This window comes from Segetibacter sp. 3557_3, assembly GCF_004354985.1.
Lineage (GTDB): Bacteria > Bacteroidota > Bacteroidia > Chitinophagales > Chitinophagaceae > Segetibacter.
This window is the reverse complement of the sequence record NZ_SMSK01000010.1, coordinates 173,014-220,685: the sequence shown is the minus strand read 5'-3', so window position 1 is coordinate 220,685 and position 47,672 is coordinate 173,014. Positions and strand designations below refer to the sequence as shown.

Below are 47,672 nucleotides of genomic sequence, written 5' to 3'. Positions count from 1 at the left end.
TGTGCTTTTTAACTTATCAACTTAGCACTAAAATGCTTAATATATAGAGGCGAAAACAACCAAAATATCATTTTCCTTTCAGTGGTGCAGCGTAATCTCATCATTGAAGAGTGCGACGCCCGTCCGACTGGCGCGGCCGGGCGGGCAACGGCTGTCTAATAGTACCACTCACGCCGGGTCCATAAAAATCCTTGCTAGGGGCAGCCAGGCCATTTGCGTTGGTTTATTCATTATAGCTTATTTTCAGGCTTAAGATATTCTATTCCAAAATTCCTTCCGATGCATAAGTCTTTCGCCGCTATACTATTTACGTTTTCGTTTTGTATCACCACCAGTTTTGCAGTGCTGGCGCAACAGTCTGCAACCCTTACCGCCGCCGATTACGAACGTGCAGAAAAAATGCTTGGTTACAATACCGGGCAATTGGTTGATCGTTCCGGGATAAAGGCGACCTGGTTGCCGGATGATCGGTTCTGGTACCGGGTATTGACACCTCAGGGTAGTGAATTCATACTGGTAAACCCGGCAACGGCAAAACGCTCCACAGCCTTTGACGCGCAAAAACTTGCCGGAGCCCTGTCTTCAGCATCGGGGGCTAAATACGATGCAAACCGGCTTCCGTTTTCAACAATTAATTACACCAACGATCAGGCCCTTCAGTTTTCGGTAGCAGGTAAAAACTGGAAATTCAATGCGGGCAACAATTCCGTTGTTGCCGACGATGCACCCCGGACAATTTACTCCGCTGGTGTTCGGTCGAACAGCGTGCTTTCACCCGACGGCAAACGGGCGGCCTTTATACGTGAGCATAACCTTTGGGTACGCGAAGTTGCCACCAATAAAGAAACCCAGCTGACTACAGATGGCATAAAAGACTTTGGCTATGCCACCGACAATGCCGGCTGGAAAAAAAGCGACCGGGCGATACTGGCGTGGTCGCCCGATTCAAAAAAGATCGCCACCTTTCAACAGGATCAACGCAAGGCAAGTGACATGTACCTGGTGACAACAAACGTAGGTAAGCCAACCCTGCAAGCCTGGAAGTACCCGTTGCCCGGCGACAAAGACGTGATTACCATCCACCGGGTGATCATTGAAGTGGACAATCCGAAAGTGATCCGGCTAAAGATGCCACCGGATCCACGCCGGGGAACCCTGTGCGATGATATTTCGTGTGGTGGTAAGGACTTCGGTGATGTAGACTGGAGTGCTGATGCTTCGAGCCTTGCCTTTGTATCAACCAGCCGCGATCATAAGCAGGCAACGGTATGGATCGCAAATCCTGCTACAGGCGAGATCCGCCAGGTATTTGCCGAAAGTGTGGCCACCCAGTTCGAATCGGGACAGGGGAGTATTAACTGGCGATACCTGCCTGCCACCAATGAGATACTCTGGTTTTCGGAGCGCGATAACTGGGGTCACCTGTACCTGTACGATGCAACAACGGGCCAGGTAAAAAACCAGGTCACCAAAGGCGAATGGGCAATTTCGAAACTGCTGAAGGTAGATGAGAAAACACGCACACTTTACTTTCTTGCAGGTGGACGCGAGCAGGGGCGCAATCCCTATTTCAGTCATTTGTACAGTGTTGGTTTTGACGGTAAAAAGCTAACCTTGCTTACCCCCGAAGACGGGAACCACCAGGTGAGCTTTTCGCCTTCGGGGAAATATTTTGTGGACAGTTATTCGAAGCAGGACGTGCCGCCTGTTATGGTATTGCGCACTGCCGCCGGCAAGCTCGTGCTGACATTAGAAAAAGCCGATATCTCAAGGCTCACGGCTACAGGTTGGAAACCACCGACACCAATCGTTGTAAAAGCAAGGGACAATCAAACCGATCTGTATGGGTTAATGTTTACACCCACCAGGCTCGATCCCACTAAGAAGTACCCCATCATCAACTATATCTATCCCGGTCCGCAGGGTGGCAGCATAAGAAGCTGGGGTTTTGAAAATGCCGTTGGCGATAACCAGGCACTTGCCGAACTGGGTTTTGTGGTGGTTGCCATTGAAGGTACCTGCAATCCATTGCGATCAAAAAGCTTTCACGACATGTGCTACGGAAACATGGCGGATAACACCTTGCCCGACCAGATTGCCGGTATGAAACAGCTTGCCGCAAAATATCCATACATCGATATCGACCGGGCTGGTATCTGGGGGCATTCCGGTGGTGGTTATGCAACCGCAGCCGCGATGTTCCGTTTTCCGGAGTTCTTTAAAGTGGGCATCTCAGAATCGGGTAATCATGAAAACCGCAACTACGAAGACGATTGGGGCGAAAGGTATATTGGCTTGCTAACCGTTGGTGCAGACGGTAAATCGAACTACGAAGCGCAGGCAAACCAGAACTATGCTAAAAACCTTAAGGGCAAATTGATGCTTGCACATGGTATGCTCGATGATAATGTACCACCCTACAATACCCTGCTGGTGGTAGAGGCATTGGAGAAAGCGAACAAGGATTTCGACCTGGTGATCTTTCCAAACAGTCGCCATGGCTATGGCGAATTCGGTCCTTATATGATGCGCCGGCGGTGGGATTATTTCGTACGCCATTTATTGGCTGCAACTCCCCCGCAGGAGTACGAGCTGAAGACGAAGCCTGATCCGAGGGTAGGAGGGTGAGTGGATTGGCGGATTAGCGGATTGCGAATTGAAAACGGGTATTAGGTATTGTGGTATTGGGTATAAGGAAGGAAGTTGAGAGGTTGATAAGTTGATTAGTTGATCAGTTGATTGGTTGTTCCGTTGACTAGTTACGTGCTTTGCAGTGCGAAGCACCTTTGCGTTCGGTTGTAGGCATTTTTCGCCCAAATGGTTTTTGAAAAACTCAACCCTTTTGTTCGCGTTCTTTGCGCGGCCTTCTTTGCGCCCTTTGCGTTAAAACAATCACCTGCCGATTATTCTGTTACTGAGGTATAAGGATTGGCGGATTGCGGATTGAAAACGGGTATTAGGTATTGTGGTATTGGGTATAAGGAAGGAAGTTGAGAGGTTGATAAGTTGATTAGTTGATCAGTTGATTGGTTGTTCCGTTGACTAGTTACGTGCTTTGCAGTGCGAAGCACCTTTGCGTTCTGTTGTAAGCATGATGGATCCAAGAGGTTTTCCAAAAACTCAACCATCTTCTTCACGTTCTTTGCGCGGCCTTCCTTTGCGCCCTTTGGGTTGAAACAATCACCTGCCAGTTATTCTGGTATTGAGGTATAAGGATTGGCGAATTGCGGATGGGCGAATTTAGGATTGAAAACGGGGATTTGGTATTGTGGTATTGGGTATAAGGAAGGAAGTTGAGAGGTTGATAAGTTGATTGGTTGTTCCTTTGACTAGTTGCGTGCTTTGCAGTGCGAAGCACATTTGCGTTCTGTTGTAAGCATGATGGATCCAAAAGGTTTATCAAAAATTCAACCATCTTCTTCACGTTCTTTGCGCGGCTTTCCTCTGCGTTCTTTGCGTTAAAACAATCACCTGCCGACTATTCTAGGAGGTATAAGGATTAGCGGATTGCGGATTTCGGATTGAAAACGGGTATTAGGTATTGTGGGATCGGGAAGAAAGTTGATTGGTTGATAAGTTGATCAGTTGATTGGTTGATCCATCTGCGTTCTGTTGTAAGCATTATGGACCCAACAGGTTTTCCAAGAACTCAGCCAGCTTCTTCGCGTTCTTTGCGCGGCCTTCCTTTGCGCCCTTTGCGTTAAAGCAATCACCGGGCAGGTATTGTGGTATTGAGGGGAAATTGACAGGTTGATTAGTCGATAAGATGATCAATGAATCATTGTGGTTTCAATTGAGCACCAATTTCCGGATCAGGAGTATTCCTTTTTAATTTTCCATTTTACATTTTTCATTCTGTTCAACGCATCACCACCAATTTTTTCACCAACGTTGTTTCAGCGGTTTTTAGTTTTACGATATAGGTGCCTGCAACGAGTGTGGAGGTTTGAACGTTTACCGGGCCGCTTTCGCTGGTAAGGGTTTGTTTTAAGATGGTTTTACCTGCGGCATCAGTTATGGTTAACTCCCCTTTTGAAGAAGCAAGGTTAAAGGAGATCATGCTTACCGAAGTAGATGGATTCGGGTACAGCGTTAGTTCGGTTTGCCGGCTAAAGCTTACAAGCCGCACTGGTGTAAAGCTGTAAGAGCCGTCTGCAGACACGAGCCTGATCCGGTAGAAGTTGCTCCGGTCCAAAGGCTGTTTGTCCGTGTAACCGTAATTATTGGCAGACCTGCCGCTTGCTGTAATCGTAGCAATGCTCATCCAGTTTGCGCCATCTGCGCTTCGTTCTACAATGTATTTGCCCCCTTGAACTTCCGAAGCTGTTTGCCAGCTAACCAGTACTGCTGTTCCATTTTTAGTGGCAGCAAATGCAACCAGTTTCATAGGCAGCGCTCCTGACCCAACCTGTGCCAGCTGTTGTATTTCAGCAAGGGTAAGGGTGTAGTTGTACAAGCGCAATTCGTCGAGCATACCCTTGTAAGGTGCAGGGGCGTTGGTGTTAGCCAGGAATTCGAGTTCTCCTATATTCCCGATCGCGAGCGCACTTGCCTCGCCAATTGATTTAGCCCTCGTGTTATTTGTTTCGCCTACCATAACTCCGTTTAAGTAGGCACGGAGTTTCCTAGCGAGCGTATCGCGCACCAGGGCTACGTGTACCCAGCTATTGGTAAAAAAGGGTGCACCATTGGTTTGCAGTTCATCTTTACCGCCACCACCCGCGTCGTTGTCGTCGTCAACAGCAAAACGAAGTTGTTTATTCTTGAACTCAATGTCGAACCGCTTTCCCGTGGCGCCGGTCAAAGCACTGCGCGAGATTGATCCTTTACACAATAAGTAAGCACTGGTATTGTTGTCCTGCGGCAGGTGGCTGGGCGTAGCCTTCATCCAAAAAGCAAGCGAAAAAGAACCACGATCGATAAACAGGTGATCCTGGCTGGGAATGCTAACCACGTATTTGGATGGATCCGCATTGGCAAAGTCGAGTGCGTTTTTAAGTCTGCCCGTTATCCGGGTGGTTGTGTCATCATCATCTAAACCAAGAATACCATGCGCCTGGTAGTCGCTGGAATCTATCACCTGTATCCCGTCTGCTTCATCAAAACTCCAATGTCCGATCAGACCCGGTTGAAACAATGGGGTTGTCCTGAAGTTCCATACTGTACCGGTGGCAGTTCCTTTGGCATTGCTTGCATCAACCCTCCAATAATAGGTTGTTGAGTCGGCCAGCCCGCTTAGCTGGTACGACGGTGCAGCCGCGTAAGGAACATCGGCAAGTTTAGTAAGCAACGTTGCCGAACTGCCAAGATAAACCTGGTAGCTCGTGGTGTTGTTACTGCCCGTCCACCTGAGCGTCAGCTTGCCCCCTGCGAGTTCAACATATTTATTTCCATTTACGGGATTTGGTGTACCCGGTGCAACAGGCGCTGAAGGCAGTGGCGGTGTTTTTACGGATAGTATTGAACTGTACGAAGAGGAAATGGCACCTTGTACAGCCTTTAGCCGATAATAGTAAGTTTTGTTGGGAACAAGGCCGCTATCGAGGTAGCTGCTGGTATTTGCAACAGGGTGAGCGATGTCGGAGAACACAACGCTATCCTCAGAACGCTCCAGTACATAATACTCTTCGTTATTTGCATTATCGCTCCAGTTGATGGTTACCTTGCTGTAAGGAGAGGGCGTTTCAAAAGATGTTGCACCAAGCAATACATTGGTTGGCGGCAGGATGAATGGTGGCGGTGTCGTATTGATGAGCCCGTTTATATAAACTTCAATGTTCAGGTATTCCGGATAACCGGTGCTGAATAAGGTAGCATCTGCTTTGTTGTTTTTGTTGAGGCCATTTGCGTCTTCCCATGCATCCGGCATACCATCGCTGTCGGTATCCAGGGGTGCGGGTGCATTAAATACATTGCCAACCCCGCCATTCGTAAACGGCAGGTCTGTTTCGCGGTAAACATAATAACCCTGGGTTCCATGTGACCTCACTTCGGCGGCCAGCAGCGAATCTACCTGGTCGCGTTTCGGATAAGATGCTCCCGCACTATCAGCAACAAGTTGGTAGGCCTGCTCAGCAGTCAGCAGCGGGTTCGCAGCGGGGTAGGGGAACGGTTGCATTTTAAAAGCATTGCCGGTTATGCCCGGGTAACCCGTAGAGTCGTAAGGCACAAGGCTACCATCGAGCACTCCGTTTATATTTTTATCGAAGTAATTACCCGATGCAAAAATGTTGAAGGTTCCGGTACCACGAGAAAACGGGGTTTTCACAGTTGGTGGTGTAAGCGGCCCGCTCATAAAATAGTTGTTGATCACATTCACTTCCGATACACCCGATGAACCGCCCATGATGTATGCATCGCCAGACCAGCCATAATTGAGTGTTGGTCCAAGTCGATTACCGTTACCCCAGTTGTAAACGACGTTGTTTACAAATTCATTTACTCCCTTCACTTTAGGGTTACGTGTCTTATTGCTGATGTAGAGGTTTCGAAGCAGGCTGATCTTTCCACCATCGGGGGTTTGTATGAGACCGCCTGCTGAGTGATTATCCCGGTGAAGCCCTTGTGCGATCATCGAGTTCTGGATGGTGATGCTGTCGGGGGATGATCCTTTGTTGTCCCAGTTGATGGAAAAAACCTCATCCATACCCCAGGAAAAAGACATATGATCAAAGATCATGTTGTTCCCGTTGGAGAGTCCCGATGCGTCTTTGCCCGCATTGTCGGTAGCGCCAAGTCTTACGCGCAGGTAGCGGCTGATGGTGTTGCTTGCCCCCGAAAACGTTACCCTTTTACCGGATAGTACAATGCCGTCGCCAGGTGCGGTTTGACCAGCTATCGTAACGTTGGCGGTTACGACCACATCTGAAAGCAGTTTGATGTTTCCACCGACAGCAAAAACTACGATACGCCCGGGTTTACTTACGGCGTCGCGGAATGATCCTGGTCCTGCATCATTAATGTTGGTAACGATGTATACTTCGCGGTTGGTTACTGCGCGGGCGCCTTTAGCAAACCGGCCAAAGCCATCTGCCCCGGGAAAGGCAAGTGTTTGTGCACTGGTTGATGACGTAATAAACGATAATAGGCTCAGGACAAAAGCAGGGTAGATTTTCTTCATATTGGCTTATTGATAATGCAGTCGTTGTAGCAGGGCGACAGGTTTGCCCAAACACCATACAATGTAGGCAGCAGGGCAATGGTATCTGTCCTGCACTATCGGGGGGAAAATGAAAAATGAAAAATGTAAAATGTAAAAAGTCAAAATGCAAAAGTCAAAATTAAAAATGCAAAATGTAAAAACCCAAACGGCAAAAGTCAAAAAGTTTAGTTTTTTTGGGGAGCCGGCGACAGAACATCGATAAAGCTCCGGTTGTGTCACTCACTTTTACAGCAGCAATGCTATTCGGCAAATTTGCGAAGCTGGTATTTAGCTATTAGTCGAATTCACTTACTTGCTAATATTAGCTATCGCCCTGGCATTACCTTTATGCACAACTTATAACTGTGAACTTAGTTCTCATAACGCTCGACTCATACCCCGACCTTATAACTCCGGACTCATAACGCTAAACTCATAACCCTAAACTCATAATTCATAATTTAAAGTAACTCCATATAACATACATCATACAACATAAGCCATTACCTCCATGATGGTACATGATGGTTGCTGAATCAACTTATTTATATTTACCATGAGTTCCCTTATCTCTAACGAATTACGCTGTTTATTCGAATAAACGCTACCCGGTTGTTATGTCATTAAAAACAAATCTAACCCGTTTAGATGCACAGTATCCTGCTGTTGCATGCCCCCATTCATTACCCGGTAACGCTCTCGCAAAATCCCTTCGCCATTTTTCTGTTGACCGGTTTTACCTGTTATTCCAGGTGATATCTTCTCATTCAAAGCTTGCCTGCACAATATGAAGAAATTTACTTCCCGGTTTTTAACTGTATGCTTATTATTGATCACACTCTTTGGCTGTAGAAAAAAAGAGTGGGACGCAAAATACAACCGGCCGGAGTCGCTTGAACCACCCATTTACGACCTGCTCGCAGCAAAGGGTAATTTCAAGAACCTGGTGGCCTTAATTGAAAAAGGCGGCTACAAAGAAACCCTGACCGGTGCAGGATACTGGACCATGTTCGCACCCAACGATGAGGCGTTCCAGCTATACTTTGCTGAAAGAGGCATTAAGGCCGTTACAGAAATTGACTCCGTTTCAGCACGTGCAATGGTCCAATACCTGCTCGTGTACAACGCCTTTGAAAAGGATCGACTAGATGATTACCAGGCAACCGCCAACAATGCAGGGTGGACGCCTTCAATTGCTTTTCGTAGAAGAACCGCCTACTATTCCGGGTATTATAAAGACACTGGTTTAAACAATAAACCGATTGTTGCCATCGCGAACAATCGCAACAATACTTTCGCTTCCGCTACCGGTAATTACCTGCCATCTGATTACAACAACAAGTACATCACTTATTTTACCGACGACTACTTTGCAGCAAATAACCTTACTGCTGCCGACTACAAATACTTTTTCCCCACTACTGAGTACACCGGCTTCAATGTTTCTAATGCACGTGTGTTGACTAAGGATATCACCGCTGAAAATGGGGTTGTTCACGAGGTCGACAAGGTAATTACACCCCTGCTGAGCATTGATGAATACATCAGAACAAAACCCGAATACAGCAGCTTTCGTGCTATCCTGAACCGCCTGTATGTAAACAACATGGTGCAGTTTATTTATAATGCCGATGCCTCCCGCCGTTACGAAGTGCTCACCGGCAAAAATGATTCGGTATTTGTAAAAGTGTATTCCGGTTTACTAGCCTTTTCACCCAATAACGAAAACTTTGTAAAGCTTGAAGACAACGATGGGCAGAAAGACTGCTGGACCATGTTTATTCCAAATAATGCGGCAGTTGATGCCTATGTAAAAAACACCTTACTACAATATTATTCGTCCCTCGACCAGGTACCCATTGAGATTATTGCCGACTTTTTAAACTCGCACCTTTTTCCTACGGTGGTATGGCCGAGCAAGTTTGCCGTTACCAGGAACAGGTTTAGCGAACCGGCGAAGTTTAACCCGGCTGCTGATGTTTTCGACCGTAGAATACTGAGCAATGGTATTATCTACGGCACAACCAAAGTGCAGGAAGCCGATGTATTCAGTACGGTATTCAGCAAAGCCTATCTCAATCCCGCTTACACCATGATGACGCGTTTGCTAAACGTAACCGGCCTGAAACTGCTAATTGCAAAGTCGAATGTTATGGCAAACGTTTTTCTTATCCCGGACGATGTGTTTTTTGCCGCAGGCTATTCCTATAACGTTGTCAGGGACCAATTTGAATACCGGCCCGCTGGCGGAAGCGCCACCACTAATGGCGTATCTGATAAGTTGAGCCGTATCGTTCGTACCTGTGTATTTTTCGAACCGTACAAACAACAAACAGATAACCTGTCTGGTGCAAACATTGTAAAGTCCGGCGACGCCGGAACGGAAGGTGATTACATTAAATACAGGAACAATACGATTGAAACAGCAGGATTGCAAGACCTCGGCAAAGTCGCCAATGTAGATAGCATGAAAACAGCAGTAAACGGAACGGTTTATTACCTGAACGAACTGCCTTTGTATTCTGAACGAACAGTCGGCACCCATATCAGGAACCTTGGTTTAAGCACCACTTCCGATTTCAATTTCTTTTGGCAGTACCTCAGCAATTCCACCTTTTACAATGCAGCCACAAACGACATTATTGGTCTGACCGGCTTCAGCACCGTTTTTATTCCCAACAATAATGCAATCAGGAAGGCGGTAAATGATGGCCTGCTTCCTGGAACAGGAACCGCACCTAACAAGGTTCCGGTATTTAATCCAACGGCCGACCGCGATAAAGAACTCGTCCGCCAGTTTATACAATACCACATCCTGTTTGGTCGTACGGTTGTACCCGACGGCAACGCAACAGGGCTTGTTGATACCTACCTGAAAGATGCCCAGGGTAATTCGATAAAGGTTCGGCTGGTAAACAGTCCGGGCATGTTGTCGGTACGCGATAACCGGAATAACTCCGCCAACGTAATCCTTTCGCAAAGCAACAACCTTTCGAACCGCAGCGTGATACACCTGATAGACGATTACCTGAATTATAATCCATAACTGCCTGCCATAAATTGCTTATGAAGATTTTTATTTCAAAAGGCTTATTATCCCTGGTGCTGCTGCTATCGTTCTCGTTTGTATTTGCACAACAGCAGTCGATAACGATAACCGGTAAGATCACAGATGATAAAAACAGCCCGGTTCAAGGCGTATCCGTAACAGAGATCGATGCGGAAAAGCGGGTCATTCGCGGGGTGAGTACCGACGTAAACGGGAACTTTTCCATGCGCATCTCCGATACCCGGCACAAACTGTCGTTGTCTAACATTGGCTATATCGCAATTGAAGACCTGTCGATCAATACCCGCAGGGTCTTTAATGTAAAAATGACTTCCAGTTCAAAACAAATGGGCGATGTTGTTGTGGTTGCACAAAAGCGCACCGACAACGGCATGTTATCGATAACTGACCGTAACTCTACCATTGCGACAGCCAAGATCAGCGCAAAGGAGATGGAAGAAATGCAGGCCACTTCCATCGACCAGGCGTTACAGGGCAGGTTAGCAGGTGTTGACATAGCCGCAAACTCCGGGGATCCTGGTGCAGGTATGCAGATCCGTATCCGTGGTACGTCTTCGATCAATTCTTCCAACGAACCGTTGATTGTAGTGGACGGGATGCCTTATGAAACACAAATCCCGAGTGACTTCAACTTTGGTACCGCCGACGATCAGGGGTATGCCACCTTACTGAATATTGCCCCTTCCGATATCAAAGACATCACCATTCTAAAAGATGGTGCAGCCACTGCGCTATGGGGTTCGCGTGCGGCAAACGGGGTTTTGATTATCAACACCAAAAGGGGAACACGCGGTAAGCCAACCCTGAGCTATACTTTCAAAGGAACCGTGTCGCCAAAGGCAAAGCCCATCCCAATGCTGAACGGGAAGCAGTATTCGAACCTGATACCCGAAGCATATATGAACAGGAACGGTATCCCGCTGAACACCCAATCGGTTAACGAATTTAAGTTTGACCCAAACGATCCCTACTACTTTTATAATTATGGCAACAACACCAATTGGGTAGACGCCATCTCAAGAATGGGCAACACCCAGGACCACAACATTTCCATGACGGGTGGTGGCGCAAAGGCGCGTTATTATGCGTCGCTGGGTTACCTGAATCAACAAGGTGTTACCATCGGAACAGACCTGAGCAGGATCAGCACCCGGATCAACCTCGACTATAACGTATCCGACCGTATCACCTTTAAAACGGACCTGTCTTATACCCATTCCAATAACAGCAGGAACTACGCAGACAACCTGCGGAGTGTTGCCTATATAAAAATGCCGAACATGGGCATTTATGAGTACGATGAATACGGCAACCTTACCCCGGTGTATTACTCTCCCTTCGCCAATATCCAGGGCCAGTTCCTGGGTGTAAGTGGCAGCAACATCCGCGGTACAATCAATCCGGTAGCTATGGCATACTCTGCCGTAAATAAAGTCACCAGCGACCGCATCATTCCAAAGTTCAACCTGCAGTATGCAATCGATCCGAACATCTGGACGGCAACGTTTGATGTACAGTTCGACATCAACAACACCAAGAGTAAAAGCTTTTTGCCCCAGATTGCAACCGGCCGGCCATGGACGGAAAATACGGTGAACATTTCTTACGATGGCGATAACGACGGCTTCAACGTACAAACAAAATCTTCATTAACTTATACCCCGCGTATTAACGATAGCAAGCACAGCTTTTTAGGCTTATTGAATGTCATGACTTATGACGCCCGGAGTGTATCGTACCAGGCGCAAACAACCAACTCCGCATCCTCCAACCTGCAGGATCCATCGATACCTGCGCGGGCAAATGGCACAGAGTCGAAACTGGCATCAGGTACCAGCCAGACCCGCACACGAAGCGCATTGCTCAACGCGCAATATGGTTACGACGATAAGTACATGATCAATGCGGGTCTTCGTGGTGATGCAAACTCCCGTTTGTCATCGGCGAACCGTTATGGATTGTTTCCGTCTCTTTCTACAAGATGGCGGATATCTGGCGAAAAGTTTATGACCCGCTTCAACAAGGTAGTGGATGACCTGAGTTTACGTGCAAGCTATGGCCGCAGCGGTAATGCCCCAAAGCGCGACTATACTTTTTACAACACCTATAGCAACCTCAACTGGAACTATCTTGGCGAAGCCGGGGTTTACTCCTCCAATATGGAACTGCGTAACCTGAGGTGGGAAACTGTCATCGGTCAAAATGTTGGTGTAAACCTGGCAATGTTTAAGAATAAAGTAAGTCTCGACGTAGAGTTTTACAAAAACAGAACGAAGGACCTGTTTTTCCAGGATCTGCAGATTGCGTCTGAAAACGGCTTCAACGACGTAGACATGAACGTGGGTACAATGGATAACCAGGGCTGGGAAATCGCGCTGAATACGACCCCTTTCAAAAATAAAACCTGGACAATCGATTTCAACTTCAATATTTCCAGGAACATCAACGTGATCAGGGAAATCTCCGAGTTCTACCCGGTCGAAAAAGGAAACATCACTTCAAACGGGCAGTACAAGACCTTTATGCAGGTTGATAATCCTTTTGGTTCGTTCTACGGTTTCAGGTATAAAGGGGTTTACAAAGATCTTGATGCAACTGTTGTTCGTAACGACAAAGGTGAGCCGGTGTTGAGACCCAATGGCGACGTGGTATATATGCGCTTTAACTACCCAACAGTAGACTACACTTTTCAACCCGGTGATGCCATGTACGAGGATATCAACCACGATGGTACCATCGATTATCGCGACATCGTTTTTCTAGGAAACAGTAACCCGCAGTTCGCAGGTGGTTTTGGATTGAACGTTGCCTACAAGTCGCAATGGCGTCTATCCACCTTTTTCAACTTTCGTTACAAATACGATATCATCAACGGTACTGAAATGAGGAGTACCAACATGTATGGTTACGATAACCAGAGTACAGAGGTATTGCAACGCTGGCGTAAACCCGGCGACGTAACGGACGTGCCGCGAGCCTTGTTTGCTACAGGTTATAACTGGCTGGGCTCATCGCGATATGTTGAGGATGGGTCTTTCCTGAGGTTTAGAACCGTTACCCTTCGGTACACGTTTACAAAACCAACGCTCGAGAAAATGAAAATCAAAAACCTGAGTGCATACATCACGGCAGAAAATATTGTAACGGCAACCAGGTACACGGGACAGGATCCGGAGATTAGCGTGCGGGGGAGTGACCCATTCAGGGTGGCGACAGATAATTCTATGACACCACCGGTAAAGATGTTTACCATTGGTCTCACGGGTTCGTTTTAATGTGCTGCCATGAAAAACAATCTTTGAACGGAGCGTCGCCAGCATTGTCGCCCTGGGTCCAAATGCCGGTAACAAAAAAACTTATGTCTTTACAAAATTCGAAAATGTTGAGGAAACCACTTTATTTATTCCTAGTGCTGCTGGGTTTTGTTTTGGTTGCGGCTTCCTGTAAAAAGAGCCTTGACCTGAAGCCGTCGGACGGGATCATTCGCGAAGACTACTGGAAAACGAAACAGCAAATCCACGCCTTTGTGATGGGTTGCTATGGTTCGTTATTGGGCGACCCTGGTGGCAGCGGCACCCCGCTTGCGGAACTGCTCTTCCTGTGGGGAGAACTCAGGGCGGATATGGTCGCGCCTTCATTGGGTACCTCGGGCCTGGAGTTTGAGGTGATCAACGTAAATACCGTTGCCAGCAATCCAATCGTAAGCTGGCGGCCACTATACCGTACGATCAATTATTGTAACACCGTAATGGACTTCGCGCCACTTGTATTAAATACCGATAAGACCCTGACCCAGCAGCAACTTGATGCAGACATAGCTGAGGCAAAGGCACTTCGCGCCTTGTTGTACTTTTACCTTGTTCGCAGCTTTGGCGATGTGCCGCTGAAATTGAAATCCACTTCAAGTGACGTGGAGATTGTTACACTGGCAAAAAGCCCGCAGGCAGAAGTGCTACAGCAGATCTTGAAAGACCTTAATGAGGCAGAGCCAAAAGCCGCAATAACCTACGGCAGCCAGGCACACGATAAAGGGAGAATTACCCGCTATACCATCAATGCTATACAAGCAGATGTTTACCTTTGGATGGAGAAATATACCGAGGCCATTGCTGCTGCAGATAAGGTGATTAACTCGCGGCGCTTTGGATTGATTGCCGGAGGAACATCCTGGTTTAATACGCTTTATCGTACCGGCAATTCGAATGAAAGTATTTTCGAGTTCCAGTTTGATGCGCAGAAGCTGAATCCTTTTTATAGCATGTTTGCGGTTGGAAACAAAAGATTTGTTGCAGCAAACAGGGTAATGGACCAGGTTTATGGAACGGATGATGTAAACTTTCTTAAAGACCTGCGCTCGGATGGCGCATCAGTAAGGTCGGAAGATGCCACCATCTGGAAATATGTTGGTAAAAACAGCACCGACCTGGTTGCCCTATCTGAATCGAATACCCACTGGTTTGTTTACCGCTTTGCCGATGTGCTGCTGATGAAGGCCGAAGCGCTGGCACAACTTAACCGCGGTACAGAAGCACTCGACATTGTGAACATCATACGTAACCGCGCCAATGCCTTAAGCGTAACCAACACCAACCCCAACCCGGCCAGCAAAGAAGAAGTGTCGTTGTACATCCTGGAAGAAAGAGCAAGGGAATTTATGTTCGAGGGTAAGCGCTGGTACGATGTTTTGCGCTATGCCAAAAGAGACAACTACGCGCATCTTGATTACCTGATGGACATGGTTTCAACAACGGTTCCGGCTAACCTGGTGCGTACGGCCCAAACGAAAATGCAGGACCACAACAGCCACTACTTCCCGATATTCGATTACGAGTTGCAGACCAATAAAAACCTTGTTCAGAATCCCTTTTACAAATAAACGTGCCCATATGAAAAAGTACTTATTTATCCCGCTGGCCATAACCTGTTTTACAGTGCTGATCTTCAGCAATTGTAAGAAAACGGCTATTCGTGAGGCAACAACTGAGGACGAGAACATACTGGAGTACCTGCAAAAGGATAGCAGCAAACGTTTTAGTGCATTCATCTCCCTTGTTGGTAAAGCTGGTTTTAATGAGGCACTGAGCATATATGGCACCTACACGCTATTTGCCCCAACAAACGAAGGGGTTGATGCACACCTCAAAGCAATTGGTAAATCGCTCGACCAACTATCGCCCGCAGAAGCACAGGACATTGTTAAGTTTCACCTGCTCGACGAAATGGTCAGAACCAATGAATTTAATGATGGCAAACTGCCGTCGGTGACCATGTATGGCCAATACCTGGTGACCACTGCCGTAAACAAAGAGGGTGCTTCCTTTTTTATGATTAACCGGCAGGGCAGGGTGGTTAACTCAAACATTGTTTTGGGTAACGGTATCATTCACGTTGTCGACAGGGTTCTTACGCCATCGGTGAGCACCATTGCCCAGCTGGTAGAAAAGAGTCCGGACTACTCAATCTTTCTGCAGGCACTAAAAGAAACCGGATTTTACGACTCGCTAAATGCAACAAAAAATGCCGACGGAAGCATGCGTTGGTTAACACTTATTGCAGAAACCAACCAGGCACTTAAGGATACTGCAATTAACAGTTATGCCGATCTAAAGGCCAGATACAATAATACCGGCAACCCCAGGAATCCAAACGACAGTTTGTACCTGTATGTGGCCTATCATATCCTCAACAACGTTAAGTACCTGGCTGACATCGTTGTCGCCGGTTCTCACGAAACAAAGGCGCCACTCGAGGTGATCACCAATAAGCTGGTGAATAAGCAGGTGCTCATCAACGACGACCAGTACAATACCATCAACGGCACCGTTTACGAAAAAGGAATTGTTCTCGACCAGGCAAACAGCGACGTTTCCGCAACAAACGGGGTGCTGCATCGCGCACTTGGCCACTTATCCATAAAGGTTCGGAACCCCTTTCCGGTATATTGGGACCTTTGTGCCGAAATACCTGAACTTACAAGGCTCAGCAATATCTATCGTAAAAAAACTTACCTCTTCGATTATAACGATGGCAATGCATTTAAAGACATCAAGTGGGAAAAGAGCTGCCTTAAATACCGTAATGGTGTACAGGGCTACCTTGGCGATTACTGGCAAATGGGTATCGGCAGAAGTTCGAGCAATACCGATAACCTTGGCACGTGCGCATCAAACAGCTGGATCGAATTTACTACCCCTTTGCTGGTAAAAGGCAAATACAAAGTTTGGTTTTGCTATTATACCCAAAACAGCACGGTAAGTGCGGTGCAGGCTTCTTTCGACTCTGTACCGTTAACCAGTGCGCTGGTGGCTTTTCACCAGAAGATCGCCTCTGTTGATCCACTGCAGGAAGCCACACTGGAAGCACTTGGTTGGAAGTGGTGGGCTGGCGCCGCACGCAAGTCTGGTTCAACAGTTGGCCGGATGCTCGGCATTGTTGATGTAAAAGCAACCGGCCGGCATAAACTCAGGTTCGACCTCGTGTCGGGAAGCAATTCTGATTGCAACTTCGACATGGTACATTTCATTCCGGTCGACGTTAACCAAACCCGGCCGCGGTTTAACCCTGACGGCTCAATCGAATATTAGTTTTACAATCAATATGGTGATTTTCTGGTGACCGGCGGTAGAACACTAATCAGCCCCGGTTGTGTCACTCACTTGTACAGTTGAAGCTAAACGCGGCGAAATGCCAGGGGTGACAAAATAATTTTTCTCTTAAGCTTTTCTGCATTCCCACGAATGGTGGAAAATATTCTTACAAAGTATAGCAGCATGCGGTTTTCAAAACTTGGGTTTCTTTTCTTTGGCCTTTTTGTAATTGCCACCCTGTCGTGTAACAAATGGAACGACCATACGGCAGTGACAGAGCTGTCGCTCAATGATAACCTATCGGAGTACATTGGCCGGGTTCCGGAGCTTACAAAATTTGCTGAGTACCTCGCAAAAACGGGACTTGATAAAGAGATCGCTTCTTCAAAAAACTACACGGTATGGGCACCTTCGAATACTGCTTTGAATGCGCTCCCTGCTGATGTGGTTAACGATACGGCCAGGCTAAAAGCATTCCTGCTCAACCACATTTCCGGCCAGCTCTACTTTTCCCGCATGGGTAACGACTCCATGAGGGTTCCGATGTTGAATGGAAAGCGGTTGTTTTTCGCCGGCAAAAAGCTGGAAGACGCTAATGTAATAACCTCCGACACCTATGTACGCAACGGGGTTTTACACATCATCGATAAAGCCATTTCGCCCTTGCAAAGTGTGTGGGAGTTTATAGGTGCAACAAAAGAACAATACGCCCAAAATGCGTACATCTCAACCTTAAACTACCAGGCGCAGGATCCTGCTGTCGCCGTACTCGACAGTATAAACCCTTTAACCGGACAGCCGGTTTACAAGCCCAATACAGGAATTGTTCAAATCAATACTTACCGGACAAAAATTTATGAAGTTGCAAATGAAGACAGCCTTTATACTTATGTGCTCTTGACCAATACCGCATTTACGGCTGAGGGCATAAAGCTGAGGCCATATTTCCAAAGCGCTGATCCGGCTATTACAAACGCCAACGCTTCGTGGGCCGTTGTAAAAGATTTTGCCATTAAAGGTTTATACAAGCCCGAAAATCTTCCCGCAGCGTTGCTGTCGAAGTTTGGCGTAAGGGTAAACATGAACAAAAACGGGATCGTTGAAACCAGGCGACTCAGTAACGGGATCGTTTATATCATGAATGAGGCGCTGACAGCAAAAGAAGAAAAGATCCCGGTTTATTACCTGCAGGGCGAGCGCCCCGATTCACTCAGCTCTTATCTTGACCGTTACATCACTAAAATCTTTTATCGGGAACGTAATAACCCTACCAGCGGAACGCCCTTCAAAGACATCTATCTCAACCTGGGTTCAAGCGGCTTAAATTATTATGTCGACTATTTTACAAACGACCTGTATACGCTTAAATACCGTGTTTACTGGGTAGCATTAAACGACAGAACGATATCAGGCCAGGGAGATGATCCATATGGTACAGACTCAACCCTTCAACAGATATTAAGGATAGGGGCAAACAACGTTCCCTTTACACCTGCCTTTTCTGTTCAGGTGCCCGTAAAACCATACGATTATTCCGAGGTGTACCTGGGCGAATATACCAACCCCGATTATAATTTCCAATTGCAACGGCCGTTGCGTTTACCCGATGGAAGTGACTTTACTTTTAACCCGGCAACCCGGCGTTTACGCCTACAGGCTCCGGCAAGCACCGGCACCGGCATTCCCGCGAATCTTACACTGGATTACCTAAAGTTTGTTCCGGTTTTCTAAACAGTATTTCCGCTTACCCTACAGGAACAATCAGCGCTTTCCTGGCTGCAAAACGAACATGAACCCAATGCGATTTCATCAAACAAAAACGTCTTTCTTATCTCAACCCGGCACCTTCGTGTTGGTTGTAGTACGTATAGGTCTGGTATTTACAACCCTGGTCGCCGGCAATTTTGCCCATGCCCAGGTTAACAGGGTTCCTTCAACGGCCGTAGCCAACTCAACTGAAAAGGTAACCACCATCAATGGCTTAGTGCGTGAAGTAGTAAGCGGCAAACCCATTGAAAGTGCCCGTATTACTTATGGCGACAGGTATGCTGCAATATCGGATAGTAGCGGCCGGTTTACCATTGGTGTTCCCGACACAAAGGTGGCCCTGCGTATTGAAGCGGACGGATACCAGCCCAGGGAGCTTGCACTCCGGGGGAAAACAAGTTTAACGGTGCAGCTTTACGAAAGCGACTTCACCTCCGTTTATGATGATGTCACCACACCTTTTGATGTTATTCCACAAAGTCATGCTGCGGCTTCCATTGTTGCTGTTCAAAACCGTGGTAACTGGAGTATGCCGGAAACGGCAGATGCGTTGTTACAGGGCAAAGTAGCGGGGTTCAATAGCATCCGTAGATCTGGAACAGCCAACATGGGTGCAGATATGTTCCTGCGTGGATTTAATTCACTATACGCAACAAACCAGCCGCTGATTATTGTAGATGGTGTTTACTTTGAGAAGGACAATATCGGCAATTCGCTGATCAGTGGCTACTATAACAATCCACTATCCTTTATCGACCTCAAAGATGTTGACAATATTTCGGTAATTAAAGATGGTGCTTCCATCTATGGTGCAAAAGGTGCAAACGGCGTTATCCTGATCACAACAGCACGTGCAAAACAGGAAGCAACGAAAATCGATCTTGCCCTGTATGGCGACTACAACCTGGCACCACAGAATATTCCTGTTTTAAATGCATCGGACTACCGTGTATTTCTTTCAGAAATGTTGCAGTCAAAAGGGCTTTCGTATAACGAGGTAAAGGCATTACCATACATGAACGACAATCCCTCGAACCCTGATTATTATCGCTACCACAACAACCTGGACTGGCAAAAAAAAGTGTTTAGAAACAGCTTTACCCAAAATGCTTACCTGAAAATTACAGGGGGTGATAACATTGCAAAATACGCGCTTTCGATCGGGTTCCTGAAAAACCAGGGCAACATCCAAAGCACGGGTTTAAACCGCTACAATACCCGGTTTAATGCCGATCTCAACCTGAGCCGAAAGCTAACAGCATCGGCTAACTTAAGTTTCCTGTATTACGACCAAACACTTAAGAACTTTGGTATCAACAATTCCACCAACCCTATTTATACGGCTTTGGTAAAATCGCCATTGTTACCTACAAATGAATTGTCGGATGAAGGTATTTCCTCACCCGCACTCGCCGGCAGGGACTCTTTTGGCCTCAGCAACCCGGCTGCCATCATCGATGGATTGAAAGCAAACAACAAGAGTTATCGCTTTACCGGTATGGTTGGTTTTAATTACCAGTTTAATAATAACCTGGCGCTCGCGACTACGATTTCTGTTAACGTGAGTAAAACGAGGGAGTCGTTTTTTGTTCCCGAAACCGGGATCGTAAGCGATACCCTTGCCAGCGCTATTGCCCGCAACCGTTCGGGTGCGCAGGTACTGCGCACATTTGGCTTCTTCAACGATACCAGGCTTTCATACAGCAGGAAGTTCGGAGGTCTTCACGAGTTAACCGCCCGGCTTGGCGCGCGCTACAACCACAGCAACTCCGAGCAGGATTTTGGCCTTGGCTTCAACGCTGCCACGGATCAATTTACCGGGGTAGGTTTTGGCGTAAACGCATTACGCCAGATCGGGGGTAGCCTGGGTGAATGGGCATGGTTGAACACCTACCTTAATGTTGACTATAACTTTGCAGGAAAGTATTTTCTTTCACTCAACGCTTCGGCAGACGGCTCTTCGCGCTTTGGCGATGAAATTAAATCGGCAAATGCAATACAACTGGGCGGGAAGTCGGTAGGATTGTTTCCTTCGTTGTCTGCAGCTTGGTTGATATCATCGGAGAACTTTATGGCAGGAAGCCATTCCATAGACCTCCTGAAACTCAGGCTTTCTGCCGGTTTAAGTGGAAATGATGACATCGGCAATTTCACTGCCCGTAAATTTTATGTTTCGCAAAACTTGTTGGGCATATCCGGGCTGGTACAGGGTAATCCCGGCAACCCACAATTGCAATATGAAGCAGTCACCCGGCTGAATGCAGGAGTTGATGTTGCCGTGTTAAATGAACGGTTAAGCTTTAGCATCGACGGTTACCAGAATACTACCAATAAAATGATTGTTTATGAACCTGCGCCATCTGCAAGCGGGCTTAGGTACAACATCAGCAACTCGGGTGCAATGCAAACTACCGGCTGGGATGCCAGCGTAAACGGCCGCATTATCAATAAGAGAAAACTCAAATGGGACGTTGGTTTCAACATCGCTCATTATAAATCTGTGATCACCAAATTGCCGGCTGGCGCAATTGTTACTTCATTCGCCGGGAGTGACTATATCACGGGCGTGAATGGTGCGCCTAACCTTTTCTATGGTTTTAAATCACAGGGAGTGTTTACATCTGATGCTGCGGCGTTAGCGGCAGGGCTGGTTACACCTGGGTACAACGGCAGCACTACACCATTCAAAGGTGGCGACATGCACTTTGTGAATACGGATGCTTCAAACAACATTATCAACGAAAATGACCGCCAGGTAATTGGCGATCCGAACCCCGACTTTTTTGGAAGTTTTAATACCCGGCTTGTTCTGAACGACTGGAGCCTCGACGCACTTTTTACCTTCAGCCAGGGTAACGACGTATACAACTATGCGCGTCGCCAGCTCGAGTCGATGCGTGGTTATGCCAACCAGACCCAAGCAGTAATTAACCGGTGGAGGTCTGATGGGCAGGTGACCCCAATTCCTAAAGCAAGTTGGGGTGATCCTGTTGGTAACAGTCGCTTCAGCGATCGTTGGATCGAGGATGGTTCTTACCTGCGTTTACGTTCTTTGTCGGTGTCGTACACTATTCCCTTTAAACCTGGTATCATCAAGTCGGCGTCGGTATATGCTACCGGTAATAACCTGGTAACTTTCACACGCTACCTTGGTTACGATCCCGAGTTTAGCGCAGGTGTCGGCGTATTTGGCCAGGGAACAGATATCATGCTCGAACCACAATACAGAACGGTTCAGCTGGGTATGCGAGTGGGCTTATAATTCATTACATTAATCTATTGTTATGCGGTTGTTGAAATATTCATTGATCCTTGTACTGATTGTTACTTCGGCCAGTTCGTGCAAAAAACTGCTGGATACAGAGCCCAGGGATGTGTTGCAGGAACAGCAGATGTACCGTGATGTTTTTGATGCGGACGCGGCTGTTACGGGATTGTATGGACAGTTCCTGGGGCTTGCCGAGCGTACCGTGGTGCTTAATGAACTGAGGGCTGACCTGGCAACAACGACCATGAACGCCGACCAATACCTGCGCCAGCTTAATGAACACAACGTACAAGCGGATAACCCGTATGCAGATGTCCGGCCATACTACCAGGTTATTCTGAATTGTAACGATATCCTGCACAACTTCGACCTTATGCTTCGCGACAAAAAGTTGAAGACACAGGATTACACCATGCGATATTCTGATGTAGCTGCCTTACGAACCTGGATATACCTGCAATTAGGTGTTCAGTTTGGTAAGGTGCCTTATATCACCCAACCGCTTTCCCGAACATTCGACATCAACCAGGTGCGCACTTTTCCAAAGATCGAATTCAACCAACTGATTGACTCGTTAGTTGCCAGGATGGAGTCTTTGCCCTATCAACAACCATATGCTCCAACAGCAAGCCTGGTTACCACCGTTGATGGTTACGGAACGGACAGATTCTTCGTTCCAAAGAAGGTAGTTATGGCTGAGCTTTACCTTTGGAAAGGCAGTTACCTCAAGGCTGCTGCTGCTTTTAAGGAAGTAATGGAGACTGGTGCAGGGGAGTTGTTCAATTACCGGATTACCGGCGCCAGCAAAGCCGACAACAACGACATTGCCGTTGGTTATGTTCGTTACCGGGAAGAGGACGAGAACATGCTTGTCGATAACAACAACCAGGGATGGCGTTCTATTTTTGCACGTGGCCAGGATCGTTTGTTTAATTACGAATGGGTATGGTACCTGCCCTATGATATCAACTTCAAACCTCAGAATCCTTTTGTAAACCTGTTTTCCAATAAAGGTGGTGCATACCTTGTGAAGCCCTCACAATCGGCGATAAATAACTGGAACAGCCAGGTTCAGAAAAATGATTTTCCTTATGATGCCCGTGGACGGGTTTTCAGCTATCGTACCATAAATGGTGAGCCGGTTATTATGAAGTACCTGTATAATTATTTAAACGGCTCAAACTTTACCCCGATCAATCCACTGGAAAAAAGCGGTAAGTGGTTTTTATACCGTGCCGCTTCATTACACCTGGGTTTTGCCGAGGCCGCCAACCGGAACAACCATAGCTACCTCGCCTATACCCTCGTAAACCAGGGCTTGACCACCATTCCGGGACGGATCACGAATGAAGGCTTTCCGTACAACTTCGATGCACGGCGGTCCGACGTTCCAAGGATCGTGGGCGACTGGAGCTCAAACTCCGGTATTCGCGGGCGTGCAAACCTGTATTCGCAAACGATCACCGGTGATAGCACAACGGCTATCGAAGACGGGATCATCAATGAGGCAGGTCTTGAACTCGCCTACGAAGGCCGCCGGTGGTACGACCTTGTGCGTATCGCACTGCGGAGGAACGATCCGTCATTTTTGGCCAATAAAGTTTATGACAAGCTCAAACTGGAAAATAACCTGGCTGCGGAAGCGGTGCGTGCAAAGCTGATGAACAAAGACAATTGGTACCTGCCTTTTAACTAATGCAAGCCAGGCGCATCAAATACTCTATTGTGTTTATTTGTGCATGTTGCAAGCTGCCACCTGATGTCTATTCTTTTTTACCTATGCTATAATTAATGAAACGATTTACCCGGCAGGCTTTAATGCTGATCCCAGTTTGTTTTGTTCTCTTTTCATCTTTTATGAATGCTTTAACGGCTCAACAACTGGCTTTTCCCGGAGCCGAAGGATTTGGCAGGTTTGCAATCGGTGGTCGTAATGGTTCGGTGTATCATGTAACCAACCTGGCCGACTCTGGTGCAGGAAGTTTCAGGGATGCAGTAAGTGCACCCGATCGTATTATCGTTTTTGACGTTGCGGGTGTGATCAAAATCAAAAACAAGATATCGGCAGCCAGCCGTATTACAATAGCCGGTCAAACTGCGCCTGGCCAGGGGGTTGTTGTGTATGGCGATGGTGTTTCTTTCAAGGATAGCAGCATCATCCGTTTTATGCGTTTTCGCGGTAGCATCGATATGCCAAGGGGTGGTTGCACAGTGGTTGCCGACAACTTAAAAGACATCATATTTGACCATGTTACCATCGAATGGGGACGATGGGATAATCTGCATATTAAGAACAGTACCAACGTAACCATGCAATATTGCCTGATTGGCGAGCCACTCGATCCGCAACGTTTTGGCGCTTTGTTCGAAGGGCCTACAAACGTAACCATTCACCATAGCCTATGGGTCGATAACCAAAGCCGGAACCCTAAAGCAAAGGCCGGCATTGAATACATCAACAACGTTGTGTACAATTGGGGAAGCAGTGGATTTGTGGGTGGTCATTCCGCCGCCGACCACTTCCAGGATATCGTGAACAACTACTTTATTGCAGGGCCTAACTCTACTGATAATTTCCTCTCGATGTTCTCGGCTACCGATCATGTCTACCACAGTGGCAACTATGTTGACCTCGATAAAAATGGCACGCTTAACGGCCGCCTGGTACTCGACTCAGATTTTGTGCGCGAAAAAGCAACCCTTGTCGCCAGCAAACAAAATAACCCTTCTGTAAGCCTGCATCCGGAACCAGCAGCAGCTGCTTTTCAAACGGTGATCAGGACCGCGGGGGCTTCGCTACAACGCGATGCGATCGACCAGCGGATTATCAATTATGTAAAAACACTGGGTAAGGAAGGCAAGATATTCAAAACCGAAGTTGATGCAGGCGGCCAGGCTGAGATAAAGGCTGAAGCTGCACCAAAAGACACCGACAGTGATGGTATGCCTGATGCCTGGGAGAGGCGGCATGGTTTAAAGGTGAATGCAAACGATGCGTTTAAAAAAAACGGTAAAGGTTATACGAACATTGAGTTGTACATTAATGGGCTTACCACTACGGTTGAGTAATTTCATCGCTCATGGAAACGTATAAAAACATTCAGGCGGTTCATGCGCCAACACGAAAACAGTGGCGGGAATGGTTGGTCAAAAACCATGACACCGAAAACTCGGTATGGCTGATCATCTACCATAAAGCGAGCGGCACACCCAGTGTGTATTATGCCGAAGCAGTTGAGGAGGCGCTTTGTTTTGGATGGGTTGATAGCAAGGGTAACAAACGAGACAGTGAGAGTTCGTACCTGTATTTTGCCAGGCGCAAGCCCAGGAGCAACTGGAGTAAGCCAAATCGCGAAAGGGTGGAACGGTTAATCAGTGAGGGTCTCATGACCCCTGCGGGCCAGAAGATGATTGATCTGGCTAAAGCAACCGGCACCTGGCAGGCACTTGTACAAATCGACAACCTGGTGATCCCGGAAGACCTCCGGCAGGCGTTTGATCAAAACCCGGTTGCCTACCAACACTTCATGGGGTTTTCAGACTCGGCAAAACGCATGATGCTTGAGTGGGTCTTGAATGCCAAAAAACCGGAGACCAGGCAAAACAGGATTTTCGAAATCGTTAACAAAGCGGCTCAGAATATAAAAGCGCGTTAGGCTGCTGGAATACGAATTAGCGGAGTGCGGCTTTGATAAGTTGACTGGTTGATCGGTTGATAAGTTGATCGGTTGATAAGTTGATCGGTTGATAAGTTGATCGGTTGATAAGTTGACTTGTTGATAGGTTGACTGGCTGACGAAATTGAATGGCCTGCTCTGGTGCCCAATAAGTGCAATAACATGAGGTGAGTCGAACTCTTTTGAATTTTTACTTTTTACTTTTTACTTTTGACTTTTTCATTTGCCTTCCTCCTTTCAATATCGCAAACTCCAACCGACCGACATCGATCTGTTTACCAGGCTGATTGGCGTGTTTGAAGTTGTTTTTGAGATGAAGGATTTCAGGATGCCACCTCAGGCATACCTGCAACAGTTACTAAGCAGGGAAGATTTTCTGGTGTTTGTGGCAATGGATCATGGAGAAGTGATTGGCGGGCTTACTGCTTACACACTAAATCAGTATTATTCTACTGCACCGCTGGTATACATCTTCGATCTTGCTGTGAGCACCCAATTTCAGCGTAGGGGTATAGGCCATGCCTTAATTAAGTTTATCAATGACTATTGCACCAGCATCGGTGCTGAAGAGGTGTTCGTTCAGGCCGACCAGGCTGATGATTATGCATTGGACTTCTACCGCGCCACGGGGGGAACGCCGGAACAAGTGGTACACTTTACCTATACCTTGAAGACCTCTTAAACTTACTTGCGCGAACACGACAACTTAAGGGTAATTGCATACTGACCGTAGTAAAGGTGAACAGCTTATCAGCAGTATGCCAAAAGTTGGATTCGCTAAATTGAGGTTATTTCTCCGGCGTCTACGGCCGCTTGCAATCTCAAAAAATGGTCGATATGAAGAAGCTTCTTCAACGTGCAAGGGCACTAGTCGAAGTCGAATATAAAGCCCCCGTAAATTCTTCCGTTTAGTATAGCTGACTTCCCCTGTCTTTTTTCATTTACCATCATCCTATTATCATCGATGTAAGCAATTCGAAAGTTTTTCAGCCTGAACGATGCCGAGTAGCTCATCTGCTTCACGGCAAAACCTGCGGAGATAAGGCCATTGTTAAAAGGAACAAAATTCACTCCTATTGCAGCGTCATAAAGGCCGTCTTCGGTCAGTAATATGTCCGCGCCAAAGTTCCAACGTTTGTATTTGTATACCAGGCCAATCCCAAGTGACCTGAGGTTCTGAAGCGAAACGTTCCTGCGTCTTGGTACAAAGGCATCAGCATGTAGTTCCGTTCCTGCCAGGTTCATAAAGTTGAGCCCAACCTGGAAGGCTCCGGAGATTTTGTAACTCAATGAAAGGTCTACATCAAAGTGCTGTTCTTTGATGGAGCTGTCTTTAAAGGTGCCAACGCCCTCCCGCGACACGTCTAAAAAGTCCGGGGTATTGAACTTTTGCCAGATTGATTTAAACGACGCACCAATGCTGAGCTTATTAGAAACTAGTAGCGAAGGGCTAATAACCGCGGCATACTCCTGCAATTTCATTATGGTGGAATCCGACTTGAGCTCAACAGAAAAAATGGTTGGTTTCCGGAACAGTGCAAACCTTCGTTCATCCTGCCTGGTATAAATGCCACCTAAGCCGAGCGAAAGTTTTTCGGTGAGCCGGACAAAGCCGGCCAGTTTTGCATTGTTTTTCAGGTTGCTGAGCAGGCTGATGCTGTGGAGCTTCTTACTGTTTACAATTGCTGACGGGTTCCAGAAAACAGCCTCACTCATGTCCCGGGTAGGTGAAAAATTGAAGCCGGTGTTAGCGGAAAGATTAAGCGGAGAGGACCATAAAAAGTTTCCATAACTTATTTTCCCTGGTCCAAGCGAGTCAAGTATAAAGTCGCCTTGGTTATTAAGGATACCAGCTACGGTGGTAAGGTTGGTAAGAAAGTTCAGGAATGCCGGCGCACCTGCAACAGCAGAAGCTCCGGAAATGTCCCCCAACTTTTCTTGTGGTCGGTTTACGATGAGCTGAAGTAGACTATCGGCACTTCTAGGATTAAGCTCGGCCTGTTTACAATTGGCATTCAGCTTCCAGTCCCTTACGGTGACATATTTTTTTTGATCGCTTCTGTTCAGGCGATCCTGGTCCTCCGAAATAAAAACACGCCTGACGATTTCTTTACAATGGCTGCACCTGGACACGACATAAAGGTTTACAAGCTTATCCTGTAAAGTTGAAATGGGTATACCTGTATTAAGCTCAAAATACCCCGATGGCCTGGATGCCGTTACAGAAGATTTAGAGGGGGCAAAGGTTGGCACTACAACAATATTCTCCGCTCCTTTAGTCACATTTTCAACCTGGTTCAAACACCTGACCCTTCCTTTGATAATTACTTGCTGGCTTTTGCCCGCGTGAACAAAGAACACGAAGGCGACAATGATAGGCAACCGCTTCATGGCTTATTTTTTAAGGTTACTGGGTTTAGGAAGATGTCGATTTTCTCCATCTCAGGTGCATCAATCTTCAGCACGATCGACTTGTCTTCATACTTTTCGTGCGAGGTCGTTAAAGTGATTTCATCACCGAGCGTGTATTCTTCCAATCTGAGTTTGTAGCTTCCGTCATTAATGGAAAGCGCATAATAACGGGTGCCATCAACGTTTACTTCAACATCTTTGATAGGCAACTCTGCCGCCGTTTTTACTTTACCTGAGATGTATACAACGGTCGAGAGTGGCAGTAGCACCTCCAGTGGCCGCGAGCTGGTCAATATCGTATCAAACCTGCTAGTTGCATAACCAGGGCTTGCTACTTCAATTTTCATTGTCTTTTTGAAAAACTCGTTAGGCAAACCGGTAAATAGTGCCTGTCCCTTTTTGTCAATTGATCCCGTCCTGACGTATTCGGGGAGGTAAATTGTTACATCGCCTTGCGATACCGGGTTTTTCTTGAAATCAAATACGCGAACGGTTAAATTGTTGTCGACTTTATCTGAGGGTAATATGAGTGCTCCTGCTACAATTGGTAGCAGCACAGCAATTGCCACCAGGTTTTTTAGATTAGCGGCGCCGGTTTTTGAAGTGATAGCACTATAGCTCTTGACCGCGCCAATCACAACTGCCCCAGCCGAAATACCAAGGCATCCTAACAAAAGGTAAGCAAGTGACCGGCTAAATTGTTCCGGTTCGTTGTTGATGAATGTATTCAGGTAGCGGTAAACGAGCAGGCAAACAAGTAAAGCAGCGATCGCAAAAATTGCGTAAAGCAAACCATTATACTTATCAGGTATCCAACTGTTGTTCTTAGGCTCGCTTCTACCAGGGCCACCCGCCGGTTGATGTAAAATGTTTGCAATCGCCTTGAAAAAAAGTTCTAGTTCCGGATGCTCATCTTCTCCATTCCACCCTAATAACATGGCCGATTCTATCCGTCGAAAAGCAATCGGCAGGGTTACTTGTTCGAGTACGATAGGTACCAGAACACCCCTTTGAACTGCTGCCGAGGCTTCGTTTTTCACCCATTCAGACCTAACCGAACGTTTGGTCCAGATCACCACTACGCAGGAAGCCTCCTGCAGTGCTGACTCAATAACATCATCATAAGTACACCCGATCGGAATGTGTCTATCCCACCAAACACTCCATCCCTTCTTCTCGAGCCGGGCAGCCAGCTTTTCTACGATAGACTTATCCTCGCTTGAATAGCTAATGAAAATGTCGGCCATGTCAAACAGTTTAGAGCAAAGGGAGTCAGCACCTGAATGCTTATGTTCATTCTATAGAAAAATACAACAAAGAAATTTTTATTGCAATGGGTGTTGTGCAATGCCGAAAGCAGATTACCCCTTATATAGACATTTGAGCAGGGGAAATAAAACGTCCTTCGTAGTTAGGAAGACACCTATTCTCCGGCCTGGTCTTCCTGCAAAAAGACAGTGGTATAGTTTAGCTTCAAACAATTCGTCGTGCTATTCCGGGTTGAAATTTTCCAAAAGGTTACCGTAAAAAGTAACTTTAAAGGAAAAATGGAAACCAAGGGGCTGATTTTTATTCCGGACATCAGCGGCTTTACCAGGTTTGTCAGCGAAACCGAAATTGATCACAGCAGGATGATCATACAGGAGATGTTGGAAACCCTGATCAATGCCAACCAAATGGACCTTCAGATTTCAGAGATCGAGGGAGATGCCATATTGTTTTACAAGTTTGGCGCTTCTCCTGAATTAGGCGAGATATACAAGCAGGTTGAACGCATGTTCTGTGAGTTTCACAGGCACCTGGTAGCCTACGATCAAAGGAAGTTTTGTCAATGCCAGGCCTGCCTGGCGGCCATTCAGCTCACACTTAAGGTAATCACCCATTACGGCGAATTCACCGAATACAATGTAAAAACGTTTAATAAACTCATCGGTCGCGATATCATTGTAGCACACCAACTATTGAAAAACGATATCGATAAACATGAGTACTGGCTGGTGACGAAATCTTTGCTGGCTGATGCAAGTCCCGCCACGTTCACGGAGTGGATGGAATGGAACAGCAGTACCCGGCCGGTTGAAAGTGGTGAAATCGGCTTTTATTTTACGCAATTAAGCGAACTGAAAAAGCAGATCGACCCTGAACCGCTTCCACAATTGTACCTCTCAGACAAAGTAAGAGCATTGAGCCTCTCAAGGGAATATCAAACCGACATCATCACACTTTTTCATGCAACAGGAGATTTTAACTTTCGCAACAAGTGGCAGGAAGGGGTAAAGGAGGTGGAAGAAGTTGATCATCTGTTACCAAGAATTGGTATGCGATGTCGCTGCGTTATGGAAGACGGGCATATCGACATTTATTCGAGTAGCTATTCCTACAGCCCCGAAAAAATTGTCTTTAGCGATACATTCGAAAAGGAAGGGCATACCATGTTGTACACGCTTGAAAAAAAGGGAGAAAGCATCACCAGCCTTACGATTGACTTTTACTTACAACGGAACATACCCGCTCAACTGTTATTTAATCTCTTCAAAAAGGGTAAGGTGGAAAACACACTGCAAAAATCTATGCTCAACCTCGACGACCTGGTCAAGGAACTACATCTGCCTGGCCCAATTTAATATACAATATTATGCTCACAGGTTGGCACCAAAGCCGTAATGTTTCCTATCAATACCAACGCCCCGGAAGCTCGTTCCGGGGCGTTGGTATTAATCGTTACTGCCAAACCTTTTACATCTATTTTATTTCGTTCTCCTCACTTTCGCCTGGCGCTCCTCCGCCATTTCTGTCCCTTGCCGCTGCACTTTTAACAACAAGGGGTTTGCTTGTCGTCGTTCCACCGGCTTCAACTTCTACAGTATAGGTTCCGGGGGTTAAAGTGCTCGCCAGCCCTGCTTCAACATTATTTGACTGCTTAATGGAAAGGTCATAATCAAAAACATTTAAGCCTGCTTCTGTCGCAGGGGTAAAGGTGTTCAGCACCTCGCCTTTCGTGTTTTTGATGCGAATCGTTGCGGGACCACCTGACTTAACATAGTAAGCAATGCTTGCAGAAGGTCTTGCAGATCCACGTCCAAAGCCCCTGCCTGTGCCAGCCGAAGCTGTTACTTCTTTAATGTCGAAAACCTCTGCATTTTTTGCAACCAATGCAGGGGTGAGCTTTTGTATTGCATCCAGGTTAGCGATATAGATTGAGCGCCCGTGTGTACCCAACACGATGTCGTTTTCGCGTTGCTGGATGGCAATATCGTGCACTGGTACACGTGGCAGGTTTCCGCCAAATGGCATATACGAAAGGCCCTTATCCATCGACATATAAAGACCGCCGTCGGTACCTACATAAAGGATGTTTTCATTTTTGGGATCCTCTTTCACACTATTAATGGGCTCTGGTGGAAGGTTGCCGTTGATCGCTTTCCAGGTTCCGCCGAAATCTTCGCTTACAAAAAGGTAAGGACTGAAATTGTCGAAACGGTAGCCGTTTAAGGATGCGTACACACGGCCATCCTTGAATGCAGAAGGGGTTATACACGAAACCCAAAGGTCCTGCGGAAGTTTGTCGGAAATCGTTGTCCAGTCGTAACCGCCATTTCTCGAAAGATGGATCAAACCGTCGTCGGTACCAACATAAAGCAACCCGAATTTCAATGGCGACTCAGCGATCCAGGTGGTAGTTCCAAAAGGTACATCGCCTTCTTTATACCCCTTTGTAAGATCACCCGAAAGCGTTTCCATTGTTTCACCCTTGTTTAACGAACGGTGAAATTTATTTGAACCCATGTAAAGGATATCCTGGTTAAATCTCGATAGCAGTATTGGGGTTTCCCAATTATACCGCAGCGGTACTTCTCCTACTTTGTGCATCGGATGGATCGGCAAGGAAGGAGCGGTGCGATCTTTCGACGACCGGCTATACATGCCAAACTGCGATCCTGCATAGTAGGTTGCATTATTGCGCGTATCCACCTGCACCATCATCCCATCTCCACCACCAATGTTTTTATAAGGGTATTCACCAGTTGCATACCATGCGGTGTTTTCAACATTTGTAGAAGGTCCGTACCAAACCCCATTGTCCTGCAAACCTCCGTAAACATTGTAGGGCCTTGCATCATCAACTGCCACCGAATAGAATTGTCCTACTGAAGCTGAGTTGGCTTTGATCCAGTTTTTACCAAGATCATAGGTGATGTTTATTCCACCATCATTTCCATTGATCATATGGTTGTCGTTCTGCGGATCAAACCAAACTACGTGATGATCGCTGTGTACCCCATTGCCACCGATGTTTTTAAATGTTTTGCCCCCATCGGTCGACAATGATAACGGCACACCGGTGATCACGACCTTATTCGAATCTTTTGGTGAAACCCATATCTCGCTCATGTAATAGCCATAAGAACTAAACGCGTCGATAAAGTTGTTGTGTGTTTTGGTCCAGCTTTTACCACCATCTGAGCTCTTATAAACTTCGGCCCCTTTTACCTCGTTAACCAACATGTCGGTGTTGCCGTTTTTCAGGTAGTCTGCAACAACAGTGGGTTTCAATTTTCCCTCCGCCACCTGTGCCTTCAGGCTTTTTGCATTTATGTCTTCAGGAAACCGGTTTTCTTTAAGGAACTCATCAAGTTTTTTCTCGTCGAGTTTGGCGAAATCTTCTTTTGTTGCTTTCCTGAATTCGAGCAGGCTGTATTTGCCGGACGTGTCTTTTTTGGATGGACGATTGTCGTTGTTGTCCAGTACTGCAAAAATCAACTGCGGATTTTGTACTGATACAGACAGCCCGATCCGGCCACCTGCTTTGCCGGTTGGAAAACCGGAGCCAGCCCCGCTGATCAGCGACCATTTGGTGCCACCATCCGTACTTTTGTAGATTCCTGAGCTTGGTCCGCCTTCTTCGAAGTTCCAGGGTGTACGTGTACGGTACCACATTGCAGCATATACATTATTGGGATTTTCCGGATCAATGTCGAGATCGATACCGCCGGTTTTATCGTCGATGTATAAAGTTTTAGCCCAGGTTTTACCGCCGTCGGTGGTTTTGAAAATGCCCCGTTCTTTATTCGGCGAATACAAGTGACCTATAGCAGCAACCCAAACGGTGTTGGGGTCCTTCGGACTGATAATTACCTTGCCGATGTGGTGACTATCAGGTAACCCAAGGTATTGCCATGTTTTGCCGCCATCTGTCGATTTGTAAACCCCTGTGCCGGCATAGGTAGAACGACTCGCATTGCTTTCGCCCGTACCCAGGTAAATCGTGTTTGATTTCCAGTCTACGGCAATGTCGCCCATAAACAGGTGGTCAAGCGTATCCGAGACCGGCGTAAATGATTGCCCGTTGTTGTTGGTATACCATAAGCCACCTGTGGCATAGGCCACGTAAAACTCGATCGAATTGGCCGGGTTTACATCAATGTCAACTACACGACCACTCATCACGGTAGGCCCTACATTCCTGAACTTTATATTTTTAATCAACGAAGATTGTTCAAGTGCCGTGCGTTTCTTCAATCCTTCCATCCTGCTTTCTGTACTGCCTGCCTGCAGATGTGCCTGGCCATACACTGATGCTGAGCCAAGTAGAGCCAGCGCAAATAATTTGTTCTTTTTCATCATGCTTTTAATATTGGAATATTTTCGTTCCCTGATTTAATTATAATTTTTGCGAAACATTTTGTTTTTTTTTGGTGACCAGCATTCGTTTTTTGTGGTACACCGTTGCCACGCTCGCTTGTACGGCAACTCCCCATTCAACGGCTTTCCTGCAATAAATCTACCCACCTTAAACAGCAGCAGGGTTGTTGGCTGAATGGTTGTTTAGCCAGGGTTTTATGGGCCTGGGAGTCCTGCAACGCTGCAAGCTCAAATGTTCCGGTTCAGACGGCAGTGCAACAGTTGTAAGGGTGCAAAGTCATTAGGCAACATGTTCAATAAAACCCGCATTGGTACATAGAAATTATGTAATGATCATGTTCATCCGATGTTTGTTAGTTAAGCCGACTCTTTAATCGGATTGCTCAATGTTGCTATGCCGTACAAGAGTGCCCGTCCGAATGGCTGGCCGGGCGGGCGACGCAAGGATGTTTCATAGTAGTACTTGTGCCGGGTCCAAAAAGATTTTTGCTAAATGCCATTTCATAATTGTTCTTCGAATGCTTAGCTCCCGTTCACTCCTGTAGGCGGCCTTCTTTGTTTTGAAACTTCAACAATGAACCGATTTTTACTTTTTACTTCTAAATTTTTCTTCTGCTCACTCGTCCCAAAACACCCGCTGCAATAGGTCGGCCTTTACCGGCGCATTCGGGTTGCTGGTGGTTTCGTTTAGCCCATAGGGCAGCGACCTTGGTAATTCATCATAAATGCCCAGCGGCTTTTTAACGGCTTGTAATACCGGGTAGCCCGTTCTCCGCCAGTCTGTCCAGGGCTCGACCATCACGCCAAAGTTTGCAATATACTTTTCATTAATGATTTGCTCAAGGCGTTGTTCGCTGGTGCCGGTGAGCGTACCGTTTGCTGCGATATAGGCGTCGATATTTGCCTGTGCAACCCCAGCGTCGCGCATGGATGCACGGATGCCTTCCTGGAAAAAGGTTTGGGCATTGCCTGCGGCGGCATAAATAAGGGCGGCTTCAGCCCGCATAAAGTTGTATTCGGCATAGGTGAGCATTCTTGCCGGGGCGTTACCTGCATATGTGATTGCACCATCTTTAAGGGAGCCATCAGGATTAATCAAAGCCTGGTTTACAGTGGCTGTGCCTTTGAGATAAGTGTGTAAACGCGAGTAGGCAGATGATGCGACGGGATCGAGTATGCTGGATCCTTTGTACATCGGGGGTGTTGAGTTGTACGGGAAAGGGACAAAATACGACGACCTGCGCGGGTCCGCTTTTGCATTCATCATATCTACAATGGTGCGGTGCGGGAACAACTGGTTCCTGAACTGGCCACCTTCAATGCTTGCCGTTGGATTCTGCCGTTGCGATTCGCCCAGGTACATCATCTGAAAGTTGTCGCTGTTCGACTGCATAAATACTGCACTGCCCGCTGTTAAAGCAGTGATGTTTTGGCGCGCAAATGCAGGATCTTTTTTGCTGTAGTGGAGGTATATGCGAAGCTTTAGTGTGCTGGCAAACCTGAGCCATTGCTCCTTTGCAGCCGCCCATGTAGCATTCGGGTAAATGGTGGTGTTTACATTGGGATCAAGCTTTGAAGCAGTGGCATCAATATCGGTAATAGCCGCGTCGATCAACTTCAGCAGATCGGGGTATATGGCAGCATCGTCGTCGAATTTCGGGTATAGCCCTGCATTAAATTTTGAAGCTTCGGCATAGGGTATATCGCCCCATGCATCAACCGAAACCTGGTAAACGTATGCCTTTAATAGTTTACCTACACCGGCATAGTGCGGGCTGCCTGTCTCGGTTGCTTTAGTGATCATCAACTCAAGGTCGCTCACTACTGTACCAAAGATGGTGTTCCATTGGTTGTTGATGTCGGAACCGTTGATGTTGTAGCGTTCGTATTCACGCATGGTATTAGACGAACTCACCGGCCCCTGCGCACTAAATTGCTGCATGATGAGGGTGGTGTACCTGAACAGGTCACTCGCGCCGGTATAGCCAATGTTAACGCTAGCCGAGGGCAATAATTGGGAGATCGGAACATCTATAATATTATTCGGATCCTTGTTTACATCAAGGAACTTCTTGCAGGAAACATTGGCAAAAAGCAGGCATGCAATAGCAATATATTTTATGTTGTGTTTTTTCATCTTACCTGTTTAAGTTGTGATTAAAAGTTGATCCGTAAGCTGCCGCCAATGATCCGCGAGACGGGTTGAATACCAAATTCGATACCCCTTGAATTGCTTACGCCCAACAAGTTTTGTTCGGGATCGAGGTGTGGAAAATTGGGTGCATAGGTCAGGAGGTTACGACCATAAACGGATAGTTGTAAACCGCTGATGAACTTTGTTCTGGCCAGTAGCGCTTTTGGAACATTGTAAGTAATGGTTGCTTCGCGAAGTTTTATGAATGAGGCATCCAGCACATAGCCTTCCCAGGCAACATATTTTCCCCTTGTGCTCCAATAATCCTGGGCACTGACATATACGTTGTTCGGGGTTTTATTTTCGAGAACACCATCAAACAGGTAGGGTTTGTTTTCGGAACCATCTGCATTATAACGTGGGTATTCAGCAGTTTCTTTTGCAACCCCGTTGATCCTAAGGTCGCCAACGGTGCGCGAAAGTAAGTCGCCCTTGTAGCGCCCATCCAGCAAAAAGGAAAGGCTGAAGGACTTATAGGTAAACGTATTGGTGAAGCCCATGGTAAACCTGGGATTGGGATTACCGATTTTTTTAACACCACCGGCAACCAGCGGAAGACCATTCGTGCCGATGATCATACTGCCATTCTCATCGCGGCGGTAGAAGGTAGAATAGATCTGCCCGTATTCCTCGTTAGGCATCAGCTGAACGTTGGGTGATGTAAATCCGCCTAAACTAATCGCCTGAACTCCGGGTGCAAGTTCTTTAACCATAGATTTAAAAGTGGTAAACGTAATTGCCGACTCCCAGCTGAAGTTTTGGTTTTGTATGGGTGTTCCGGTAATCAATAGCTCAAGCCCTTTGGTAGAAAGTTTACCGGCATTGGTGTTAACCGAGGTGAAGCCTGAAGAAGCGGGAACGGGAACATTAAAAATGAGGCTCCTGGTGATGCGCTGGTAAACCGATCCGTCAATCCTCAGGCGGTTGTTGAACAAAGCCAATTCGGTACCAAGTTCTATTTCCCTGGTAAACTCCGGGGTTAATAATGGATTACCTGCAGAGTTGTTGTAAGTATATGCTGCGAGCCCGTTAAAAGGAAAGCTAACCCCTGTGGACCCAAAACCATCGCCGGCACTTGCGCGACCATAGTAAGTATCTGTACGGTAGGGCTGCGCGCCTTTTCCTACCTCGCCAACATTCGCGCGAATTTTTGCTGAAGTAAGAAAGTTGCCTTTTAGTGCTGGAAACATTTCTGTTGGCAAATAGCTGATCGCTAATGCCGGATAAAAGATTGACCTCCGGCCCTCCATTAACGTGGAGGGAAAATCGTTTCGCGCCTTCAGGTTCAAGGTCAGGTAATTCCTGAACTCTGCAACGAAGTCGCCGAATACACCCACTGTGCGGTACTTCGTGTAACTGTCCGAATTGGTATAGGTAACAAAATTCTTCAGGTTATCAAATCCGGGAACAACGATTTCGAGGCCGGTAGCATTTAGCGAACGGGCGAAGTTGCTGATCACTTCGTTTCCAACTGTTGCAGAAAAGTACCAGTCGCTGCTGAATCGTTTATTTGCCGTGAGCGTAAAATAACTGTTGATGTTGCGCGTAAGGTCCTGGTTGTCGGATAAACCGCCCTTGCCAGCGGAGTTGGTATTGCCGTTACCGCGGATGTTTTTGTCGTCGAAGCCCTGTGCATTAGCGCTGATGATATCGCCGCCAATTTTAAGGTCGGCCTGTAGCCATGGGGCAAAAGCATAGTTCAGGTTTACGTTTCCAAAAAACCGGTTAACCTCCTGGTGATACTTCACATGATTGATTGCCCAGTAGGGGTGATCCTCTGCGGTAAACCAAAGCTGGCCGCCGTTTGGATCTTCAAAAGGCAGGTTGGTAAGGTCATAAGATCGTGGGGTGTAAATCCCTCTCCAGATCGGGTTTGAGCCCTGGTTACCTGCCTGGGTTCTGTCGGAGATATTACTTACAAACGAAAGAAAGGTATTCACCCTTAGCTTTGGCGTAATAGCTGTACCCGCATTTAAGGTGAGGTTATTTTTCCGAAGTACATTACCGGGAACAAGACCTGTTTCATAAGCATTGCCGTAAGACATGCGGTAATTATACTTATCTGTGGCACCTGAGAAGCTGATGTCGTTTTGATTGCTGATGGCTTGCTGTAGAATGTCCTTGACGTTATTGGGGTATGCTGCTAAAGCTTCCTGTTGGCCAAACCAATTGTTTACCGTTTGTCCCTGGATACGCGGACCCCAGGAACCCGCTACGTTGTTGCGGTATACCCCACGATCACCCTGGGCGTATTCGTTTTGAAGTTCAGGAAAAAGGTTCATTGTGCCGACCCCGTAATTGGAGCTAAAAGTTACCTGGTTTTTCGTGCCGTTTTTCCCGCGTTTGGTGGTAATGAGTATCGCTCCCGAGGCTGCGCGCGAGCCATATAAAACCGTAGCAGCGGCACCTTTGAGTACATTGATGGTTTCGATGTCTTCGGGGTTGATATCGGACGCCCGGTTGGAGTTTGCCACACCGCTGTTTACACTGTTGTTACCGCCGGAATTGTCAATCGGAACACCATCTACAACCATTAGTGGTTGGTTACTTCCGGTAAAGGTGGAGAAACCACGAATGATAATATTTGAGCTGGAGAATCCACCTCCTGTGCCCGAAACCTGCACCCCTGCAATCTTGCCGGTTAGTGCATTCGTGATGTCGGGTGTCGGTGCCCGTCGAACTTCTTCGGCAGTCACCTGGCTTACCCCATAGCCAAGCGTTTTGCGATCCTTTTTAATGCCGAACGAAGTAACAACAACTTCCGCGAGGCTCTTGTTTTCCTCGGTCATAACAACCGATAGCCGTTCGTTTGCGCCAACCTTAACAGCCGTTTGCTGGTAACCCAAATGGGAGAAGATGAGCGTGCCATTAGCTGGTGCGGCTATGGTGAAATTACCTCGTTCATCTGTTTGAGTACCTGAATTGGAGCCTTGTAGTTTAACCGAAACATTCGGTAGGGGAGACTGGTCGGTGTGCGAGGTTACTGCTCCTGTTACTGTTTTCATTTGAGCCCAGGTTTGGGAAATGACACAACAGCACAGGAGAAAGAATACTAGATTTTTTCTCATGGTACGTTTTATATGAATAAAGGAATAGGAAAAGAAGCAACCGAAATTTGAAGTTAGGGAGTTTGATTATCGTCGCAAAAATTTTGTTATCACTTTTTTCATCATAAAATGTTGAGAAATAAATGCAGCCAAATGGGGGTTTTTCCTTAAAATAAAAAAAAATATGATATTCTCAATGGTTGGTCATTTTTCAGAATCGCCAAAATGAAACGGCTAGTTTGCATATTTGTGCCGGGATAATGGTTGATGGTGGGGGTAACCGAATCTCTATTTTCATCATTTTTTTAGTAATTAATATAGCCTTTTACCCTGCGGAATTTTCCAGTAAAAAATAAATGTTGAATTATTATGGAATGATTTATTTCTACTTGTTACTAAATTCGATACATGTTGGAAAATATTGTACGCCGTTATGGACTGGACCCCCGGAAATTGGCTATCTGTCCTTTTGGAAGTGGATTGATTAACCATACATGGAAAATAGCAGATTCGGAACAGGCGTATATTTTGCAAAAGATCAATAATGCTGTTTTTAAAAATCCAGACGACATCGCTGAGAATATCAGCCTCGTAAGTGCGTTTTTAGGGCAAACGCATCCGGGATATCTATTCCCGGGCCCGCTTGCAACTTTGGATGGTAAACAAATGGTTTATGATGAGGTGGAAGGCTACTTCAGGTTGTTTCCTTTTGTACATGGTTCACATACTATTGATGTGGTACAATCACCGCAACAGGCTTACGAAGCAGCAAGGCAATTTGGCCGGTTTACACGGTGTTTAAATGGCTTTGACGAACAATTGTTGAAGCCAACAATTGCGTCGTTTCATGACCTAAAATTCAGGCATGGACAATTTTTGCAGGCAATTGCTGGTGGCAATCAAGTCCGGGTAAAATTTGCCGAAGAATTAATTGAGTCATTATCCAATCACGATGGTATCGTAAGTCAATTTGAGACTTTGAAATTAAACAGGGAGTTTAAGCTTAGGGTAATGCACCACGACACCAAGATCAGCAATGTTTTATTTGATGAACATGAAAAGGGTATTTGCGTAATTGACCTGGATACAATTATGCCGGGTTATTTTATCAGTGATGTTGGTGATATGATGAGGACTTATCTTTCACCTGCAAATGAGGAAGAAACAAACCTGGATAAAATTGTTATCAGGGAAGATATATATCGTGCAATTGTTGAAGGTTACTGTGTCGAAATGCAAAGCGTGCTGACACAAACAGAAAAGAAACATTTTTTTTATGCAGGATGTTTTATGATTTATATGCAAGCCCTTAGGTTTTTAAGCGACTACCTTGAAAACGATCAATATTATGGTTGTAAATACGACCGGCATAATTATGACCGGGCAAGTAATCAATTTAATTTGCTGGAGAAATTTATGTTGAAAAAAGACTTATTTGAAAACATGGACATATAGCTGGCTGTTCCATCGGTAATGGTGTGTTCATACAAGCTCGTTCATTGGCATAAGTTATGACAATTTCATCGAAGCTAAGCCTTGCATGCATGTGTAAGGGGAGCTTTGGTTTGTACGGTTCTGGCTTGCGCAAATCATACAAATCACTTATAAGCGATCGCAGGTAGTCTGATGGCATTTTCAAAATCCGCCATTTCAATATCCTCTCTTGGGCTTTCTCCCATCACCTGAAACCTCGGCAACGGCATTCTTATCAAACGCAATACTGGCAACAAGGTTGCCGCTAAGCATTAGAGTACAACAGCACCAAAAAGGAGATTTCTGGATCGTCTTGCATTTCATATTCGAACAAATACTATTTTTAGGCTTAAACGCTTATACGCTTTCATATGAAAAACGCTACCTATTTGTTGTTACTCCTGTTGAGTTTCATGGTGAACCCAGCTGATGTGAGTGCAAAGAAAAAATCACCGGAATTTTACCAGGTTACCGTTTATCACTTTACTTCGGGCGAACAGGAGCGGCAGCTTGACAATTATCTGAAAGACGCTTATCTGCCGGCGCTCCATCGCCTGGGCAGTGCACATGTTGGTGTATTTAAGCCTATTGCAAACGATACCGCGGTCGACAAATTAATCTACGTAATCGCCCCATTCAAGAAAGCCGACCAGTTATTTTCCCTGGGCGACCGGCTTCAAAAAGATGCGGCGTTTACCAGTTCAACACAAAGTTTCGACACCAGCTACCGCAAACCGCCCTTTAGCCGCATGGAAAACATGGTGCTAAGGGCATTTTCGTTGGCACCGGCGATGAAGCTTCCGAAGTTAACAGGACCACGTTCGGAAAGGGTATATGAGCTGCGGAGTTACGAAGGGGCAACGGAACGCTTTTACCGTAACAAAGTTCAGATGTTTAATCAAGGTGGAGAAATTGACATCTTCAGCCGTCTCGATTTCAACCCGGTATTTTATGCGGAAGTGATTGCCGGTAGTCGTATGCCCAACCTCATGTACATGACCAGCTTTGAAAACAGGGCAGACCGTGACGCCCACTGGAAGTCTTTTTCGGCAGACGAGCAATGGAAGAAGCTTTCTGCTATGCCCGAATACCAACACAATGTTTCCAGGTCGGAGATCAAATTTTTACGGCCGACAGAATATTCCGATTACTAGTGTCTTACCAATTCTGTTCAGTGACGCACCCTGCAAAGAACGGGGTTCAAAAGTTACAGTAAGCCGACCGAGGTTTTACCAACTAAACACACCGGATCAATCGGTGAATTCTAAAACTACTAACCCCTTGCTATTTTTCTGATCCAGGGGGATTGCGGCAATTATGCTTTTTTGGCCTTATCTGTTACCACAGTAAAGCCGGCGCTGGCCATTTCAATACCGTTGATTATGATTGATAAGGTATGTGATCCGGGGTAATGCTTACGGGTAGTAAGATCGCGAAAGGATTGTTTTCTTCTGAACTGGCAGACCTGGTTTGCCTTGTAGATATGTTCGGTTATCCGAAAGAGCTTACGGCTGTGTTTGTTGTTTGCTTTCAGGTAATCAATTGCGTATTCAATTCGAAGCTTTACCGGTTCTTCTTCTTCAACCGATAGGTTAAATGAAAATTCAAGCGCATCGCCAATAGTAACGAGCTTTGGTTTGAGGACTAACTTGTTGACAGCACACTTAGGCGTATGTGAAAGTCCCCACATCGTTAGGGATCCCGGGTTTGCTTTCCGCAACAGGGTTCTGCTGCCATGCCTGATGATCCAATCCGTTTATTTACTTGTCCCTTTCCAACGCGCGGCAAGCTCAACAACGAGCTCCGGATGGTCTTTTGCAATATCGTTTAGGTTGTTTGCCACGCTTCGACGAACGTAATCCGAAGGATCATTCTTCAGGTTCTCCAGTATCGGCAAGAGCGGGGTGGGATCTCTTTTCAGCCCGGCTATTGCAAGTCCCCAGGGTAAACGCGGCCTGCTGCCTTCACTCGAAAATCTTCTCACATAAGGGTTTTGATGAGTCGACCATTTCAGCATCTGCTCCATCGTAGCATCGAAGTAACGGTTCAAAAATGGGCGAATAGCAAACTCGCAGCTGGTAAATGCAGTTACCAACTCAATCGCTTTCATCGATGATGCAAAATCCTCGATGCCAAACAGGGCAATGTATTCCGGCAAGAACATATACTCCAGGGCTTGCTCTTTTGCGCCGTTTGCCCGGCATGCTTTTATGATATTTGCCAGTACCGGTACCTGTTGCCTAAAGTTGCCGTTAAGAAACGGGTTTAAGCAGTTTGCTATGTGCTTCATCCTGTCCTTGAGTGCCCGTTGTTCCCACCCATCATTATGTACCCGGGCGAGAAAGAGGTCTTTCCTGAAGCCCGGCAATGCCGACTCCAGCGAACGGGAAAGGGTGCTAAAAAAGCGATCATCGTAAATGTCTTTTAGCAAAGCTGGCATGTGTAGGGTTGGTTTCAGCAACAATAATAATGTATAATATTCTTCGCCGCGACTTACCCCATTAGCTAATATTATCGCAACAAATGCCTGCGATCCGCATAATCAAGCTTACCAGATATGATCACCCGTTCGGCCGAAAAATGCTGGTGATTCTTAAAGACCTACAGCTTAGACGGGCGTTTTATGTACTATTAGGTTTTCCTGAAAAAAGATCAGCGTTTTTTTTCGACCATTTTCCGGTTGGCGATAATAGAGTAGTGCGTATGGAATACACATTGGTACTGCCTTTCAGCGATTCGGGAGAGGGTTTGCCATCATGTGATTAGCAAATAATTGATGTTGTAACAAGGAATTTGATCTTACTTTTGGGTTGTTGAAAAGGTGAATACAAAGGCCTTCAACAAATTACCACAGATACACCAGCTGAATCTATCAGCTACACAATATTGAAGATTTTCATATGGCAAGCAATCGTTAGAGGTCGCTCCGTTTCTACGGAGGGACCCTTTTTTTTTGCGCTAACAGGATTGCGGATTAACGAATTCGCGGATTTCGCATTTGCGGATTCCGGATTGTAGACTGATGGAGTACCGGTTCCAACCTACCAGTAAGAACCCTTACACATTTTACATTTCCGCTTAATAAGTTGGATTAGCTAATGCGTCTTCCGGTTAAGCACCCCTTTTACATTTTACATTTTGCATTTTTCATTTTAAGACTCTCCCCGCACCATCGTTCAATCGCACGCGTGATTTTGTATTTGTAATCGCTTCTACAAATAACTTAGCTTTCTATTCGATAACAGCTAACACCATTGCTACTTCAATGAAGATCTTAGAAGTCCCGTACGCACCTAGACTTACACTTAGTCTTATCATCGTTCTGATGATGTCAACAATCAATGCACAGGAAATTTCGCTTGCCGGCAACTGGCGCTTCGCTACAGATCCGAATAATACGGGTGTCAACGACAAATGGTTTTCGAAGCAATTGCCCGAAACCATAAAACTACCAGGTTCAATGGCCGAAAACCATAAGGGTGACGACATTACCCTTCAGACAAAGTGGACCGCCAGCATCTACGACAGCTCGTTTTTCTTTCGCCCTGCATTGGCTAAATATCGCCAGCCGGGCAACATCAAAGTGCCTTTCTGGCTTACCCCGGCTAAACATTATGTTGGCGTAGCCTGGTACCAGAAAGACATTGAGATCCCTGCTTCATGGTCCACCAAAAGGGTTGTGCTGTTCCTCGAGCGGGTACACATTCAAAGCGCATTGTGGTTCGACAATGTCGAAGTGGCCAAACAATATTCTCTCGTCGCCCCGCATACTTACGACCTTACAAAGATGATCAAACCCGGAAAGCATACCCTTACCATCCGGATCGACAACAGCATAACACAAATGAACGTGGGGCCCGACTCACACAGCGTTACCGATCATACCCAGGGTAACTGGAACGGTATCATCGGCAAAATGTTGCTGCAAGCGGGCGCTAAAGTGTTTTTTCACCAGGTACAGGTTTACCCTAACGTTGCAAAACGCACGGCCACCATCAAAGGCAGCATTGTTAACCTGGGTACAGCCAAAGCTGCTGGCAAGGTGGTGTTGTCAGCAAGCAGCTTCAACACAACCCCGCATCAGGCAATTAAACCTCAATCAATCAACTACACGGCCAGCCCCAACGACACTACCTTTTTTGAAACTGTGTTAGACATGGGTAAGGATGTGCTGCTTTGGGATGAGTTTAACCCTGCGCTGTACATGCTTTCAGCAACCGTTACTGCCAATGGCAGCAGCAACGAAAAAAAGCTGCAATTCGCCATGCGCGACATCCGGGTTCAGGGCAAAACAATCACCATCAATGGCAATGTGGCATCGCTCAGGGGAACGGTAAACAACTGCGAGTTCCCGCTTACGGGCTACCCCGCTATGGATGTAAAGTCGTGGGAAAGAATTTATAAAATCGCAAAGGCGCATGGCCTAAATCATATGCGTTTTCACTCCTGGTGCCCACCTGAAGCAGCTTTTATTGCGGCCGACATCACGGGCATGTACCTCCAGCCAGAAGGGCCAACCTGGCCCAACCACGGCACTTCGCTTGGCGATGGCCGGTTTATCGACGCCTATATATACGAGGAAACAAACCGCATGTTTGACCATTATGGCAATTATGGCTCATATACGATGTTAGCGGCAGGTAATGAACCTGCAGGTCGCAACCAGGCAACATACCTCGCCGCCTTTATAAAGTTTTGGCAGCAAAAAGATAGCCGGCGGATTTACACAGGTGCTTCTGTAGCGATGAGCTGGCCCCTGGTACCCGAAAACGAATACATGATCAAATCAGGATCGAGGGGCTTGGCCTGGAACCGCCGACCTGACAATATGGGGGATTATCGCCAGGCAATTGAAAACTTCAACCTGCCTTATGTAACCCACGAAATGGGTCAATGGTGTGTTTTTCCAAACTTCAGTGAAATTCAAAAGTATACGGGGGTTTACCGCGCAAAAAACTTTGAACTATTCCGCGAGGATCTTGCTGACCATGGTATGGCCGACAGGAGTGAGTCGTTTCTTATGGCTTCGGGTAAACTGCAGGCATTGTGTTACAAACACGAGATAGAAAAAGCGTTGCGAACCCCTGCTCTTGGTGGGTTCCAGTTACTTGGTCTGCAGGATTTCCCGGGACAGGGTACCGCACTTGTTGGCGTGCTCGATGCTTTCTGGGATGAAAAGCCTTACATCAATGCCAAACAATGGAGCCGGTTTTGTAATCCAACGGTTCCCCTCACCAGGATGGAAAAGTTTGTCTACACCAGCGACGAAACGTTTTCTGCAGCCGTTGAGCTTTATCATTTTGGAAAGGCGCCACTCGCCAACACGGGTATAAGCTGGACCATAAAAGACGCAACGGGGAACCTTGTGGCTAATGGCGTCTTTAAGCCAAAAACGTATGCGCGGGGGTACAATTGGCCGGTAGGCGACGTCCGGCTGTCACTGGCGGAGTTCAAGAAGCCTTCCAAACTTAACCTTGAGGTGACTGTTGATAAAACCACTGTTGTAAACGACTGGGACTTTTGGGTATACCCCGCGGCAGTTCAGTCTGCAACCCTGGTGCCTGGCAAGTCGGATTCTGCTTATTTCTACTGTACCAGCCTGGATTCCGAGGCAGAAAGCGTGCTTGCGAGGGGTGGTAAGGTGTTCCTGAATGCTGCCGGTAAGGTGGTTAAAGGCAAGGAAATCAGCATGCAATTCACACCCGTATTTTGGAACACGTCGTGGTTTAAGATGCGACCGCCACATGTAACAGGTTTCGTTGCCCAGGACAAGCATCCGTTGTTCAACGACTTTCCAACAGCCTATCATAGCGAACTCCAGTGGTGGCAACTGGTCAACCGGGCACAGGTTATGCACCTTGAGGATTTTCCAGCCGGAATTACACCAATTGTTCAGCCAATTGACACCTGGTTTATGAACCGTAAATTGGCGCTGATCATGGAAATGAAGGTCGGCAATGGCAAACTGTTGATCTCCACCGCAAATCTTTCAGACAGCACCAGCGATCCGGCAGCAAAACAGCTTGTTTACAGCATTAAAAACTATCTCGCTTCCGATAAGTTTCAACCTGGTGTAAGCGTACAGATTGAAACCATTAAGGACCTTTTCCGTTCACCATCAAAAGACGTTTGGAACAGCTTTTCTACTGCAAACCCCGACGAGTTGCGACCAAATCAAATCCTGAACAACCCAAAATAGTGCAACCCTGTATCCAGGCGAATTCTTTTAACACAAAATGCGCTGTTCTTTGGTGACGGGCAGGTGAGCCCTAATCGAGTCCTATTGCCCGCCCGGCTGAAGCCATTCGGACGGGGGCGACGCTCAACTCCGTTCAACGCCATCGCGCTATTTACCGGGGTCATAAACATGAAAAAACCCGTACCTGTATTTAGCACTGGTGCGGGTTTTAAGGTATAAATAGTATGAATTAACCGTTATGATTACGGGCCGTTCTTGTTGTAACCAGGGGTCTCCTGTCTCTGCCGAAATTGTTCGGTCGTTGAGTGTTGTTACGCGGTGCAACATGATTGTTCTGGTGTCCACGTTCAGGCTGGCTCGAAACATAGGGGTGATCGTGTACCACCGGTATAGCACGCGAAATGATCTTCTGAATGTCTTTCAGGTAACTGCGCTCTTCGTCGTTGCAAAACGATAAAGCAATACCGCTGTTTCCTGCACGGCCCGTACGTCCGATACGGTGTACATAGGTTTCCGGTACATTAGGAATTTCGTAGTTGATTACGTGCGTAAGGTCATCAACGTCAATCCCCCTGGCAGCAATGTCTGTAGCAACCAGTACCCTTAATGAACCATCTTTAAACATGCTGAGCGCACGCTGGCGGGCAGTTTGGGATTTGTCGCCGTGGATGGCTTCAGCATGAATGTTTGCCCGCTTCAGGTCCTTAACCACTTTGTCTGCTCCATGTTTGGTACGTGTAAAAACAAGGGCGTTCTTAATGTCCTGGTTGTTCAACACGTGTAGTAACAGCGAACGCTTATCCTCCTTGTTGATAAAGTAAACCGACTGGTCAACCTTTTCTGCGGTAGAAGAAACCGGGGTAACTTCTACGCGAACGGCGTTATTAAGAATGGTATTTGACAGGGCGGCAATCTCCGGCGGCATGGTTGCCGAAAAGAATAGCGTTTGGCGCTTTTTAGGCAACATCGCGGTGATCCGCTTAACGTCGTGAATGAAACCCATGTCCAGCATACGGTCAGCTTCATCCAGAACAAACATGCTGATCTGGTCGAGCGTGATAAAACGCTGGTTAACGAGGTCGAGTAAACGACCAGGGGTAGCGATCAGGATATCAACACCATAGCGTAATGATTGTACCTGGGGCACCTGCGAAACACCACCAAAAACAACAAGGTGTTTTAAGCCGGTGTGTT

The 47,672-nt window shown here is 46.7% G+C and carries 24 protein-coding genes (1 of these 24 running past the window's edge); 15 read left to right on the top strand and 9 right to left on the bottom strand.

The window, feature by feature from the left end; genetic code table 11:
• Positions 1 to 279: 279 nt before the first annotated feature.
• Positions 280 to 2,628: a S9 family peptidase gene (locus EXU57_RS15750; protein WP_133269184.1), complete on the top strand. Its 2,349-nt coding sequence runs from the start codon at positions 280 to 282 to the stop codon at positions 2,626 to 2,628.
• 1,231 nt (positions 2,629 to 3,859) lie between these two features.
• Here the strand turns inward: EXU57_RS15750 and EXU57_RS15745 are convergent.
• Complete coding sequence (locus tag EXU57_RS15745) at positions 3,860 to 7,120, bottom strand: LamG-like jellyroll fold domain-containing protein (RefSeq protein ID WP_133269183.1); 3,261 nt, start codon at positions 7,118 to 7,120, stop codon at positions 3,860 to 3,862.
• An 808-nt stretch (positions 7,121 to 7,928) separates the two neighbouring features.
• On the opposite strand from EXU57_RS15745, the gene EXU57_RS15740 reads away from it, so the two are divergent.
• The 10 genes from EXU57_RS15740 (at position 7,929) to EXU57_RS15695 (ending at position 26,192) form a co-directional block, all read left to right on the top strand.
• Positions 7,929 to 10,187: a fasciclin domain-containing protein gene (locus tag EXU57_RS15740; protein ID WP_133269182.1), complete on the top strand. Its 2,259-nt coding sequence runs from the start codon at positions 7,929 to 7,931 to the stop codon at positions 10,185 to 10,187.
• Positions 10,188 to 10,207: 20 nt separating this feature from the next.
• Entirely contained in the window at positions 10,208 to 13,486 is a 3,279-nt protein-coding gene (locus EXU57_RS15735; RefSeq protein ID WP_133269181.1) for a SusC/RagA family TonB-linked outer membrane protein, read from the top strand.
• Positions 13,487 to 13,569: 83 nt separating this feature from the next.
• Complete coding sequence (locus EXU57_RS15730) at positions 13,570 to 15,087, top strand: RagB/SusD family nutrient uptake outer membrane protein (protein WP_243745618.1); 1,518 nt, start codon at positions 13,570 to 13,572, stop codon at positions 15,085 to 15,087.
• A 10-nt stretch (positions 15,088 to 15,097) separates the two neighbouring features.
• On the top strand, positions 15,098 to 16,795 hold the full coding sequence (locus EXU57_RS15725; RefSeq protein ID WP_133269180.1) for a fasciclin domain-containing protein: 1,698 nt from the start codon (positions 15,098 to 15,100) through the stop codon (positions 16,793 to 16,795).
• A gap of 186 nt (positions 16,796 to 16,981) precedes the next feature.
• Positions 16,982 to 18,529, top strand: coding sequence for a fasciclin domain-containing protein (locus tag EXU57_RS15720; RefSeq protein ID WP_165958170.1), 1,548 nt, complete (start codon positions 16,982 to 16,984; stop codon positions 18,527 to 18,529).
• A gap of 67 nt (positions 18,530 to 18,596) precedes the next feature.
• Complete coding sequence (locus EXU57_RS15715) at positions 18,597 to 21,827, top strand: SusC/RagA family TonB-linked outer membrane protein (RefSeq protein ID WP_165958169.1); 3,231 nt, start codon at positions 18,597 to 18,599, stop codon at positions 21,825 to 21,827.
• A gap of 22 nt (positions 21,828 to 21,849) precedes the next feature.
• On the top strand, positions 21,850 to 23,529 hold the full coding sequence (locus EXU57_RS15710) for a RagB/SusD family nutrient uptake outer membrane protein (RefSeq protein ID WP_133269177.1): 1,680 nt from the start codon (positions 21,850 to 21,852) through the stop codon (positions 23,527 to 23,529).
• A 95-nt stretch (positions 23,530 to 23,624) separates the two neighbouring features.
• A complete protein-coding gene (locus tag EXU57_RS15705; RefSeq protein ID WP_243745617.1) occupies positions 23,625 to 24,902 on the top strand; it encodes a polysaccharide lyase family 1 protein in 1,278 nt (425 codons plus the stop codon).
• 11 nt (positions 24,903 to 24,913) lie between these two features.
• Positions 24,914 to 25,489, top strand: coding sequence for a YdeI/OmpD-associated family protein (locus EXU57_RS15700; protein WP_133269176.1), 576 nt, complete (start codon positions 24,914 to 24,916; stop codon positions 25,487 to 25,489).
• A 244-nt stretch (positions 25,490 to 25,733) separates the two neighbouring features.
• Positions 25,734 to 26,192 carry a GNAT family N-acetyltransferase gene (locus EXU57_RS15695; protein ID WP_207955495.1) on the top strand — a complete coding sequence of 153 codons (459 nt, stop codon included), beginning with the start codon at positions 25,734 to 25,736 and terminating at the stop codon, positions 26,190 to 26,192.
• 185 nt (positions 26,193 to 26,377) lie between these two features.
• Here EXU57_RS15695 and EXU57_RS15690 read toward each other — a convergent pair whose 3' ends face one another.
• Both EXU57_RS15690 and EXU57_RS15685 read right to left on the bottom strand, forming a co-directional pair.
• On the bottom strand, positions 26,378 to 27,901 hold the full coding sequence (locus EXU57_RS15690; RefSeq protein WP_133269175.1) for a hypothetical protein: 1,524 nt from the start codon (positions 27,899 to 27,901) through the stop codon (positions 26,378 to 26,380).
• On the bottom strand, positions 27,898 to 29,169 hold the full coding sequence (locus EXU57_RS15685; RefSeq protein ID WP_133269174.1) for a toll/interleukin-1 receptor domain-containing protein: 1,272 nt from the start codon (positions 29,167 to 29,169) through the stop codon (positions 27,898 to 27,900). The genes EXU57_RS15690 and EXU57_RS15685 overlap by 4 nt, the downstream gene beginning before the upstream one ends.
• 300 nt (positions 29,170 to 29,469) lie before the next feature.
• Here EXU57_RS15685 and EXU57_RS15680 point away from each other — a divergent pair, with 300 nt between their 5' ends.
• Complete coding sequence (locus tag EXU57_RS15680) at positions 29,470 to 30,546, top strand: DUF2652 domain-containing protein (RefSeq protein WP_133269173.1); 1,077 nt, start codon at positions 29,470 to 29,472, stop codon at positions 30,544 to 30,546.
• Between the two features lie 118 nt (positions 30,547 to 30,664).
• Here EXU57_RS15680 and EXU57_RS15675 read toward each other — a convergent pair whose 3' ends face one another.
• The 3 genes from EXU57_RS15675 to EXU57_RS15665 all read right to left on the bottom strand — a co-directional run bounded on the left by EXU57_RS15675 (position 30,665) and on the right by EXU57_RS15665 (position 38,764).
• Positions 30,665 to 33,547, bottom strand: a complete 2,883-nt coding sequence (locus EXU57_RS15675; RefSeq protein ID WP_133269172.1) for a VPS10 domain-containing protein — start codon at positions 33,545 to 33,547, stop codon at positions 30,665 to 30,667.
• Between the two features lie 634 nt (positions 33,548 to 34,181).
• Positions 34,182 to 35,702, bottom strand: a complete 1,521-nt coding sequence (locus EXU57_RS15670) for a SusD/RagB family nutrient-binding outer membrane lipoprotein (protein WP_133269171.1) — start codon at positions 35,700 to 35,702, stop codon at positions 34,182 to 34,184.
• 20 nt (positions 35,703 to 35,722) lie between these two features.
• Positions 35,723 to 38,764: a SusC/RagA family TonB-linked outer membrane protein gene (locus tag EXU57_RS15665; protein WP_165958168.1), complete on the bottom strand. Its 3,042-nt coding sequence runs from the start codon at positions 38,762 to 38,764 to the stop codon at positions 35,723 to 35,725.
• 450 nt (positions 38,765 to 39,214) lie between these two features.
• Between EXU57_RS15665 and EXU57_RS15660 the strand changes: the two genes are divergently transcribed.
• Positions 39,215 to 40,261, top strand: coding sequence for a phosphotransferase enzyme family protein (locus EXU57_RS15660; RefSeq protein ID WP_133269169.1), 1,047 nt, complete (start codon positions 39,215 to 39,217; stop codon positions 40,259 to 40,261).
• Between the two features lie 389 nt (positions 40,262 to 40,650).
• The gene (locus EXU57_RS15655; RefSeq protein ID WP_133269168.1) at positions 40,651 to 41,433 is read left to right on the top strand and encodes an NIPSNAP family protein; all 783 of its coding nucleotides are present in this window, start codon (positions 40,651 to 40,653) and stop codon (positions 41,431 to 41,433) included.
• A 161-nt stretch (positions 41,434 to 41,594) separates the two neighbouring features.
• Here the strand turns inward: EXU57_RS15655 and EXU57_RS15650 are convergent, their stop codons facing one another.
• On the bottom strand, positions 41,595 to 41,969 hold the full coding sequence (locus EXU57_RS15650; RefSeq protein WP_133269167.1) for a hypothetical protein: 375 nt from the start codon (positions 41,967 to 41,969) through the stop codon (positions 41,595 to 41,597).
• A gap of 66 nt (positions 41,970 to 42,035) precedes the next feature.
• A complete protein-coding gene (locus tag EXU57_RS15645; protein ID WP_133269166.1) occupies positions 42,036 to 42,719 on the bottom strand; it encodes a DNA alkylation repair protein in 684 nt (227 codons plus the stop codon).
• 825 nt (positions 42,720 to 43,544) lie between these two features.
• On the opposite strand from EXU57_RS15645, the gene EXU57_RS15640 reads away from it, so the two are divergent.
• A complete protein-coding gene (locus EXU57_RS15640) occupies positions 43,545 to 46,478 on the top strand; it encodes a sugar-binding domain-containing protein (protein WP_133269165.1) in 2,934 nt (977 codons plus the stop codon).
• Between the two features lie 229 nt (positions 46,479 to 46,707).
• On the opposite strand, the gene EXU57_RS15635 is transcribed toward EXU57_RS15640, so the two are convergent.
• Positions 46,708 to 47,672 carry the 3' portion of a DEAD/DEAH box helicase gene (locus EXU57_RS15635; protein WP_133269164.1) on the bottom strand. It continues 298 nt past the right edge of the window, so only the last 965 of its 1,263 coding nucleotides appear in the window; its start codon lies beyond the right edge, outside the window; it ends in the stop codon at positions 46,708 to 46,710.

What these genes read in the sequence shown, in the direction of transcription:
- EXU57_RS15750 (WP_133269184.1), top strand. Translation starts at nt 280, where the DNA reads ATGCATAAGTCTTTCGCCGCTATACTATTTACGTTTTCGTTTTGTATC.
- EXU57_RS15745 (WP_133269183.1), bottom strand. Translation starts at nt 7,120, where the DNA reads ATGAAGAAAATCTACCCTGCTTTTGTCCTGAGCCTATTATCGTTTATT.
- EXU57_RS15740 (WP_133269182.1), top strand. Translation starts at nt 7,929, where the DNA reads ATGAAGAAATTTACTTCCCGGTTTTTAACTGTATGCTTATTATTGATC.
- EXU57_RS15735 (WP_133269181.1), top strand. Translation starts at nt 10,208, where the DNA reads ATGAAGATTTTTATTTCAAAAGGCTTATTATCCCTGGTGCTGCTGCTA.
- EXU57_RS15730 (WP_243745618.1), top strand. Translation starts at nt 13,570, where the DNA reads ATGTCTTTACAAAATTCGAAAATGTTGAGGAAACCACTTTATTTATTC.
- EXU57_RS15725 (WP_133269180.1), top strand. Translation starts at nt 15,098, where the DNA reads ATGAAAAAGTACTTATTTATCCCGCTGGCCATAACCTGTTTTACAGTG.
- EXU57_RS15720 (WP_165958170.1), top strand. Translation starts at nt 16,982, where the DNA reads ATGCGGTTTTCAAAACTTGGGTTTCTTTTCTTTGGCCTTTTTGTAATT.
- EXU57_RS15715 (WP_165958169.1), top strand. Translation starts at nt 18,597, where the DNA reads ATGCGATTTCATCAAACAAAAACGTCTTTCTTATCTCAACCCGGCACC.
- EXU57_RS15710 (WP_133269177.1), top strand. Translation starts at nt 21,850, where the DNA reads ATGCGGTTGTTGAAATATTCATTGATCCTTGTACTGATTGTTACTTCG.
- EXU57_RS15705 (WP_243745617.1), top strand. Translation starts at nt 23,625, where the DNA reads ATGAAACGATTTACCCGGCAGGCTTTAATGCTGATCCCAGTTTGTTTT.
- EXU57_RS15700 (WP_133269176.1), top strand. Translation starts at nt 24,914, where the DNA reads ATGGAAACGTATAAAAACATTCAGGCGGTTCATGCGCCAACACGAAAA.
- EXU57_RS15690 (WP_133269175.1), bottom strand. Translation starts at nt 27,901, where the DNA reads ATGAAGCGGTTGCCTATCATTGTCGCCTTCGTGTTCTTTGTTCACGCG.
- EXU57_RS15685 (WP_133269174.1), bottom strand. Translation starts at nt 29,169, where the DNA reads ATGGCCGACATTTTCATTAGCTATTCAAGCGAGGATAAGTCTATCGTA.
- EXU57_RS15680 (WP_133269173.1), top strand. Translation starts at nt 29,470, where the DNA reads ATGGAAACCAAGGGGCTGATTTTTATTCCGGACATCAGCGGCTTTACC.
- EXU57_RS15675 (WP_133269172.1), bottom strand. Translation starts at nt 33,547, where the DNA reads ATGATGAAAAAGAACAAATTATTTGCGCTGGCTCTACTTGGCTCAGCA.
- EXU57_RS15670 (WP_133269171.1), bottom strand. Translation starts at nt 35,702, where the DNA reads ATGAAAAAACACAACATAAAATATATTGCTATTGCATGCCTGCTTTTT.
- EXU57_RS15665 (WP_165958168.1), bottom strand. Translation starts at nt 38,764, where the DNA reads ATGAAAACAGTAACAGGAGCAGTAACCTCGCACACCGACCAGTCTCCC.
- EXU57_RS15660 (WP_133269169.1), top strand. Translation starts at nt 39,215, where the DNA reads ATGTTGGAAAATATTGTACGCCGTTATGGACTGGACCCCCGGAAATTG.
- EXU57_RS15655 (WP_133269168.1), top strand. Translation starts at nt 40,651, where the DNA reads ATGAAAAACGCTACCTATTTGTTGTTACTCCTGTTGAGTTTCATGGTG.
- EXU57_RS15650 (WP_133269167.1), bottom strand. Translation starts at nt 41,969, where the DNA reads ATGTGGGGACTTTCACATACGCCTAAGTGTGCTGTCAACAAGTTAGTC.
- EXU57_RS15645 (WP_133269166.1), bottom strand. Translation starts at nt 42,719, where the DNA reads ATGCCAGCTTTGCTAAAAGACATTTACGATGATCGCTTTTTTAGCACC.
- EXU57_RS15640 (WP_133269165.1), top strand. Translation starts at nt 43,545, where the DNA reads ATGAAGATCTTAGAAGTCCCGTACGCACCTAGACTTACACTTAGTCTT.